Consider the following 55,617-nt stretch of genomic DNA (forward strand, 5'->3'; position numbering starts at 1 on the left):
ATGCATGATTGCCGCCAACGTGGCCGCGGCGCGGCACCTGCTGGACGCGCGCATCCCGGCGCCGTACCGCGTGCACGAGCGGCCGCCGGAGTCCAAGTACGCTGACCTGCTGGAGTTCCTCAAGGAATTCAAGCTGAGCCTGCCGCCGTGGAGCAAGGTGGTGCCGGGCGACTACACCAAGCTGCTGAAGAAGGTGCGCGAGCGCCCCGACGCGGCCTTGCTGGAGTCGGTGCTGCTGCGCAGCCAGAGCATGGCGGTGTACTCGCCAGACAACGCCGGCCACTTCGGCCTGGCGCTGGAGGCGTACGCGCACTTCACCTCGCCGATCCGCCGCTATCCCGACCTGTTGGTGCACCGCGCGATCAAGTACGCGCTGACCCACGGCGCGCCGGACAAGTACCTGTATTCGCCGCGCGAGATGGCGGCGCTGGCGCTGCAGTGCTCCGAGCGTGAGCGCCGTGCCGACGAGGCCGAGCGCGAGGTCGACGAGCGCTACCGCGCGGCGTGGATGGAAAAGCACGTCGGCGGCCAGTTCGACGGCGTGGTCAGCGGCGTCACCAGCTTCGGTCTGTTCGTGGAGCTGGACCATTCCAAGGTCAACGGCCTGATCCACGTGACCCAGCTGCCGCAGGACTATTACCAGTTCGACGCGGTGCGCAAGACCCTGTCCGGCGAGCGCCGCGGCATGCAGTTCCGGCTCGGCGACCGGGTCCGCATCCTGGTGCTGAAGGCGAGCATGGAAGAGCGCAAGATCGACTTCCGCCTGGTGGTGGAAGGCGAGCCGCTGACCGACATGCCGCCGCCGCCGGAACGTGGGCAGCAGCAGCCGGCCAAGCGCAAGAAAAAGAAGTACTGACGGCGCAGGGTCGCGGCGGGCCGCCCAGCGGCCGCCGCGATCGCTGGCTCCTTGCGCGACGCGCAGGGGGCGCTTCCTGCGCGATGCGATTCGCAGCGGAGAGCAGATATGGACCACGACGACTACAGCGGCGGTTGCCAGTGCGGTGCGGTGCGCTTCCGGGTGCGCGGCCGGCTCGACGACGCCTCGATCTGCCATTGCCGGATGTGCCAGAAGGCGTTCGGCGCCTATTACGCGCCGCTGGTGTCCACGCGCGGCGCCGAGTTGGCGTGGACGCGTGGCGCGCCGAAGCATTTCCAGTCTTCCAATCTGGTGCGGCGCGGCTTCTGCGCCGACTGCGGCACGCCGCTGACCTACGAGGCGCCGGACGGCGTCGCCGTGGCCGCTGGCGCGTTCGACGATCCGGCGGCGCTGCCGCCGCGGATCCAGTACGGGCTGGAAGGCAAGCTGCCGTTCGTGGACGGCCTGCATCGGCTGCCGTCGATCCGTACCGAGGCCGATCTGGACGCGGCGCCGTTCCTGGCGCAACTGGTGTCTCACCAGCATCCGGACCACGACACCGAGCGTTGGCCGGGCTGAGCGGGCTGTCGCCGGAGCGCGCCGCACGCCGGTCCAGGGCCTGTTCCTTGGGGTTTTCGCCGCAGGCCTGCGTGGCACTGTGCAGTGCCGCCGTGTAGGCGTTCGGCGTGTTGCGGTGGTCGCGGTAGACGGCTTCTGTTCGTGCCGGGCGAGCGGGATTCCCGCGTGTGCCGTCTGCTCGGCGCCGCTGCGCGGCGGCTGCTCCGTCGGGTCCCGTAGCCCTGCTGCGCATGACGCGGATGCCCGGTCGGTGCGGTCATTCGGGCGCAGGCGATGTGACGTGGGCGCCGGCAACGCCTACCATTCCCGCTTTCCTTCCTCGCAGCCCCCCGCCTCATGAGCAAGCAGAACCAGTGGATCGTCGGCGTCAACGCCGTGGCCTCGTCGATCGAGAACGATGCCGACAACGTGCGCGAAGTGCTGATCGAGGCGGGCAGCAAGAACCCGCGGCTGGTGGAGATCGAGGAGAACGCGCGGCGCAAGGGCATCGAGGTGCGGCGGGTGAATACCCAGGCGCTGGACGGCGTCGGCGGCTCGGTGCGGCATCAGGGCGTGGCCGCGCGCTATGCGGCGGCGCGCACCTGGGGCGAGAACGAACTGGAAGGCTTGGTCGCCGCCGCCGAGGGCCGCGCGTTGCTGCTGGTGCTCGACGGGGTGCAGGATCCGCACAATCTGGGTGCCTGCCTGCGCAGCGCCGCCGCCGCCGGTGCGACCGCGGTGGTGATCCCGAAGGACAAGTCGGCGCCGGTCAACGCCACCGTGCGCAAGACCTCGGCCGGCGCCGCCGACCGCATTCCGATCGTGGCGGTGACCAACCTGGCGCGCTGCCTGCGCGACCTGCAGAAGCAGGGCGTGTGGATCTACGGCCTGGTGGGCGAGGCCGAGACCTCGCTGTACGCGCAGGACCTGCGCGGCAATGTGGCGCTGGTGCTGGGCGGCGAATCCGACGGCCTGCGCCGGCTGACCCGCGAGCACTGCGACGGCCTGGTCAAGATTCCGATGCCGGGCGACATCGAGAGCCTCAACGTGTCGGTGGCGACCGGCGTGACCCTGTTCGAGGCGGTGCGCCAGCGCATGGGGTGAGGCGCTGCACGCGCGCGCCCGAGTCACGGATGGTTTGCTGCACGAGCAAATGGATGCGCAGGCATGGCGCATTTGTAGGAGGGGCTTCAGCCCCGACCGAGGCCGACATCGTTCGGCTCTCCCGCTTCGTTGGTCGCGACTGAAGTCGCTCCTACAGTGGGTGCCGGATGTTTGGCTCGGTGTGCCTGGAAGCCTGCGTGCAATGGGCGGCGCCGCTGCGCCGCAGCTGAGCGCGGCACGCGCGTCCACCCGCGGCGGCGGATTTTTGCCTACCATGTGCGCTCTTCCCGTGTTCCGTTCCGGTAATGAGCCAGCATCGCCCCCGTCTCGCCGATCCTGGCCGGCCGCCGTGCCCCGGGGCATGGCGCCCATTGCCTCCTGGCAGCACCGACCCGCAGAGCCGCGCTGGCGTCTGCCCGGCGCGGCGTCATGGTGCGGCGGCGCCCGCCCGACTCGCTGGTTCAGCCCGCGCATGCGCAAGCCTCGTGCGACCCGCACGGGGAGCGATGGCATGCGCTAGCGCTCTCCAGGCCGGATCGACCTGGTGAGGGTGGTGGCGTCGAGGCATGCGGCGGCGGTCCGCCGCGCCGCGCATGCGTGGCTGCTGCTGGCGCTGTTCGCGCTGTCGCTCGGAATAGGCCCGGCCGCGGCCGCCGACCCGGCCGCGGCCGGGCCGCCGCCGCTGCGCGACTACGCCGTGGATGCGTGGACCTCGCGCAATGGCCTGCCGCACAACTCGCTGCGCGACCTGGCGCAGACCCCGGACGGACGCCTGTGGTTCGCCACCTGGGAAGGCCTGGTGCGCTACAACGGCCTGGACTTCGCGGTGATCGACCGCAGCACCCGTCCCGGCCTGCCCGACAACGGCGTCGGCGCGCTGTACGTCGGCCGCGACGGCGCACTGTGGCTCAGCGATTCGCGCGGCAACCTGGGCCGCTACGACCGCGCCGGCAACTGGCGCTTCTGGCGGCAGCCGCCGGGCTGGCCGCGCGCGCTGATCCACGCCATGACCGAGGACCGCCAGGGGCGGCTGTGGCTGCTGTTCGAAGGCAACGGCCTGGGCTGCCTGTGGCCGGACGGCCGCTTCGATTACCAGCCGGCACCGCCGGACCTGCCGCTGGCCAACAGCTTCCCGCGGATCGCCGTGGACGACCGCGGCCGGGTCTGGATCGGCAGCCTCGACGGCCTGCTGTACCGCGATACGCAGGGCGTGCTGCGGCGCGCGCCGCAATCGTTCGGACTGCCGCCCGGCCTGGCCTGGCCGTACCGCGACGCCGACGGCACGCTGTGGCTGGTCGCCGGCGAGAACGTGTACCGGCTGCAGGGCGAGCGCGCCGTGCTGGTGCAGCGCCTGCCGGGCTACGGCCACTTCACCGCGATGCTGCGCGACCACGATGGCGCATTGTGGCTGGGCACCGAGAACCAGGGCCTGCTGCGTATCGGCCGGCATGGCATCGAGCACATGGCGCCGGGCGAGGTGCTGCCCAACGGGCGCGTGGTGAGCCTGCTCGAAGACGCCGAGGGCAGCGTCTGGATCGGCGCCAACGGCGGCCTGTTCCGGCTGCGCGAAACCCTGTTCACCAGCTACACACGCCGCGACGGACTCAGCGGCGACTATGCGCGCGCGCTGCTGGAAGCGCCCGACGGCGCGCTGTGGATCGGCAGCGCCGCCGGCCTGGACCGGATGGCGGCGGACGGCAGCATCGCGCCGTCGGGCCTGCGCAACGCCGACGGCAGCGCGCCGTCGGTGCTGAGCCTGGCACGCGGCCGCGACGGCGACCTGTGGGTCGGTACCTACGCCGACGGCGTGTACCGGCTGCGCGACGGCCGCGTGCGCCGCCATTACGACAAGGGCGACGGCCTGCCCAGCGGCCACGTCCGCGCGATCAGCGTGGATGGCGCCGGCACGGTGTGGATCGGCACCCAGCGCGGCTTGGTGCGCATCGACGGTGAGCAGGCGCGCGTCGCCGACGTGCCAGGCTTGCCGCAGGGGCTGATCACCGCGCTGGCCAGCATCGACGGCGCGTTGTGGATCGGCTCGGTCGAAGGCGCCTCGGTACTGCGCGACGGCCGCGTGCAGCGGCTGCCGCTGGAACCGCTGGGCGGCGCGCGCAGCGTGTTCGGCTTCCAGGCGCTGGGCCGCGACGTGTGGATCTCAACCGACCGCGGCCTGCACCGTTATCGCGACGGCCGCCTGGCGCGGGTCGGGCTGGAGCAGGGCATGCCGGTGGACGCCGTGTTCCAGTTGGTCCGCGACCGCCTCGGCAACGTCTGGATCAGCAGCAACCGCGGTGTGCTGCGGACCAGCGCCGACGCGCTGGACGCGGTCGCCGACGGCCGCGCCGGCAGACTGCAGGTGAGCCGCTACAACGAGATCGACGGCATGGCCAATGCCCAGGGCAACGGCAGTTCCGGCCCATCGGAAATCGTGCGTGGCGACGGCAGCGTGTGGCTGGTCACCGCCGGCGGCATCAGCACGGTCGATCCGCGCCGGCTGCAACGCTTCCGCGAGCGCCTGCCGCCGCCGGCGGCGATCGAGAACGTGCTGCTGGATGGGCAGGCGTTCGACTGGCGGCGCCAGTCGCGCCTGCCGGGCGCCACGCGTATCACGGTGTCCTACGTCGGGCTCAGCTACCTGCTGCCCGAGCGCATCCGCTACCGCACCCGGCTCGACGGCCTGGACAAGGATTGGGTGGAACGCGGCCAGCAGCGCAGCGTCGAATTCATCGGCCTGCCGCCCGGCGACTACACCTTGCGCGTGGCCGCGGCGCATCCGGATGGCGCCTGGAGCGCGCGCGAGGCGGTCTGGCAGTTCAGCGTCGCCCCGCTGTGGTGGCAGCGCGGCAGCGTGCAGGCCGCTGCCGCGCTGGCGCTGCTGCTCGCGCTGGTGGCGCTGTACCGCTACCTGATCGCCCGCTACAAGCGGCGCAACCTGCGCCTGGAGCGGCTGGTCAAGCAGCGCACCGGCGCCTTGCAACTGCAGACCGAGCGGCTGCTGCGCGCCGACGCCGACAAGAGCCAGCTGCTGTCCGAACTGCAGGACCAGGCCGACGCGTTCGAGCGCCAGGCCCACGAGGACGCGCTGACCGGATTGCCGAACCGCCGTCATTTCGACGAAGTGCTGCTGCGCGAACTGCGCCGCGCACAGCGCGGCGGCAGTCCGCTGTGCCTGCTGGTGATCGACATCGATCGCTTCAAGCAGATCAACGACGGCTACTCGCACGCCACCGGCGATGCGGTGCTGCGCGAGGTCGGACAACTGTTGCTGAGCGCCTGCCGAGGCTCCGACCTGCCGGCCCGGCTGGGCGGCGAGGAATTCGTGGTGCTGCTCGGCGACACCCCGCTGGCCGACGCCGAGCGCATGGCCGCGCGCCTGCGCGACCTGTTCCACGCGCGCCTGCAGTGGGCCGACGCCCCGGCGCTGCGGGTGACCTTCAGCGCGGGCCTGGTCGCGTTGAGCGGGGAGGAAACGCCGAGTCAGCTGCTGCAGCGCGCGGACGTGGCGCTGTATCGGGCGAAGAGTGGGGGGCGGGATCGGATTTGTGTGGGGTGATGGTGGGCGCGCAGGTCGCGGGGCTGGACGCGATGAGCCGCCAAGCCCCGCGCCACAAGAATGTGCCTTGCGAGTTGGTTGCTTCTCATCTCGGCGTCTAGCGCCTAGGTTAAGTCTTCGGCCGACGTTAGGTCTGCCCAAACTGCTAGAACCAGTGGTTAGAGCTACTCGCTTCCGAAGTCGTATATGGCTCCTGAAATAACGTCATTCAGGAATTGCTTTTGCTCTTCTGTGACCAGCGATCGTGGCGTGTATCCATGCTTATCCGGAGGTGCGAGAAGGCGATCTTTTCTCTGTCTTGCCACCTCTGACAACGCTGATCGTTCTTCTGGAGTCATAGCGCCAAAGAAGGTAGGTAGGCACTCTTGGCACCTGACCGAATAGTCAAGGTCAATGACGTCCTCATTTTCGAAGAGGATCAGCCATATGTACTCAAATGCAACTTCTGCCAAGGTTTCCATGATCTTCACTGCCTGAGTCAAGCTGTGCCGAGAAGCAGCTTCGACTTGAATAAACTTTTAGCCGCGACGCAGGAAGTGGTGCGCATGCGCTGCCTGCCAAAGGCACGGCGGTTAGATGAGCAGTTGCCGGAATATGCGTCTGTCCGAGCGAGCCTCAACCGATCTGCGGTGCCGGCCACGCATTGGCGATCTTGCAGAACAGGCGGGCGGTCTGTTCGGTGTCGTAGACCGCGCTGTGCGCATCGGCAGCGTTCCAGTCGAAGCCGGCGGCCTGCACGGCGCGCGCCAGCACGGTCTGGCCGTAGGCGATGCCGGCCAGGGTCACGGTGTCGAACACGCTGAAGGGATGGAACGGGTTGCGCTTGTGGCCGCAGCGGGCCACGGTGGCATTGAGGAAGTTCAGGTCGAAATGGGCGTTGTGGCCGACCAGGATCGCGCGCTGGCAGCCGTACTTCTTCACCGCCGCGCGCACCGGCGCGAACACGTGGTCCAGCGCCTCGCGCTCGGGCTTGGCGAAGCGGAACGGGTGGTCGAGGATGATGCCGGTGACTTCCAGCGACTTCGGGTCGATGGCGGTACCGGGCGCCGGCACCACATGCGCGCTGGCGGTGGTGCCCGGGTACAGCTGGCCGGCATCGTCCATCTCGATCGGGACCACGGCGATCTCCAGCAGCGCATGCCGGTTCCAGTCGAAGCCGCCGGTCTCCACGTCCACCACCACCGGCAGATAGCCGCGGAAACGCCGCGACATCGGGGTGGCGGCGAGGGGCTGGGACGGGCTTTCGACGTGATCGTTCATGCGTGCAGGGTAGCAGAGCGCGGCTAAACCTCCGCCGCGACAGGGCGCGCGCGGGCTTGGCGAAGACGGAGCGGGTCAGGTGCGCGCCTTCGACACAGGCGCCGCGGCACGCGGCGAGACCAATTTCTGCAGATCGGTGGCACGACGTCCAGATCGAGGGGCGCCGTCGGCGAAGTGTTGTGGGAGCGACTTCAGTCGCGACGGGCGTTCCCTATAGGGCCTGTCGCGGCTGAAGCCGCTCCTACAGTGGCATGGTCGGTGGACCGAAATGCCGCCGTGCTTGGTTAACGCGTTGCGCACCTCAGGCCGACAGGCGGGTGCCGAGCACGCTGCCCTGTTGGCGCATGCGCTCGAGCAGCGCGGCACCGTCGTGCAGCAGCGCGTCCGGGTCCTGGTCGTGCTCGGCTGCCAGGCGCAGCAGCAGCGCGCGTCCGCTGTGCTCGCCGTCGCGCAGCCGCTCCACCAGCGCATGCGCCAGCGGCGCCAGTTCGGCGAAGCGCGCCTGGCCGTCGGCATCGCGCCGCGCCAGCAAGCAGGTCGCCTGCGCCGGCGCTTCGTCCGGTTGCCAGGCCGGGCCGATGCGCTGCACCGGCCAGCGATAGCGCAGCAGGCGCAGCCAGGGCGAGAGCTGCGCAATGCCGTCGAGCAGGTCGCCGTGCGGGTCGTGCGGCGGCAATGGGGCATCGTCGATCTGCACCTCCAGTTCGACCGTTTCGTAGTGCGCCAGTTCCGCCAACCATGGCCGTTGCGCATCCTCGCCGCGTTGCTGCAGAAAGCGTGCGAACTCGCCGCCGATGCGCGGGAACAGCGGCGTGCGCGCGCGGTGCTGGGCGCAGAACGCGCGCAGCAGCGCCTGCCATGCATCCTCGTCGAGAGTGGCGTGCAGCACCGGGAAATGCGATGCGAGCAGTTGCGCGATATTGTCGAAGAACAGCGCACGGTACACCGCCAGCCGTCGCGGCTCGATGTCCGGCGGCGGCGCGTGCCGCTGCGGATCGCGCAGGTGCAGGGCCAACGCGAACTGCTGCGCGTGCAGGGAGTCAGCCATGCGCCACTTGCGCCATCTGCGCTGCTTGCCCCGATATGGCCTGCGCCTGCGCGTCGCGGATGCGCTGCACCTCGTGCAGCAGCTCGGACAGCGGCGGGAACTGGCTGTCGCGCTCCAGCAGGGTCGGGCGCACTCCGTGCAGGCGGTAGGCGGCGTCGAGCAGATCCCACACGTCCGCGGCCACCGCCGCGCCGTGGGTGTCGATCTTCAGCGCGCTGGCGGCGTCGTCGCGATGCCCGGCGATGTGGTACGAGGCGATGCGCGCGCTCGGCATCGCGGCGAGGAAGGCGAGGGCGTCGTAACCGTGGTTGGCGGCGTTGACGCAGACGTTGTTGACGTCGAGCAGCAGGTCACAGTCGGCTTCGGCCAGGATCGCCGCAACGAACTCGGCTTCGCTCAACGCCTGGCCGGGCGCGGCGTAGTAGGACACGTTCTCCACCGCGATGCGCCGGCCCAGCGCATCCTGCGCCTGGGCGATACGCGCGCCGGCATGGCGCACCGCTTCATCGGTGAACGGCAGCGGCAGCAGTTCGTAGAGCTGGCCGTCGTCGGCGCTGTAGCTCAGGTGTTCGCTGTACAAGGCGACACGGTGCCGATCCAGGAATTGCCGGGTCTGCCGCAGCAGGTCCGCGTCCAGCGGCGCGATGCCGCCGAGCGACAGCGACAGGCCATGGCAGCTCAGAGGATGGCGCGCGGCCAGCGTGTCCAGCATCGCGCCCAGGCGGCCGCCGACGCCGATCCAGTTGTCCGGCGCGCACTCGAGAAAATCGAACGCGGCCGGCGCGGCCTGCAGCAGTTCCGGCAGCAGGCCGCGGCGCAGGCCGAGTCCGGCGCTGGCCGCGGCCAGGCTGCGCGGAGCGGAATCAGCCGCCGCCACCGCACTTGCCTTCGCCGCACTTGCCTTCGGCCATCGCCTTGTCGTCGTGCTGGGCCGTGGCGGCGGCGGACTTGTCCGGCTTGGCCGTGGCGGCTTGCTGCGCATGCGCACCGCAGCTGCCCTCGGCGGCCTTGTCGGTGCCGGCGGCATCCGCGGACTTGGACTTGGAGCTGGGCTGCGCCGGCACGTCGGTCGCTGCCTTCTCGGCGCTCGGCGGCGCCGCGGCCTGGGCGCCTAGCGCATAGCCCTGGGCCAGGTCGGTCATCGCCAGGGCGGAGGCGGACATGCCCAGGCCGCCGAGCAGGACGGCGCCGGCGAGGGCGGTGGACGGACGCGAGGGGATGGACATGCGGACTCTCCTGGCAGACGGATGTGGTGCCGACGTCGCCACGCTGGCGGTGTCCGCCAAGCGTACCCGCTGGCGCCGTCCGCCGCATGCGGCGTTGCGCCGTGCGCAACGAAAAGGCCCCGCCGAAGCGGGGCCTTCCGATCGCGCCTTGCGCTGCAGCCTCAGCGGCTGTTGGCGATGACGCTGCTGATCACGCTGGTGGCGACCTGTCGGGCGGTCGGTGGAGAACGGCTCCACGCGTTCCCACACACTAGGCGCCAGCAGGTGAATAGGCGTTTCCTGGCGATTCCATCATTTGCACGCGTCGCTATGTTTCGCCACGTATCGAATGCGTCGGAGCCGCTTGAATCCGGACTTCAGATGCCCGAGGTGCTGCTGGTTTCGTCGCGCTTGTCGCGCGGCGGCAGCGGCTGGTCGCCATGCACCAGGAACCACACGTTCTCGGCGATGTTGGTGGCGTGGTCGCCGATCCGCTCCAGGTTCTTGGCCATGAACAGCAGATGCGTGCACGGGGTGATGTTGCGCGGATCCTCCATCATGTAGGTCAGCAGTTCGCGGAACAGCGCGGTGTACTGCGCGTCCAGCAGCGCATCGCCCTGGCGGACCCGCAGCGCGGCGTCGGCGTCGTTGCTCCGGTAGGCGAGCAGCGCTTCGCGGACCTGCTGCGCGGCGAGCTTGCCGAGCTGGCGCAGGCCCAGCGTCTGCGGCATCGGCGGCGAGGTGTTCAGCGCGATCGAGCGCTTGGCCACGTTCGCCGCGTAGTCGCCGATGCGTTCGATGTCGGCCGGGATGCGCAGGCCGGCGAGGATCTCGCGCAGGTCGCGCGCCATCGGTCCACGCAGCGCCAGCCGCATCACGTCGCTGCTGATCGCATGCTCGAGCGCGTCGATCGCTTCGTCGTTGACCACGATGCGCAGCGCGGCGTTGTCGTCGCGGCGTTCGACCACGTCCAGGGCCGCTTCCAGCTGCGCCACCGCGGTCTCGCCCATGCGCACGATTTCCGCGGCGATGCGGTGCTGTTCTTCGTCGTAGCTCTTCACGATGTGCTCGTTCGGCTGGGTGTTCATGTCGTAGGTCCGTTGGTTTCGTTAGTGTCGCCGCGGCCGTCCTGGCGTCGCGGGGCTGGCGTCGGGCGTCTCAGCCGAAGCGGCCGGTGATGTAGTCTTCGGTCTGCTGCTTGCTGGGCTGCGAGAAGATGATCTCGGTGCGGTCGTGTTCGATCAGGTCGCCCAGGTACATGAAGGCGGTGTAGTCGGACACGCGCGCGGCCTGCTGCATGTTGTGGGTGACGATGACGATGGTGTAGTCGTTCTTCAGCTCTTCGACCAGTTGCTCGATGCGGCTGGTGGAAATCGGGTCCAGCGCCGAGGTCGGCTCGTCGAGCAGCAGCACGTCCGGGCGCAGGGCGACGGCGCGGGCGATGCACAGGCGCTGCTGCTGGCCGCCGGACAGGCCCAGCGCGCTCTGCCCGAGCTTGTCCTTGACCTCGTCCCACAGCGCGCCCTGGCGCAGCGCCTGCTCGACGCGATCGGTCATGTCCGCCTTGGACAGCTTCTCGTGGTGGCGGATGCCGTAGGCGACGTTCTCGAAGATGGTCATCGGGAACGGCACCGGCTTCTGGAACACCATGCCGACCTTGCTGCGCAGGCGGTTCATCGGGTACTTCGGCGACAGGATGTTCTCGCCGTCCAGCAGCACCTCGCCGCGCGCCTCCAGCTTCGGATACAGCGCATAGATGCGGTTGAAGATGCGCAGCAGGGTCGACTTGCCGCAACCGGACGGGCCGATCAACGCGGTGACGCGCTTTTCCGGCACCTCGATGTTGATGCCCTTCAGCGCGTGGTACTTGTCGTAGTAGAAGTCCAGGCCGCGCGCGGCCACCTTGACCGGCGATGGCGCCAGCGCGGTGTGTCCGGCGGGCATGGCGATGCGGTGCATCGGTGCGGTGTTGTGGTGATCGTTCATGGCCGGTTCCATAGGGGAATCAATCGTTGGAAGTCTTGTAGCGGCGCAGCAGGCCGCGCGCGCCGAGGCTGACCAGCAGCACGAACACGGTGAGCACCAGCGCGCCGGACCAGGCCAGCTGCTGCCAGCTCGGGTAGGGGCTGCCGGCGAAGGAGTTCATCACCACCGGCACGCTCGCCATCGGCTGCATCACGTTGTTGTTCCAGTACTGGTTGCCGAAGGCGGTGAACAGCAGCGGCGCGGTCTCGCCGCTGATGCGCGCCAGCGCCAGCAGCACGCCGGTGACGATGCCGGCCGAGGCGCTGCGGTACAGCACCTGCACCGTCACCTTCCACTGCGGGATACCCAGCGACAGCGCCGCTTCGCGCATCTGCGAAGGCACCAGGCGCAGCATTTCGTCGGTGGTGCGCACCACCACCGGCAGCACGATGAAAGCCAGCGACAGCGCGCCGGCCATCGCCGAGAAGCGCCCGCCGGTCTGCATCACGTACAGCGTGTACACGAACAGGCCGAGCACGATCGACGGCGCCGACAGCAGGATGTCGTTGACGAAGCGCACCACCTGGCCGGTCTTGCGCGCATTGCCGTATTCGGCCAGCCAGGTGCCGGCGGCCACGCCCAGCGGGGTGCCGATCAGCAGCGCCAGGCCACACATCACCGCGCTGCCGAAGAACGCATTGGCCAGGCCGCCTTCTTCGCCCGGCGGCGGGGTCATGCGGGTGAACAGGTCGATGTTGATGCCGGCGATGCCCTTGGACAGCAGGGTCCACAGGATCCAGCCCAGGAACGCTAGCCCGAACAGCGCGGTGAGGCAGGACAGCAGCAGCGCGAACACGTTGACCACGCGGCGGCGGTTGTACAGGCGGTCGGCGATGTCGGCGGCCATTTAGTTGCCCTCCCGGCGCGACAGTTGCTGCAGCATCAGGCGAGCGATCGCCAGCACCACGAAGGTCACGATGAACAGCACGAAGCCCAGCAGCAGCAGCGCCGAGCGGTAGGTTTCGGTGGCCTCGCCGAAGTCGTTGGCGATCAGCGCGGCGATGGTGGTGCCCGGTTCCAGCAGCGACGGCGACAGCCGCACCGTGTTGCCGACCACGAACGCCACCGCCATGGTCTCGCCGAGCGCGCGGCCCAGGCCCAGGAAGATGCCGCCGATCACCGCCGAGCGGGTGTAGGGCAGGACGATGTCCCAGCTCACTTCCCACTTGGTCGAACCCAGCGCGTAGGCCGATTCCTTCAGGCGCGTCGGCACGGTCAGGAACACTTCGCGCATCACCGAGGAGATGAACGGGATCACCATGATCGCCAGCACGAAGCCGGCGGTGAGCAGGCCGATGCCCAGTGGCGGGCCCTGGAACATCGGGCCGATCACCGGCAGCGTGCCGATGTGGTCGTTGAGCCACGGCGTGCCGTATTCGGTCATCACCGGCACCAGCACGAACAGGCCCCACATGCCGTAGATGATCGACGGGATGCCGGCCAGCAGCTCGATGGCGGTACCGATCGGGCCGCGCAGCCAGCGCGGCGACACTTCGGTGAGGAAGAACGCGATGCCGTAGCTCACCGGGACCGCGATCAGCATCGCGATCATGGCGGTGACCAGGGTGCCGTAGATCGGCGCCAGCGCGCCGTACTTGTTCTCGACCGGATTCCATTCGCTGGAATAGAAGAAGCTCAGGCCCTGCATCTGCAAGGCGTGGCGGCCGCCCCACAGCATCGACAGCGCCGCGCTGGCCAGGGCGATGAGGACGAAGACGACGGTGGCGGTGAGCGTCCAGCGGAACAGACGGTCGGCACGGGCGTCGCGCAGGTCGCGTCCGCTGGGCGCCGATATCGCTTCGGGAATGACAGTGGCGTTCATGGGCTCGGTGTTTGCCGGAGCGCGCGGTGGCGCGATCCGATCGTTGCCGCGGCGGCGGTGGCCGCGCGCGGTGGGTGGCTGCGTCGCTCCCGCGCAGGCGGGAACCCGAAAGTCCGGAATACGTCGTACCGATGCGGCGCCCGGCGCTGCCTGCAGCGACGCCGGGCGGGATTTAAGTGCGCGGCGCGTCCTGCCGCCGCGCACCTGCTTCCGCCGGCGAGGGCGGAAGCGGGGTGGCGCTTACTTGAACTCTTTGGCCCAGTACGCCTCGATCTGCTGCACCAGTTCCGGCGGCAGCGGCACGTAGTGCAGGTCGTTGGCCTGCGGCTGGCCCTTCTCGAACGCCCACTTGAAGAACTCCAGGGTCGCCTTGCTGCGCGCCGCATCCTTGGGCTGCTTGTGCATCAGCATGAAGTTGGTGGCGGTGATCGGCCACGCCTGCGCGCCGGCGGCGTTGGTGATGACCAGGTTGAAGTCCTTGGCGTTGGCCCAGTCGGCAGACGCGGCCGCCGCGGCGAAGCTTTCGGCGTTGGGCTGGACCCAGTTGCCGGCCGCATTCTGCAGCGAGGCGTACGGCATCTTGTTCTGCAGCGCGTAGGCCAGTTCGACGTAGCCGATCGAGCCCTTGATCTGCTGCACGTACGAGGCCACGCCTTCGTTGCCCTTGCCGCCGACGCCGCCCGGCCACTGTACCGAGGTGCCTTCGCCGACCTTGCTCTTCCACTCCGGGCTGACCTTGGACAGGTAGTTGGTGAAGTTGAAGCTGGTGCCAGAGCCGTCGGAGCGGTGCACCAGGTTGATCTTGGTGCTGGGCAGGGTGGTGCCCGGGTTCAGCGCGACGATCGCCGGATCGTTCCAGGTGGTGACCTTGCCGAGGAAGATGTCGGCCAGCACGCTGCCGGTCAGCTTCAGCTTGCCCGCTTCCATGCCGTCCATGTTGATCACCGGCACGACGCCCCCAATCGCCGACGGGAACTGGCCAAGGCCTGCGGCGGCCAGCTCGGCGCTGTCCAGCGGCTTGTCGGAGGAACCGAAATCGACCGTGCCGGCCTTGATCTGGGCGATGCCGCCGCCGGAGCCGATCGACTGGTAGTTGATCTTGTTGCCGGTGGCGGTGTGGTAGTCGGCCGACCACTTGGACACCAGCGGATAGATGAAGGACGCGCCGGCGCCGGAGATTTCCGCGGCGGTCTTGGCGCCGTCGGCCGGAGCGGCTGCGGGCGCACCACCTGCCGCATCGGCGGCACCCTGCGGCTTGTCGCCATTGCCCGGCTGGCAGGCAGTGACGGCGAAGGCGAGGGCCAGGGACAGAACGGCAAAGCGTGCCGGCTGCAATTTCATGGGGTCACTCCGTAGCGAAGAGGGCCGGAAGGTCCGGCGGATGTTCGCTATGAAATGATGTTTTTGTTACAGCCTCATGACGCCGCTGCCCGTGCGTGAAATTGGTCAAGGAAAACAACCGCTTCGCTCCCCTCTCCCGTCGGGAGAGGGGTCGGGGGTGAGGGTACGGGCGAAGCCACGCGCAGCTGGGCGGCTTCGCTGCGGCCGTACTTGCATCGTGTATCCGGCGGCGCCCATACATCCTGCGGCATCCGGGACCGCTTTGCCCTGCTGTATGTCTTGCGGTATCAGGCGCTGCTTCGCGTCCCGATCAGGCACCGCCTCGCGCCTACCCTCATCCGCCCTGCGGGCACCTTCTCCCAATGGGAAAGGGGGGGCGGCAGGGAGCCAGTGGGAGAAGAAATAAAAAACGCGGACCCCGTGAGGGGCCCGCGTCGGGTAACGATCGGCGGAGAGAGAGCCGATCAATACTTCAGGTTGGCGCTCCAGTAAGCGTCGATCTGCTTGACCAGCGCGTCCGGCAGCGGCACGTAGTCCAGCTGCTTGGCCTGGGCGTCGCCATTGGCGTAGACCCACTTGAAGAAGTCCTTGGTGGCCTTGGCGCTGGCCTGGTTCTTCGGCTGCTTGTGGACCAGGATGAAGTTGGTCGCGGTGATCGGCCACGAGGCCTCGCCCGGGGCGTTGGTCATCACCAGGTAGAAGTCCTTGGCGTTGGCCCAATCGGCGCTGGCGGCAGCGGCGGCGAAGCTCTCGTCGCTGGGCTGCACGAACTTGCCGGCGGCGTTCTTCATCGCGGTGTAGGCCATCTTGTTCTGCAGCGCATACGACAGCTCGACGTAGCCGATGCCGCCCTTGATCTGCTTGACGTAAGCGGCGACGCCTTCGTTGCCCTTGCCGCCGATGCCGACCGGCCACTGGACCGCGGTGCCTTCGCCGACCTTGCTCTTCCAGTCCGGGTTGACCTTGGACAGGTAGTTGGTGAAGTTGAAGCTGGTGCCCGAACCGTCGGAGCGGTGCACCACGGTGATCTTGGCGTCGGGCAGCTTCGCGCCCGGGTTCAGGGCGACGATCGCCGGGTCGTTCCAGGTCTTGACCTTGCCCAGGAAGATGTCGGCCAGGGTCTTGCCGTCCAGCTTCAGCGCGCCCGGGGCGATGCCCTGCACGTTGACCACCGGCACCACGCCGCCGATCACCGACGGGAACTGGGCCAGGCCGGATGCGGCCAGGTCGTCGGGCTTCAGCGGCGCATCGGAAGAACCGAAGTCGACCGTGGCCGCCTTGATCTGGGCGATACCGCCGCCGGAACCGATCGACTGGTAGTTGACCTTCTTGCCGGTGGCGGTGTTGTAGTCGGCCGACCACTTGGACATGACCGGATAGATGAACGAGGCGCCCGCGCCGGTGACATCGGCGGCGTTGGCGGCGAACACGAACGACGCGGCGACGGCGGCAGCCGCGACGCGGGATTTGAGCGAGAGGATCACGGAGGAAGCTCCTGAAGGGTGGTATGCGGGGCACCGCATGCGGGCATTACATAACCGTTCGATGACGGTGCCGGGGCTGGTACATGACGGAAACATGACGCTGCAGTGGAGCATGGCGCCGATGCAGCGCACGGCATGCGCCGCGCGCTGCATCGGGCCGCGGCGATTACCAGTAGAACTGCGCGCGCGCTTCGAGGATGTTCGGCTTGTCGCTGACGTTGCCGCGGGTGGTGCTGCTGTACTTGCTGCTGTCCACCATCACGTAGTTCAGCGCCAGCTTGAAGTTGGAACGCCAGTACCAGTTGGCGCCGACCGTCCAGGTGCTCATCTTGCCGCCAAGCACGCCGTCGACCAGCGGTGCGCCGACCGGACGCGCGATCAGGTCGCCGTCGTTCATATCGATGCTGTCGTAGCGCACGCCCAGCTGCCACATGCCGCTGGCCGGCTCGTTCGGCAGCGGGGTGGTCGGCACGCCGGCCTTGTAGCCCCAGGTCTCGCCGGTGATGTTCCACACGCCGCTGAGGTACCAGCCGTCGCTGCTGTAGTTGTCGCTGGAGCCGTAGCGCTCGACCTTGGCGTTGTAGTACTCGGCCTGGGTCTTGAACGGGCCGCTGACCCACATCGCTTCGCCGCCGATCACGCCGATGCGGTCGGTGTTGGTCAGGTTGCCGCTGTCGACCAGGCGCACCGAGGCCAGGTCGGCGTCCGGACGCGCGCGCAGGCGCAGCGTGTCGGCGTCGGTGTCGTAGTTCACGTAGCTCAGGCCGAAGTGCAGGATGTTGCCCGCCTCGTTGATCGGCGCGAAGGTGCCGCGCGCGCCGTAGCCGCTGCCGTGCGCCAGGTTGCGGCTCAGCTCGCGGCCGAACACGCTGCCGACCACGCTCCAGTTGTTGTCGCCGTAGCCGACCGCGCCGCCGAGCCGACGCGACACCGCGTAGGTGTTGGTGACCGAGGCCTTGGAGATGAAGTCGTTGTTCTTGGTGCTGGACAGTTCTTCCAGGCTGTTGGGCTGCTTGTACTGGCCGAGCTGCAGGAAGTTGTTGGCGTTGCCGCCGAACTTGTACTTGATGTTGTTGTCCAGGAACTTGCCGGTGCTGCGCACGGTGGTGCCGTTGTTGGCCGACTCGCGCAGGACGCTGGCATCGTAGCCGGCAACCCACTCGAAGTTGCCCGGGCCCTTGCCCTTGACCACCAGCTCGGCGCGGCGGATGCCGAACTCGGAGTTCTTGCCGTTGTTGCCGGTGGTGCCGTTGAGGTCCTGGACGTCGTTGTCGTACCAGTTGCCGTCGGCCTGGACCAGGCCTTCGAAGGAGACTTCCGAACCGCCGATCACGTCGATGGCGATTTCGGCGTGCGCGGCAGGCGCGAACACGGCGGTGAGCACGGCTGCCGAGAGGAGGGTGCGAGACAGTTTCATGGGTTGCCTGGGCGGTGGGAAGATGCGCGCAGGCTAATATGTGAAGATTGCGTAAATGTGACAGTTGGTGGACGGTCGCCGCGCACGCCGCTGCACGCCACCGCGTCCTTTGCGCCATTGGACGCGCGCCATGTTGCGGTCCGATGGCGCGCAGATGAAACGCCGCATGCCGGTCGTGGCGCACGACGGACATCACAAAGCACGGCATCGTCTCGCCAGCGCGCCATCGATTGGCTCTTTTGTGCGCTGCACCACTTGTCGGTCGCGGACCCGCTGGGTAGCGTGGAGACATGAACTCGCATGCCCGCAAACGGATGCCGATCCTCGCCGCGCTGTTGCTGATCGCACTGCTGGCGCTGATGCCGGCGTTGCGCTCGGCGCCGACGGCAGCGCCGCCGACGCCGGCCGCCATCGGCCAGGCCGCTGCGCCGGACATGCAGGCGGCGGATGCGCAGGAAGACGCATCGCGCAGCAGTGCCGATCAACTCGCGTACGACGACACACCGGTGCTGCCGGCCGCGCCATGGCGGCCAGTGCGCATCGCGCCGACCTGGCCCGAGCCGGCGGCGTGGCACGGCGCCGGCACCCATCCGCAGCCGCGCCTGCGACCTCCCAGCGGCTGAGCTGGCGGATCCGATCCCGCTCGGCCGCTGGCCTTGGGATCGATCGCCGATCCAACTTCCACCGCCCGCCAGCGCCTGCGGCACTCGCAAAGTGCGCCCGCGCTTTGGCTCTCGCTCTCTGTTCCCCGTTCTGCGGCATCCGCCGCGGCGACGCCTTTCCCTTGTCCCGAGGTTCCCCCCATGGAAAGTCTGCTCGATGGTTTCCGCCACTTCCGCAAAGAGGTCTATCCGCGCCAGCGCGGCCTGTTCCGGCAACTGGCCGGCGGTCAGACCCCGCATACGCTGTTCATCACCTGCGCCGATTCGCGGGTGATGCCGGAACTGATGTTCGCCGCGCAGCCTGGCGAACTGTTCGTCTACCGCAATATCGGCAACGTGGTGCCGCCGTACTCGCAGCACGTCAGCGGCGTGGTCGCGGCGATCGAATACGCGGTGGCAGTGTTGCAGGTGAAGCACATCGTGGTCTGCGGCCACACCGACTGCGGCGCGATGAAGGCGGTGCTCAATCCCGACGCGCTGCAGGACGTGCCGAACGTGGCCGCCTGGCTCAAGCACACCGACAGCGCGCGCCAGGTCGCCGCGCAGCACGATCACGCCGGCCACCCCGAGGACGCGCTGCACTGCCTGACCGAGGAGAACGTGGTGTCGCAGCTGGACCACCTGCGCACCCAGCCGGTGGTGGCGGCGCGACTGGCACGCGGCGCGCTGCGCATCCATGGCTGGATCTACGACATCGCCCACGGCGAGATCCGCGCCTTCGACGCCGAGCAGGGCCGCTTCGTGCCGCTGCTGCCGGAAGAGGGCAAGCGTGCGCCCGAAGCCACCCCGCGCCCGCGTCTGGTGCCGGTCCTGCGCAACGTCGCGGTCTGAAGGAGTCGAACATGCGAACCATGACAGAACCCTCCCGCGCCGGCGCGTCCGCGCTCGCCGGCTACCTGCGCAACGGCGCGTTCGGCCGCGACCTGCTGGCCTCGGTGGTGGTGTTCCTGGTCGCGCTGCCGCTGTGCATGGGCATCGCCATCGCCTCGGGCATGCCGCCGGCCGCCGGCCTGATCACCGGCATCGTCGGCGGCCTGGTGGTCGGCATGATCGCCGGCTCGCCGCTGCAGGTCAGCGGCCCGGCCGCCGGCTTGGCCGTGCTGGTGTTCGAACTGGTCCGCCAGCATGGCGTGGCCGCGTTGGGGCCGGTGATCCTGCTGGCCGGCGCGATCCAGTTGATCGCCGGGCTGTGCCGGGCCGGGGTGTGGTTCCGCATGACCTCGCCGGCGGTGGTCGCCGGCATGCTCTCGGGCATCGGCATCCTGATCGTCGCCTCGCAATCGCACGTGCTGATGGATGCGGCGCCGAAGGCGCGCGGGCTGGAGAATTTCGCCGCCTTGCCGGCGGTGCTGTGGCAGGCGCTGGAGGCGGGCGTGGGTCGCGCCGCGCTGTTGGTCGGCCTGGGCACCATCGCGATCATGCTGGCCTGGGAGCGGCTGCGGCCGCAACCGCTGCGCTTCGTGCCCGGCGCCTTGCTGGCGGTGGTGGCGATGACCGCGCTGGTGCAGTTGCAGGGCATGGACGTGCGCAAGGTCGACGTGCCGGCCAACCTGTTCTCGGCGATCCAGACCCCGACCTTGGCCGAGATGCTCGGCGTGTTCGACGCGACGCTGCTGCTGTCGGCTTTCACCTTCGCCTTCATCGCCAGCGCCGAGACGCTTTTGTCGGCGGCCGCGGTGGACCGCATGCACGACGGCCCGCGCACCCACTACGACCGCGAACTCGCCGCGCAGGGCGTGGGCAACATGCTGTGCGGCTTTCTCGGCGCGTTGCCGATGACCGGGGTGATCGTGCGCAGCGCGGCCAACGTGCAGGCCGGCGCGGCCACGCGCATGTCCACCATCCTGCACGCCGGCTGGCTGCTGGTGTTCGCGCTGCTGCTGCCGTGGTTGCTGCGGATGACCCCGGTGGCGTGCCTGGCCGGCATCCTGGTCTACACCGGTCTGAAGATGGTCAAGCTCGGGCAGGTGCGCGACCTGGCCGCCTACGGCCGCGGCACCGCCGCGATCTACCTGGCGACCACCTTCGCCATCGTCGCCACCGACCTGCTCACCGGCGTGCTGATCGGTTTCGCGTTGTCGCTGTTGCGGCTGGCGCTGCAGCAGTCGCGGCTGAAGGTCGGCGTGCATGCGCACGAGGATGCAGGCAGTAGCGCCGCGGCCGGTGCCGGCAAGCTGCGCCTGTCGCTGGAGGGTTCGGCGACCTTCCTGCGCGTGCCGACGATGGCGCGGACCCTGGAGCGGCTACCGCCCAACACCGAGCTGCACCTGGACGTGGCGCGGCTGCATCACGTCGACCATGCCTGCCTGGAACTGCTGCGCGACTGGAGCCGCAACGCCGCCGCCCGCGGCTGCGCGCTGGTGGTGGACTGGAAGGAACTGGACCGGCGCGTGGAGGGGCAGCGCGCGGCGTAGCGGCGCGTCGTTCTGATGCGTGTCCACGGGAATCGTGCAGGAGTGGCTTCGGTCGCGACGAGTGCAGCTGTGGGCATTCGGCTTCGGACATTGTCGCGGCTGAAGCCGCTCCTACAGTGCACCCGGCCGGCTATTCGCAGGCCGTTGTAGGAGCGGCTTCAGCCGCGACGAGCGAAGCGGTGGATGTTCCGAACTGGCATGCGTCGGGACTGAAGTCCCTCCCACAAAGGGCCTTGCAGCTCGGCTGCGCTTGGGAAGCTTTTATGGGAGCGACTTCGGTCGCGACGAACGCCGCGATGGGTCTTCCGGCTGCGCGAGCTGTCGCGGCTGAAGCCGCTCCTACAGTGCACCCTTACGGCTATTCGCAGGCCGTTGTAGGAGCGGCTTCAGCCGCGACGAGCGAAGCGGCGGATGTTCCGAACTGGCATGCAGTCGGGACTGAAGCCCCTCCCACAAAAGGCCTTGCAGCTCGGCTGCGCTGGGGAAGCTTTTGTGGGAGCGGCTTCGGTCACGACGAACGCGGCGATGGGTCTTCCGGCTGCGCGAGCTGTCGCGGCTGAAGCCGCTCCTACAGTGCACACGGTCGCCTATTCGCAAGCCGTTGTAGGAGCGGCTTCAGCCGCGACGAGCGAAGCGGTGGATGTTCCGAATTGGCATGCGTCGGGACTGAAGTCCCTCCCACAAAGGGCCTTGCGGCTCGGCTGCGCTTGGGAAGCTTTTGTGGGAGCGGCTTCGGTCGCGACGAACGCGGCGATGGGTCTTCCGGCTGAGCGAGCTGTCGCGGCTGAAGCCGCGCCTATAGTGCACCCAGCCGGCTATCCGCAAGCCGTTGTAGGAGCGGCTTCAGCCGCGACGAACGGCTGAGCGGCGCTGCGACGGCTGCCGTTCGACAGCCTCACGCCGGCGTCTTGTCCTTGAACCGGCACAGGTCGCGGATCACGCAGCGCGGGCAGTCCGGCTTGCGCGCCTTGCACACGTAGCGGCCGTGCAGGATCAGCCAGTGGTGCGCATCGTGCAGGAACTGCGCCGGCACCCGCTTGAGCAGGCCGTCCTCGACCGCGCGCACGTCCTTGCCCGGGGCCAGGCCGGTGCGGTTGGCGACGCGGAAGATATGCGTGTCCACGGCGATGGTCGGCTCGCCGAAGGCGGTATTGAGCACCACGTTGGCGGTCTTGCGGCCGACCCCGGGCAAAGCCTCCAGCGCCGCGCGCTCGCGCGGCACGTCGCCGGCGTACTGCTCGACCAGGATGCGGCAGGTGGCGATCACGTTCTTGGCTTTCGCATTGAACAGGCCGATGGTGGAGATGTAGCGCTTCAGCCCATCCTCGCCCAGCGCCAGGATCGCTGCCGGCGTGTTCGCCACCGGATACAGGCGACGCGTGGCCTTGTTGACCCCGACATCGGTGGCCTGCGCCGACAGGATCACCGCGATCAGCAACTCGAACGGCGTGCTGTAGTCCAGCTCGGTGGTCGGCGTCGGGTTGAGTTCGGACAGGCGCGAGAACAGTTCGTGGATCTCGGGCTTGCTCAAGGTGGGCCCACGCCGCGGCGCGGCGACCGCGGCGCTCATTGCGGACCCCGCGCGGCGGCCTTGGCCTTGGCCCGCGCCAGGATCGCCGCCGCGGCCGGCGGCAGCGACGGCGCCGCGGCGGCGACGCTCGCTGGCGGCGCGCGCCGTGCCTCGCGCGCGGCGGCGCGGCGTGCCAGGCGTGCACTGCGCGCGCGGTAGCGTTCGCGCGCGGCCCAGGCCTCGCGCAGGCGCCGTTGCGCCGCCAGCAGCTGCGTGCGCAATTGCGGATGCGCCGGATCGAGCAGGTCGTCGTCGGCGGCGCCGACGTACTCCATCAGGCCGCCATCGAGCGCCGCGTCGAGATCGTCGTCTAGCACCCAGCGCAACAATTGCAGCGGCGAGGCGGGGGAGGGCTGGTCGGGCATCGGCACGCGCGGCTCAGCGATTGCGGAACAGCGGCGGGCGCCGCTCCAGAAACGCGCGCGTGCCTTCGCGCATGTCCTCGCTGGAGAACAGCAGGCCGAACTGCGCGGTCTCGTACTCGAGGCCTTGCTCGATCGCCGATTCGGCGCCGACCTGGATCGCGTCGAGGATGCCGCGCAACGCCAGCGGCGCGGCGCCGGCCAGTTGCCGCGCCAGCTGCAGCGTGGCCTCGTGCAGTTCGGCCGCAGGCACCACGCGGTTGACCAGGCCCAACTGCAGCGCGCGCGCCGCATCGATCGGGGTGCCGAGCAGGCACAGTTCCAACGCCGCGGCGCGGCCGGCCAGGCGTACCAGGCGCTGGGTGCCGCCGAAGCCGGGGATCAGCCCGAGGTTGATCTCCGGCTGGCCGAGGCGGGCGCTGTCGGCGGCCACGCGCAGGTGGCAGGCCATGGCCAGTTCCAGCCCGCCGCCGAGCGCGAACCCGTTGACCATCGCCAGCACCGGCTTGGACAGGCGCTCGATGCGGCGCATCAGGCGCTGGCCCAGTTGCGAGAAGTCGCGGCCCTGAACCGGTGTGAGTTCGTTCATTTCGGCGATATCGGCGCCGGCCACGAACGCCTTCTCGCCGGCGCCGGTCAGCACCACGATGCGGATCGCGGGGTCGGCCTCGGCTTCGGCGAAGGCGGCGTCCAGCGCCTGTAATGTTTGGCGATTCAACGCGTTGAGCTTGTCAGCGCGGTTGACGGTGACGATGCGGATCGCATCCTGGGTCGCGGTGACGACCGGCGTGCCGGACATGGCCATTCCTAAAGATGTAAAAAAAGAGTGAAGGGAACTCCGGCGGCGCTTCTTTGTCAGAGTTGCGTCGTCGGTAGCGGTTACGCGCCGCGGCGGCTATCCTAACGCGTCAACTCAGGCGGCACAGGCCGCTCTGTGCCACCACCCTGGAGAATTGTTTGATGAAGTTGCGTTCTATTGCGGTCGCCGTGGCGGCCCTAGCCCTGAGCGGCAATGCGTTCGCCCAGGACACCTCGTCCGAGAAGGGCAAGCTGAGCTATTACTTCGGTTACGACTACGGCAACAACCTTGCCGAACTGTCCGGCCGCGGCGAGCAGCTCGATATCAATGCGGTGGTGAAGGGCTTGCAGGATGCCTACGCCAAGAAGCAGCCGGCGGTCGCCGCCGACCAGCTGAAGCCGGCCGTCGAAGCGTTCCAGAAGCGCGAGCAGGCCCGTGCCCAGCAGGCCAAGGCCGACTACGAGAAGGCCGCTGCCGAGAACAAGACCAAGAGCGACCAGTTCATCGCGCAGAACAAGGCCAAGGCCGGCGTGCAGACGCTGCCCAGCGGCGTGCAGTACCGCGTGATCGAAGCCGGCAAGGGCGCCAAGCCGACCCAGGCCAGCACCGTGCAGCTGGAAGTGGCTGGTCCGTACCCGTTCGGCCAGCGCCCGGCGCAGGCGCGTCCGGCGCAGCAGATTCCGTCGATCAAGGTCAGCGAAGTCGAGATGCAGGCCATGCGCGACACACTGCTGCAGATGCCGGCCGGTTCCAAGTGGGAAGTGACCCTGCCGCCGGACAAGGCCTATGGCGCCGACCCGCGCACGCCGTTCCCGCCGAACGTGGCGGTGCAGTTCGAGATCAAGCTGATCAGCGTCAAGTAAGCGCGCTGTCCAGTGCATGACCATTGCGCCGGCGGCAACGCCGGCGCAATTTTTTTGCGGCACGGAAAGTGCCGCTGCCGGCGAATCGCGCTAGTCTGAGCAGGTGTCGAATCCGATGGATCCCGTCCCCCATGCGTTGCTCACGCCCTGCATCGGTCTGTGCACGCTCGACGCGCAGGGCTACTGCGCGGGCTGCCTGCGCAGCGGCGACGAGATCGCGCGCTGGCGTGGCATGAGCGACGCCGAGCGCCAGCGCTACATGCAGCAGATCTTGCCGGCGCGCGGCTGGTCGCCGACCCCAGGCCAGCGCCTGGCCGAACGCACACGGCTGCTGCGCGCGCTGCACCCGCTGCAGTTGCCGCCAGACGGCCCCGGCTGGAACCACCACGAACTGCACGATCTGCTGCCCGACGGCGTACTGGCCGAAGCGGCGGTGCTGGTCGGGTTGTTGCCGCGCGCCGACGGCACCCACGTGCTGCTGACCCGGCGTACCGACAGCCTGCGCCACCATGGCGGCCAGGTCAGTTTTCCCGGCGGCCGCATCGAAGCCGACGACGCCGATGCGGTGGCCGCGGCGATCCGCGAGAGCGAGGAAGAGATCGCGCTGTCCGCGGCGCAGGTGGAACCGCTGGGCTATCTCGATCCGTTCGTGACCATCAGCGGTTTCCGGGTGATGCCGGTGGTGGCCGCGATCGATCCGGCGTTCGTGCCGCAGCCGCATCCCGGCGAAGTGGCCGACGTGTTCGACGTGCCGCTGGCCTACCTGATGGCGCCGGACAACCTGCGCAGCATCGAGACCGATTACCGTGGACGGCCGCGGGTGGTGCTGGAATACGGCTGGCCGGGGCAGCGGATCTGGGGCGCGACCGCGGCGATCCTGCTCAACCTGCGCCGACGACTGGAGCAAACCGCATGAGCGAACCCATCCCCGAGTGGCAGCATCTGGTCGATGCGCCGGCGCTGGCCGCCGTGCTCGGCCACCCCGACCTGCGCATCGTGGATGCGCGTTTCGCCGCTGCCGCGCTAGCCGATCCGCAGGCCGCGCAGCTCGCGCGCCAGGCCTACGCGCAATCGCATCTGCCCGCTGCGGTGTACGCCGATCTCAACACCGATCTGTCCGACCTCGGCCGCCGCGGCCTGGGCCGGCATCCGTTGCCGGAGGCCGACGCGTTCGCGCAGACGCTCGGCCGCTGGGGCATCGCGCCGCACACCCAGGTGGTGGTCTACGACGCCGGCGACGGCAGCATGGCCGCCGCGCGGCTGTGGTGGATGCTGGGCCTGCTCGGGCATCGCCGCGTCGCCGTGCTCGACGGCGGCCTGGCCGAATGGCGCCGGCTCGGCCTGCCGGAAACCGATGCCGCCGCGACGCCTGCGCCGCTGCCGCCGTATCCGCAGCGCTTCGATGCCAGCCGTATCGCCGATGCCGAGGAAATCGCCTCGCGCCTGCACGAGGCGCCGGGCTGGTTGCTGGATGCGCGCGCCGCCGAGCGCTTCCGCGGCGAGGTCGAACCGATCGATCCGGTCGCCGGGCACGTGCCTGGCGCGATCAACCGCCCGCTGGGCCAGAACCTGCGCGATGGGCGCCTGCGCCCGCCGCAGGAACTGCGCGCCGAACTGGAGCCGCTGCTGCACGGGCGCGATCCGCGCGAGGTGGTGCTGATGTGCGGGTCGGGCGTGACCGCCTGCCATCTGCTGTTGGCGCTGGAGCATGCCGGCCTGCACGGTGCGCGCGTGTATGCCGGATCGTGGAGCGGCTGGATCGCCGATCCGGCGCGGCCGCGCGCCAGCGGCTAGCCGCCACAGCGAGACGCCGTGGCGCGGAGGAGACATGGGTGGCAAGTACAAGGGCTGAGGCGATGCGCTGGCGTGGGATGTGGATGCTGACGGCGGCGCTGAGCCTGGCCGGCTGCGGCGAGCGGCCGCGCGCAAACGGCGCCGATGCCTCGCCGCGCTCGCAGTCCGACGCGCATTACCGGATGGCGGTGGAACAGCGCCGCGCGCAACGCGTGGCGCGGCTGCGCGCGCCGGGCGGCTGGCTCAGCTATACCGGCTCCGGCCGGCTGCGCAGCGGCGTGCATCAGGTGGGCAGCGCCGCAGGCAACGACGTGCAGCTGCCGGCGGGCCCCGCGCACCTGGGCAGCCTGCGCATCGACGCCGATGCCGGCGTGGCGTTCGAAGCCGCCGCAGACGCCGCGCCGACGGTACGCGGGCAGCCGTTCCGCGCCGGTCGCCTCGGCACCGATGCGGCGCACGGCAGCGAGACCCGGCTGGCGCTGGGCGAGCAGGAGTTCTACGTGGTGCGCACCGGCAAGCTGTTCGGTTGGCGCTTCCGCGATCCGCATGCCGCTGCGCGCGGCAGCTTCCGCGGCATCGACTATTTCCCGATCGATCCGCGCTGGCGTGTGGTCGCCGATTGGCATCCGGCGCCGGCGCCGCGCGCGATCGTGCTGCTCACCTCGATCGGCACGCCGCAGCCGCTGGCGCTGGCCGGCAGTGCCGAGTTCACCGTCGACGGCCGCCGCTACCGCTTGCAGGCGTTGCGCGACGACGACGGCAAGCGGCTGTTCTTCCCGTTCACCGACCGCACCAGCGGCCGCGAGAGCTACGGCGGCACGCGCTATCTGTTCGTGGAGCCGCCGCAGGACGAGCGCATCGTGCTGGACTTCAACCTGGCGCAGAACCCGCCGTGCGCGTTCACCGTTCACGTGGTGTGCCCGTTGGCGCCGGTCGGCAATCGCCTGGAACTGGCGGTGACCGCGGGCGAGAAGAACTATGTCGGTCCGCGTTGAGCCTGTGGCGCCGGGGCGGGAAGGTGCGGTGGCATTGCTGCTGTTTTTGTAGGAGCGGCTTCAGCCGCGACATATGCCATCAGGGTGCCTGTCGCGGCTGAAGCCGCTCCTACACGAGGGGTACGGGGCGCGGTGTCAGCGGTCTGAAAGCGCATCTGCCGAAGGCGCATACGGCGTCAGCGCCACCGCCTCCAGCACCTGCGCCCACGGAAACATCGGGCCGGGATCGAGCTTGCGCTGCACCTGCAGCGCCGGATCGTCGCTGGCGCTCTCGCGGCTGCGGTCCAGCGCGTCGTGGCCGGCGATGTGGCGCAGTTGCGGCAACTGCGCCTGCAGCTGGTGCAGCAGCGCGATCAGCGCCTGGATCTGCGCCGGCGGATACGCTTCGTCCAGCGTCTGCTGGCGCGAATCCAGCCAATGCGGATAGCGGCCGCGGTTGACCAGTTCGATGCCCAGCGAGCGTGGGTTGTAGCCGCGCACGTGGTGCGCCACCCGCTGCAGCGGCACGTAGCGGTGCACGCTGCCGTCGCGGTCGATGTAGAAGTGGCCGCTGTTGCCGGTGCCGGATGGATACAGCACGCGTTCGCCGTAGGCGCGCGCGCTGGCCAGGTCGGGCAGTTCGGTGCAATGGATCACCGCCAGATCGATCGCGTCCAGCGTGCGCGCCTGCAGCCGTTCGACGTAGGGCAGGGGAGCATCGTGGATCGGCAACGGCGGGGTCTGCGACATGCGCGGATGCTAGCATTCGCCGATGACTCTGAATCCCGATAGCCCGCTGGCGACGCTGCTCGCCACGTTGCCGCGCACCGGACGCGTGGACTGGATAGGCCTGCGCCCGGCGCGCGACGTGCCGATGCTCGAAGTGGAGCAGGCGGTGGCGCACGCCGATGGCGGCCTGTTCGGCGATCGCTACGCCGGCCGCAACGGCATGCGCGGGCTGACCCTGATCCAGGCCGAACACCTGCCGGCGATCGCCGCATTGGCCGGCCATGCGCAGGTAGCGCCGGCGACGCTGCGGCGCAACCTGGTCGTCTCCGGCATCCCGCTGATCGCGCTGAAAGGCCGCCGTTTCCGCGTCGGCGACGTCGAGCTGGAAGGCATCGCGCCGTGCGATCCGTGCTCGCGCATGGAGCACGCGCTGGGCCCGGGCGGCTACAACGCGATGCGCGGCCATGGCGGCCTGTGCGCGCGGATCGTGCACGGCGGCACGCTGCGGCTCGGCGATGCGGTGGTGGCGCTGTGAGCCGCGGCCACTGCATTCTTGCGCACGGGTTCGAGAGCGGTCCGGACGCGATCAAGGTCGCGGCGCTGGCCGAGGTCGCGCAGCGCCTGGGCTGGAGCCACGAGCGTCCGGACTTCACCGACCTGGACGCGCGCCGCGAGGTCAGCCAACTCGGCGATGTGCCGGCGCGGCTGCAGCGCCTGCTCGCGTTGACCCAGGCCGCTGCGCAGCGCGGGCCGGTGGTGCTGGCCGGATCCAGCCTGGGCGCGTACATCGCCGCGCAGGTGTCGTTGCAGGTGCCGGTGCGCGGCCTGTTCCTGATGGTGCCGCCGACGCGGATGGGCTGGATGCCGGCGCTGGACGCGGCGTCGGTGCCGATCTCGATCGTGCATGCCTGGCACGACGAACTGATTCCCGCGGCCGAGGTGATCGCCTGGGCGCAGGCGCGCGCGGCGCGGCTGCTGCTGGTGGACGACATGCATCGGCTCGGCGGCCACGTCGAGACCGCGGCGCGCGCGTTCGCCGAATTGCTGGAAACGCTGTGAGCGGCATGTTCCGCGCAGCAGGCCGCATCGACTGGAGTCACCGATGGAACTGAACATCCGCGCCGAAACGGCCGCCGACCACGCCGCGATCGAGGCGCTGACCCTGGTCGCGTTCTTCCGCGTTGCGCACAGCCGCCACGACGAGCAGCAGATCATCGAACGGCTGCGCGCGGACGGCGCGCTGACCCTGTCGCTGGTGGTCGAGCACGACGGCTACATCGTCGGCCATGTGGCGGTGTCGCCAGTGCAGCTCTCCGATGGCAGCCGCGGTTGGTACGCGCTGGGGCCGCTGTCGGTGGGGCCGGGCCACCAGCGCCAGGGGCTGGGCACACGGCTGGTGCGCGAGGCGCTGGCGCAGCTGCAGGCGCTGGGCGCGGCCGGCTGCGTGGTGCTCGGCGAGCCTGCGTTCTACGCGCGTTTCGGCTTCGCGCCGGAACCGGGGCTGGTGCTGCCCGGGGTGCCGGCCGGGTACTTCCAGGCGATCGGTTTCGGCGACCGCCTGCCGCCGGTGGCCGAGGCCGACTACCACGACGCGTTCCTGGCCGGCGGCTGAGCGCCGCCGCCGCGTCGCTGCAGGGCCGCGCGCATGCGGGTTACCATCGTGGCTCAGTGTAGTTAGCCAGCCGAGGATGCCTCCGATGCGCCATTGATGCCGCCGTCTTCGACGGCCTTGTCCGTTCCTGCCGAATGCGGCGGGCGTGACCGGCATCCTTGGAGTTCCCATGACGCATCCGTGGCTCGCGCTGGACAGCGCGTCGTATGTCCTGCCCGACGGCAGGCCCTTGTTTTCCGCTCTCGATTTCGCGCTCGATGCGCGCCGCACCGGCCTGGTTGGCCGTAACGGCGTCGGCAAAAGCGTGTTCGCGCGCCTGCTCGCCGGCCAGCTGGCGCCCAGCGCCGGGCACTGCCGCCGGCATGGCCGTGTGCATTACCTGCCGCAGCAGATCGTGCGCGCCGCCGGCGATACGGTAGCGTCGCTGGCCGGGGTCGGCCCGGCGCTGGAGGCGCTGGCGCGGATCGAGGCCGGCAGCGCCGATCCGGCCGATTTCGATACGCTCGGCGAGCGCTGGGACATCGCCCAGCGACTGCAGGCCGAACTGGAGCTGTGCGGGCTCGGCCATGTGACCGCGCAGCGGTCGGCGGCCGAACTCAGCGGCGGCGAGGCGATGCGCGTGGCGCTGCTTGGCGCCTGGCTGTCCGACGCCGACGTGCTGATCCTGGACGAACCGAGCAACCATCTCGATCTTGCGCAGCGCCAGCAACTGCAGCAGCAACTGCAGCGCTGGCCGCACGGGCTGCTGGTGGTCAGCCACGATCGCGCGCTGCTGCAGGACATGCAGCGCATCGTGGAACTGTCGTCGCTGGGCCTGCGCGACTACGGCGGCGATTACGCGTTCTACGCGCAGTGCAAGGCGCAGCAGCAACAACAGGCGCTGGCCGAGCTGGAACGCCGCAAGCACGAACGCCGGCGTCACGGCGATGCGCTGCGCGAGCAGCAGGCGCGCCAGCAGCGGCGCAGCGCGCACGGCCGCCGCCAGGCGCAGGAGGCCAACCAGGCGCCGATCCTGCTCGGCGCGCAGAAGCAGCGCAGCGAACACAGCGCCGGCAAGCACCGGCAGCAAGCCGCCGACGCGCACGCGCGGCTGTCGGCGCAGGTGCGCGAGGCCGCGCGCGCGGTCGAGGCCGCGGCACCGGTTGCCTTGTTCGCGCCGATGCCGGCTGCGGCGGCCGGGCGCCGGGTCGCCGACCTGCGCGGCCTGCGGCTGCCGTACGCGCCGCCCGCGCGCGCCGCGCTGGACCTGTGCATCGGTGGCCGCCAGCGGATCGGCGTGATCGGGCCGAACGGCAGCGGCAAATCGACCCTGCTGCGGGTGCTGGACGGCCAATTGGCGCCACTGGCCGGGCGCTGCGCGGTGGAGGTGCCCAGCGCCTACCTGGACCAGGCGTTGCAGCTGCTGGATCCGGCACAGCCGCCACTGGCGCAGCTGCAGGCGGCCAATGCCGTGGCCGGCGTGGCCGCACTGCGCACGCGGCTGGCCTTGCTCGGCCTGGACGCGCAGCGCATCGGCGTGCCCAGCGGCCGGCTCAGCGGCGGCGAGCGCCTGAAGGCGGCGCTGGCCTGCGCGTTCTACCGCGATCCGCAGGCGCACCTGCTGCTGCTCGACGAGCCGGACAACCACCTGGACCTGGAAGCGCGCGAGGCGCTGCGGCTGGTGCTGTTGCAGTATCCGGGCGCGTTGCTGGTGGTGTCGCACGATGCGGCCTTCCTCGACGGCCTGCGCCTGGACACGCGCCTGCAGGCCGACCCGGACGGCTGGCGGCTGGCGCCATGGTGAGCGCGCGCCAACCGCCGTGGGCGGCAAGCGTGGGCATGGAGCGCGCCCCGGGCTGGTAATGGCGGGCGCGATGGCCGACCATTCGCGTCTTCCCGTCCGTTGCCGCCGCCCGCCCGCCGTGGGCCGCGCTGCCGCGATACGCGCGGGGCGGGCCTGGCGCCCGCCCGCGCATCCCTTCTTCTTCGTGTGGTCCGCATTCCCGTGAAATTCTTCGTCTCCTGCGCCAAGGGCCTGGAATACCTGCTCGTCGACGAGCTGCTCGCGCTCGGCGTCGCCAAAGCCACCGCCACCGTGTCCGGAGTCAACAGCGAGGGCGAGCTGCGCGATGCGCAGCGCGCGGTGCTGTGGTCGCGCCTGGCCAGCCGCGTGCTGTGGCCGTTGGACGAGTTCGACTGCCCCGACGAGACCGCACTGTATGCCGGCGTGGCGGCGCTGCCGTGGCGCGAGCACCTGACCTCGCAGCACACCCTGGCGGTGGACGCGCACGTGTCCGGCACCGCGATCACGCATGCGCGCTACGCTGCGCAGCGGGTCAAGGACGCAGTGGTGGACACGCTGCGCGGCGAAGGCCTGGAGCGGCCGTCGGTGGACGTGGAGGATCCGGACCTGCGCCTGAACCTGTCGCTGCGCAAGGGCCGCGCCACGCTGTCGGTGGACCTGGGCGGCGGCTCGCTGCACCGGCGCGGCTGGCGCCAGGTGCAGAACGCCGCGCCGCTGAAGGAGAACCTGGCCGCGGCGGTGCTGCTGCGCGGGCAATGGCCGCAGCTGTATGCGCAGGGCGGCGGCCTGCTGGATCCGATGTGCGGCAGCGGCACGCTGCTGATCGAAGGCGCGCTGATGGCCGCCGACGTGGCCCCGGGACTGCTGCGCGGCGATCTGGCCGCCGCGCGCCGTGGCGACGCCGGCCCGCTGCAATTCAGCGCCGCGCCGAGCCGCTGGCTGGGCTTCGACCAGGAGGCCTGGCGCACCCTGTTGACCGAGGCGCGGCAGCGCGAGGCGGCCGGCCGCGCCGCGTTGCAGCCGGTCATATACGGCGGCGACATCGATCCGCATGCGATCCGCGCCGCGCGCGAGAACGCGCAGGCGGCCGGGGTCGCCGCGGCGATCGTGTTCGAGGTGCGTGACGTCGCCGATCTGCGCACGCCGGCGCAGGCGCTGGGCACGGTGGTGTGCAATCCGCCGTACGACGAACGCCTGGCCGCCGATACCGCGCTGTACCGGCGCCTGGGCGAGGCGCTCAAGCGCGCGGTGCCGCAGTGGCGCGCCAGCCTGCTGTGCGGCAATGCCGACCTGGCCTACGCCACCGGCCTGCGCGCGGCCAAGAAATACCAGATGTTCAATGGCGCGCTGGAATGCCCGTTGATCGTCTGCGACCCGATCGCGGTGGCGCAGCGCGAACCGGCCGAGGCGCCGCGCGCGCTCAGCGACGGCGCGCAGATGGTCGCCAACCGGCTGCGCAAGAACTTGCGCAAGTTCAAGAACTGGCGCGCGCGCGAACGGGTCGGCTGTTTCCGCGCCTACGACGCCGACCTGCCCGAATACGCGGCGGCGATCGACGTGTACCAGGAAGACGGCGGCCAGGCGCGCACCTACCTGCACGTGCAGGAATACGCCGCGCCGGAGGAGATTCCCGACGCCGACGTGCGCCGCCGCCGCAACGAGTTGCTGGCCGCCGCGCGCGAGGTGTTCGAGGTCCCGGCCGAGCGGGTGGCGCTGAAGTCGCGCGAGCGCGGCAAGGGCGGCAGCAAGTACGGCCGTTTCGAGCAGCGCGGCGAGTTCCTGGTGGTGCGCGAACACGACGCGCTGCTGCGGGTGAACCTGTTCGATTACCTGGACACCGGCCTGTTCCTGGACCACCGCCCGCTGCGCGGGGCGATGGCGCAGCAGGCGCGCGGCAAGCGCTTCCTCAACCTGTTCTGCTACACCGGCGTGGCCAGCGTGCAGGCCGCGGTGGCCGGCGCCGATTCCACCACCAGCGTGGATCTGTCCGGCACCTATCTGCAGTGGTGCGCCGACAACCTGGGCTTCAACGGCAAGGGCGGCGCCCAGCATCGGCTGGTGCAGGCCGACGCGCTGACCTGGCTGGAGGCGGAGAAGAACCGCTACGACGTGATCTTCTGCGACCCGCCGACCTTCTCCAACTCTGCGCGCGCCGAGGATTTCGATCTGCAGCGCGAGCAAGTGCGGCTGCTGCGCGCGGCGGTGGCGCGGCTGATGCCGGAGGGCGTGCTGTACTTCTCCAACAATTTCCGCCGCTTCAAGCTGGACGAGGACGCGCTGGCCGAATTCGCCTCGTGCGAGGAGATCACCGCGCAGACCATCGCGCCGGATTTCGAGCGCAATCCGCGGATTCATCGTGCCTGGCGGCTGCAGCGGCGCTGAGGGCGGCGCGTTTTCGTCTTACTTCGTCGCTGTTGTAGGAGCGGCTTCAGCCGCGACAGGCTCTCCGGATAGAGTGTGTCGCGGCTGAAGCCGCTCCTACAATTGGTGTAGACGGAGCGCGTGCGCCTCAGCCGTCGCTGTGCTGCACCGATGCATGCGCGCTGGCGCGGTGCGGCACGTCGTCGCCCGGCTCGCGTTCGCTCCAGTAGTCCTGGATCTGCAGGATCTGCGGCAGGATCTCGGTGAACAGGCTGACCAGGCGCGGCTCGAACTGGGTGCCGGCCTGCTGCTGGAACATCGTCATCACCTTGGCCAGCGGCCAGGCGTCCTTGTACGGGCGCTGCGTGGTCAGCGCATCGAACACGTCGGCCACGGCCACGATCCGCGCCGACTCGGGAATGCGCTCGCCGGCCAGGCCGGCCGGGTAGCCGTTGCCGTCCCAGTGCTCGTGGTGGTGCAGCGCGACCTCGGCGGCGAGCCGGAACAGCGGCGCGCCGCTGCGGCTGAGGATGTCGTAGCCGATCTGTGGATGCCGCTTCATCACCGCCCATTCGTCCGCATCCAGCGGGCCGGGCTTCTTCAGGATCGCATCGGGGATGCCGATTTTGCCGGTGTCGTGCATCGGCGCGGCCTGCTCGAGCAGCTTGGCGTCCTCGCCCGACCAGCCGGCGGCCACCGCCAGCGCGCGGGCGTAGGCGGCCATCCGCCAGATATGGGTGCCGGTGTCCGAGTCGCTGTAGTGGCCGGCCATGCCCAGCATCTGGATCGCGTCGCGATGGCTGCTGGCCAGGCTGGCGGCGCTGACCAGCGACAGGTGGGTACGCACCCGCGCGCGCAGGATGCTCGGCGAATACGGCTTGGTGATGTAGTCCACGCCGCCAGCCTCGAAGCCGATGCTCTCGTCGGCGTCCTTGTCCTTGCCGGTGACGAAGATGATCGGGATCGGCGCGGTGCGCGGATCCTGTTTCAGGGTGCGGGCGATGGTGTAGCCGTCCAGGTCGGGCAGGTCGACGTCGAGCAGGATCAGCGCCGGGCGGTGCTTGACCACCGCGCGCAGCGCTTCGGCGCCGTTCTTGGCGAAGGTCAGCGCATAGTCCTCGCGCAGGATCTGGCGGATCAGCGCCAGATTGCTGGCTTCGTCGTCTACGCACAGGATGGGGGACTGGACCATCGTCGTTCCTTGTCGGGTGCATCCAACGGCAGCTGGATTGGATCTGCGCTGCGGATGCTATTGAATTGCATCGGCCTGCCAGCGCCTGACTTTAGCCTCGGCCTCGCGGAAGGAAAAGCTCTCGACCAACTGCTTCAGCTCTGTGGCCATCGCCGCGGGCAGCGAAGGCGCCAGGTCGTGCAGCACCCGCTCCACGCGGTCCGGGTCGTCGCTGTCCAGGGCCTGCAGCAGCTGCTGCAGCTGTTGCCGCAGCGGGACCGCGGCCGCGGCGCCATCGTCCGCGACGGGAACGGGGCCGGCCGGCGGCACCGGCGCCGGCAACGCCTCGGCTTCGGCGACGAAGCGCCGGATCGCTGTGGCAGTGGCGCTCATGGCGGTGCCCAGCGCCGCGATCGCGGCGTCGGCCTGGGCCGGCGCGTCGCCGAGCCGTTCTTCCAGCGCGGCGCTGGCGGCGACCAGCGCCGGCAGCGCCAGCGAGCCGGCCGAGCCGCGCAGCTTGTGCACGTAGGAGATCGCCGCCGCCGGCGCCTGCACGTCCAGCAGGGTCTGCAGCGTCGCCGCCGGATCGGGGTTGTCCTGCAGCAGTTTCAGCAGGTAACGCTGATAGGGCACGCGCTCGTTCCACAGGCGCTGCGCCTGCGCGGCGTCGAGCAACTGCGGATCGGCGTCGGGCCAGACCTCTCCGGCGGAGGAGGTCGGCAGCGGCTCCAGCGCCAGCGGCAAGCGCAGCGGCAGGAACTGGCGGATGATCGCGATCAGTTCCTCGACCTGGAACGGTTTGGCGATGAAGCCGTTCATGCCGCTGGACAGCGCCAGCTCCTGTTGCTGGCGATAGGCGCCGGCGGTCAGGGCGATCACCGGCAGGCCGGCCAGGCGCGGGTCCTCGCGCAGCAGGCGGGTGGCCTCGTAGCCGTCCAGGGTCGGCATCTGCACGTCCATCAGCACCAGGTGGAAGCGGCTGGGATCGCGCCGCAGCCGCTGCAGCGCCTGCTCGCCGTCGTGGGCCAGCTCCACCAGCGCGCCTTCGCCTTCGAGGATGCGCTGCGCGACCTCGCAATTGATCTCGCTGTCGTCCACCACCAGCAGCCGCGCGCCGGCCAGGCGCGGGGTGCCGTCGCCGCTGAGCAAGGGCGCCGGGCCGTCGCCGCGGCGCCGCGCCAGCAGCGTGGCGATGGTGCGGTACAGCGCCGAGGCGGTGACCGGCTTGGTCATCACCGCGTCCACGTCGCTGGGCGCGTAGTGCTGCTCTTCCAGCAGGCGGCGCTCGTAGGCGGTGACCATGACGATGATCGGCTGCCGGTCCGGCGCCGATTGCGCGCGGATGCGCTGCGCCACGCGCAGCCCGTCCAGGTCGGGCATGCGCCAGTCGAGCAGGATCACGTCGAAGCCCTCGCGTTCCGGGCCGGCCGCGGCGATCGCGTCGGTGCCGTTGGCCACCGCTTCCACCTGCCAACCGAAACCGCTGGCGATGCTGCTCAGGTTGCTGCGCACCAGGTCGTGGTCGTCGGCGATCAGCACCCGCCGCGCCTCCGGATGTTCGACCTCGGCGGCCGGCGCCGGCAGCACCGGGAAGCTGATCGCGAAATAGAAATCGCTGCCGCGGCCCGGCGTGCTCTGCACCTCGAGCTGGCCGCCCATCAGCTCCACCAGGCGCCGGCTGATGGTCAGGCCCAGGCCGCTGCCGCCGTAGCGGCGGCTGGTGGAGGTGTCGGCCTGCAGGAACGGCGAGAAGATCAGGCTCTGCTTGTCGCGCGCGATGCCGATGCCGGTGTCGCGCACCGAGAAGAACAGCTTGATCTTGCCCGCTTCGCCGCTGGGGAAGCTGCGCACCGACAGCGCCACTTCGCCCTGCTCGGTGAACTTGATGGCATTGCCCACCAGGTTGATCAGCACCTGGTTCAGCCGCAGCGCATCGCCGCGCAGCCAGCGGCAGCCGGCCGGCAGCGGTTCGACGATCATCTCCACCGGCTTGGCGCTGATCGCCGAGGTCATCAGCGTGGCGATGTTCTCCAGCAACTGGTTCAGGTCGAACGGTTCCGATTCCAGGTCGATGCGCCCGGATTCGATCTTGGAGAAGTCGAGGATGTCGTTGATGATCTCCAGCAGCGCGCGCGCCGACGCGTCGCTCTTCTGGATCATGTCCTTGGCCGCCTGCGGCAGTTCGCTGTGCTGCAGCAGGTACAGCATGCCCAGGATCGCGTTCATCGGCGTGCGGATCTCGTGGCTCATGTTGGCCAGGAAATCGCTCTTGGACTGGTTGGCGGTTTCCGCCGCGTCGATCGCCAGGCGCAGTTCGCGCTCGTGGCGCTTCTGTTCGGTCAGGTCCACCGCAATGCCCAGGTAGCCGATCACCTGATCGTTGTCGTCGCGCAGCGTGCTCAGCGTCAGCAGCACCGGGAACGGCCGGCCGTCCTTGCTGACGTAGGTCCATTCGCGGGTGTCGCTGCGCCCCAGCGTGGACAGCGCGGCCACCGATTCGAACGCCGGCGCCACCGCCATGCCCGATTGCGCGGCCATGCTTTCGGCGCGGCTGGCCAGTTGCTCCGGATCCAGGAACAGGCCGGTGGCCTTGCGCCCGATCATCTCGTGCGCGGGATAGCCGAGCATGGTTTCGGCGGCCGGGTTGAACAGGGTGATGGTGCCCTCCGGATCGGTGGCTACGATCGCGTAACCGGCGTTGGCCAGGATCGCGCGCTGCAGCGCCGAGTAGGTGACCAGTTCGCTGGTGCGCTGCGCCACCTGCTGTTCCAGGGTGGCGTTGAGCTCCAGCACGCGCGCTTCGGCACGCACCCGTTCGGACACGTCGTGCAGCAGGTGCGAGTGGCCGACCATGTCGCCGTCGTTGTCCAGGATAGGCGAGGCGCTGGCCAGCACGCTGACGCGCTGGCCGTCGCGATGGCGCAGTTCCCGCACCTGCGTGCCGTTGCCGGCGGCGTCGCGGATCTGGCTGCCGAGCAGCTCCTGCAACGGCTGGCCGATGGCCTGCGCCGCGGCGTAGCCGAAGATGCGCTCGGCGGCCGGATTCCAGTGGGTGATGCGGCCCTCCGGGTCCTCGGCCACGATCGCTTCGCTGGAACCGCCGACCAGGGCGGCCAGCTGGCTCTGCTCGCGCAGAATCAGGTCGCGGCGGTGGCGGCCGGTCAGGTACAGGTACAGCAGCGCGGCGAGCAGCACGGAGATGCCGCCGAACAGGCCGCCGGCCAGCAGCGGCGAGGTCTGGTTGAGCGAGCGCACGAAGGCCGGCGTCGCCTGCGCGCTGAGCAGCCAGCGGCGGCCGTAGATCGGCAGGCTGCGTTCGGCGCGCAGCCCGGTCGTCGGCGCCTGGGCGTCGCCGTCGCCGCGATAGAACGGCTGGGTGCCGTTTTCGCTGTCAGCCAGGGTCAGCAGCAGTTCGTGGGCGTGGTTGGGCGAGGCCACCAGCACCTCGGCGATGTTCAGCGGCGCATAGGCCCAGCCGGTGGTGGCCTGCCAGCGTTGTTCCGCGGTCTGCAACGGCAGGCCTTCGCGGTAGATCGGCAGCAACAGCAGGAAACCGCTGTTGCCGACTCCCGGCGTCTGCACTAGCCGGATCGGCGCGGTGATGGTCGGGTTGCCGGACCGCGCCGCGGCGATCGCCGCCGCGCGCCGCGCCGGCTCGGAGGCGATGTCGAACCCGAGCGCGGGATTGTTGACCCGCCGTGGCTGGATATACAGGATCACGAAGCGCTCGCCGTCATGCGGCGCCAGCTGGCGGATCTGCAGCGACGGCGCGCCGTCGTCGTGCGCCTGTTGCAGGAACGCGGCCTCGTCGGCGGGCGCCACCCGGCGGATATAGCCGAAGCCACGCACGCCGGGGAATTCGCGCTTGTACTCGCGCGAAGCGCTGTAGCGGTCGAAGCGATCGCGCGAGATATGGTCGCCGCCGGCGGCGATGACCGCGCCGCGCGCGCCGCGCAGGCCGTGTTCGTAGACATTCAGGCGTTGCTGCAGCTCGCCGGTGACGTGGGTGGTCAGTTGCTGGAAGCGGTCGCGGGCCTGCTGCTGGTTGCGCTCGTGCAGGCCGCGGGCGAGCAGCGCCGCGGCCAGCAACCCCAGCAGCAGCACCGCCAGCGCGGCGCCGAGCGCCGAGCGTGCAGGGCCGGCAGCGGGTGTCCAGCGGTTCTTCGACATGCGCCCCTTTCCTTTGGCGAACGCTGACGATGCTCAGGCATCTGCGTCCCTCCTGTCCGTACGGGATGGCTTTCACGATTGAAGCGACGGTCCTGCCCCGACCGCGCGTCCCACGCTAGCGCGATCGTTGTGGCTGCACCAGCCCCCGCGGCGTATTGCGGGAGCGACCGTCTACGACCTTCATGGAATCAGCGTGACGGCTGCGTGCAGCGCGACCCCGATCAGGCCGCCGACCAGGGTGCCGTTGAAACGGATGTACTGCAGGTCGCGGCCGACGCTCAATTCCAGCTGATCCACCAGATGGCGTTCGTCCCAGCCTTTCACGGTCTGCGCGATGTGCTCGGTGACGCCGCTGCGCAGGCGCTGGGTCAGCTTCTCCGCGCCGCCCAGCAGGTGCTGGTTGAGCGCATCGCGCAACGCGCTGTCCTGTGAAAGCGACTCGCCGAGCGCCCCCAGCGAGCGCTGCAAATGCTGCACCAGCACACCGTCGCTGCGCGACAGGTCCTCGCGCAGGCTGGCGTGGATCTGGTCCCACAGGCCTTGCACGTAGTCCTGCACGCCGGGATGCTCGATCAGCCGCTGCTTCATCGCCTGCAGCTTGTCGGCGGTGGCCGGGTCGCTGCGCAGGCGCTGCACGTAGCCGCCGAGCCAGCGCTCGTAGTCCTGGCGCAGCGGGTGCTGCGGTTGCGACAGCACGTCCTGCAGTTCGTCCAGCAGCGCATGCGCCAGGCGTTCGGCCAGGGTGTCGGCGATGCCTTCCACCGGCTTGACCCATTCCACCGTGCCGACCAGCTTGGGCCATTCGCGGCGCGCGTACTTGACGATCATCGCCGACACGCGCTGCTTCACCGTCGCATCGTCCAGGTGCCGGCCGAGCCGGGTCAGCGCTTCGTCGAGCAGGGCCTGGTGGCGGCCATCGGCGGTGAGCAGGCCGAGGATCTCGCCGGCGGTCGCGGCGGCGTTCCATTCGCGCAGGCGCGCCACCACGAAGCCATGGATGCGGCGCCGCACCGCGGCTTCGTCGAGCAGGTCCAGCGCCTGCAGCGCCCAGCCGCGCGCCAGGTCGGCCAGCTTGCCGGCCTGCGCCGGTTCGGCCAGCCACTGGCCCAGCCGCTTGGCCGGATCGAATGCGCTGAGCTTGGCCAGCAGCGCCGCCGGCTCCAGGAAATGGTCGCGCACGAACACCGCCAGGCTGTCGGCGATGCGCGCCTTGCCGTGCGGGATGATCGCGGTGTGCGGGATCGGCAGCCCCAGCGGATGGCGGAACAGCGCCACCACCGCGAACCAGTCGGCCAGCGCGCCGACCGTAGCCGCCTCGCAGAACGCGCCGATCCAGGCCCAGGCGCCGTGCATGCCCATGACGTGGCTGAGCAGGAAGCCGGCCAGCATCGCCAGCAACAACAGCGCGGCCAGCAGTTTCATGCGCCGCAGCTGCGCGCGGCGCGGATCGGGCGGCATCGACGGGTCGGAAGAAACGCTCATGCCGCCCAGTGTACGCAGCGCTGGGTTAGGGGGGATTTCATCGTGCGGGCGAGGCTGGCCGCGTGTCGCGTGGCGAGTACGTACGAACGAGTGTCATCGATGTGCGTGGCGTCTCCGTGGCACGCAGGCGGCGCACCTGTGGGAGGGACTTCAGTCCCGACGCGGTATCGCCGGAAAGCCTCGGGACGGAAGTTCCTCCTGCAGGCGCCACGCATTTGAGCGATGCGTGGCGGGCCGGTGCCGGATCACTCCTGCAATTGCGCGCGCAACGCGGCCACTTCCTCGCGCAGCGCCCGATTCTCGGCGTCGAGCTCGGCCACGCGCTGGCGCAGTGCGGCCAGTTCGGTGTCGCCGCGCATGGCGTCGCCATCGTCGTCCTGCTCGGTGGCCGGTGGGTCGCGCGGTTTGCGTTTGGATTCGCGGGCGCGCTTGGCCGCCTGCTTGAGTTCGTCCTTGCCGGCGATCGCCGCGGCGCGCTGTTCGTCCTCGGGCAGGCTGGCCACCGCGGCGGCGGCGTTGATCGAGATCGCGCCGGATTTCACCGCTTCCACCACCTCGGCGGTGGCCTGCTTCTGGATCTTCTCGATCTGCAGCACCTGGCTGTTGCTGAGCCGCGCGGCACGCGCCATGTCGGCGCGGCTCAGCGGCGCCGGCATCGCCTCGACGCTCGCGCCGTCCGCGCCGGCCGGCGCATCGGCCCAGGGCGCGGCATCGTCGTGCGCATCGCCGGTTGCGGCATCGGTGCCGTCGGCGGACTCCGCGGGCGGGGCGGCGGCGCGGCTGCGGCGCTCGGCCAGGATCTCGCGCTTGCGTAGCGCCAGCACGCCGCGCTGGAAATCGGACACGCTGCGCCGGCCCAGGTGTTGGTCGATCATCCACAGGTGCACGTCCTGCAGCGACTGGAAACGGGTGTTCTGCACGGTCTGGAACGGCAGCCCGTGTTTCTGGCAGATGCCGTAGCGGTTGTGCCCGTCGACCAGGATCTCGCCCCACAGCACCAGCGCATCGCGGCAACCTTCCGCGAGCAGGCTGCGCTCCAGCGCCGCGTATTCGTCGGCGGTGAGCGGATCGATGTAGGCCTTGAGGTCTTCTTTGACGACGATGTTCATCGGGGGCGCGGCACGGTGTTGCGAGGGGGCCGGCATTGTAGAGACTTGCGCGCGGTCGCGCCTGGCAGCATGCGTCGTTGACGCTGTCTCGGGGCGGGCACAGAATCCGCACGGCCTGGCGATCGGGGGATCGCGGCCCAGCCGACGGAGGCGCGACGATGATCTTGTGGGGCTGGGGCGAGCGCAACGTCGCCTGCGGCGTGGAAGAACGCGAGTTCTGCAAGAACTGCGACCAGGAGCAGGCGTTCGCGATGCGCCTGCAGTATTCCTATGGGCACTTCTACCATCTGTTCGGCTGGGTGCGCGAAAAGCAGTACCAGTTGGTGTGTCCGGTGTGCTGCCACGGCTGGTTGCTGAACCAGGCCAGCGCCGAGAGCAAGCTGCAGGCCGTGCCGATCCCGTTCCACCAGCGCTGGGGGTGGCTGGTGATGCTGGTGCTGGCGGTGCTGATCGCCGTGGCGGCGCTGCTGCACGGTGGCAGCGCCTAGCGGTCGCGCCAGGCTGCCGTCGTCAGCGCCGCGCCAGTTCTGCTGTAATGCGCGGCCCTGCCGCCGACACGTCGCCATGCCCGTTTCCGCAACCGGACGCCGCCGCCTGTGGTTGAGCGCTGCCATCGTGGCGACGATCGCCGCCGGATTGGCGTCGCGGCAGTTCCCCTGGTTGCTGCCGTCGTGGCTGGGCAAGTTTCCCGGCGATGCGCTGTGGGCGCTGATGGTCTACCTTGGCCTGGCGTGGCTGGCGCCGCGCGCGCGGCCGCTGCGGGTGGCGGCCGTGGCATTGGCCGTGTGCTGGCTGGTGGAAGCGTCTCAGTTGTACCGCGTGCCCTGGCTCGACGCGCTGCGCGCCACCACGCTCGGGCACCTGGCCTTGGGTTCCACGTTCGTGTGGCTGGACCTGCTCGCCTACGCGGTGGGCGTGGCTGTCGGCGCGGCGCTGGACCGGTGTTGCGCGCGCCGATGAACGCGGTCCAGGATCTGAGGAAAACCATCACCGACGTCCTGGCCGCCGGCTTCGCGACCCATGGGTTCGCGTTGAAGCGCGGCCGCTCGTTCGGGAAAGCCGGTGCCGATGGCCCTCTGCAACGTCAGCGCCAGGGACGGGGCCGGGAGCTGACGGAAAAATACGCGTCCCTGCAGCAGCGCGTCGCGGACCGCGAGGAACTCGCGCTGTGCTACAAGTACCTGAACCTCTGAGCGCGATCAGGAAGGCCGCTGCGCCAACGCGAAGCGGCCGCAGCGCTCAGTCGACCACTACTTCGCTGATCTGCATCACCGGGGTCAGGTCGGTGTAGTTCTTGATGTCGCCAAGGATCTCGTCGGCATGCGGGCCGAAGCCGGCCTGGAACGCTTCCACCGAGTCGCTGAAGATGTGGCACATGCCGACATAGGTCGGATCGGTGCCGGGGGCGCCGCCGGACAGGCCCTTGTCCACGGTGTAGCGCTTGCAGGCCGCGCCCATGCGCGCCTGCAGCAGCGGCATGTGCGTGTCGCGGTAGTAGGCGTGGTCGAAACGGGCGCCTGGCGTATACGGGTACATCACGCTGACCTTGATCATGGAGCGACTCCTGTGGCTGCGGCGGTAGGGTGTGCATGCTGCGTAAGTCGTGTCAGGCTACACCCTCGCGCTGTTATGCCCGTGCTGCGCTGCGGCGGCAACGCGCTGCTGGAAGATTTGCCGCCTCGGCAGTGCACCGTCACCGCGCCTCGCGTGTGGACGGCTCAGGCCCGAATGGATGCACCGGGACCCCGCTGCCGGGCTACATCGGCATTGATCAGCAAAGACAGAATGTCCCCATCACCGGTCCATCTCCGCCTCATGGCCAGGAGTTTCGGCAATGCCCCGGCGCTGCGGCCACCTGGGCCTGCGGTATGCCTCGACGATCGCATGTGTGCCGTGTCGTCTTGCGGCTGCGCGTCGTCGAAACGAAGACTCGCCCAAAATTTCGCGCGGGATCGAATCTGGCCAAGACGCAGCGCTGGCCCGAATGGTCAGGCGGCGTAGTCGAACGAACCGATGTGTCTCACCGAGGCGCCAGCGGGATGGTGCGGCTGGTTTGGCGCAAACACGCAGATCGCCGCATCCGCCACGATGCTGCCATCCACTTCGTGACACCATTGATCCCAGTACGAAGCGTCGGACAGCAGTTCGTTCAATGCTTCCGGACTTCCCGATGCGGCAATGACCGCCTCGATGCAAGCGGGTTCGCAACGGCTCAGCCCGATCTCGCGCATGAATGGCGACGCTACGCCGTCGCCATCCTCGGTATAGGTCCGATCGATGTAGCCTCGCAATTCTTCCATGGTGGCGAATCTGCCGCTGGATACGAAGACGTGAACGATGGGCATAGGGGCAATTTGCCGGGCGAACGAATCCGACCGTATCACGAGGCGCAGCCATCTGGCAGGGGAACGCGCTCGGTGATTCCGTCATGGCGTTCGTCGATGATTCCGGTACCTTCAGCGCGAACAAAAAAGTTCTTCGGCGTGGGGTGCGCTGTTAGCGCATCGTCGGCATCGCGAACTCGGCCTCGCGCGCCGCCGCCGGCCAGCGTGCGGTGATGGTCTTGAGCCGAGTGTAGAAGCGCACGCCGTCGGGGCCGTGCACGTGCAGCGGGCCGAACAGCGAGCGTTTCCAGCCGCCGAAGCTGTGGAACGCCATCGGCACCGGAATCGGCACGTTGATGCCGACCATGCCGGCCTGCACACGCCGGGCGAAGGCGCGCGCGGCGCCGCCGTCGCTGGTGAACACCGCCGCGCCGTTGCCGTATTCGTGCGCGTCGATCAGCTGCAGCGCGGCTTCGGCGTCGGCCACGCGGACCACGCACAGCACAGGGCCGAAGATCTCTTCGCGATAGATGCGCATGTCGGCGCGGACGTGGTCGAACAGGCTGCCGCCGAGGAAGAAGCCATCGGCCGCCGCCGGCGTTTGCACGTCGCGGCCGTCGACTACCAGCGTGGCGCCGTCGGCCACGCCGCTGTCGATGTAGCCGCGCACGCGCTCGCGGTGCGCGGCGCTGATCAGCGGGCCCATGTCCGGCTCGTCGGCGCCGGCACCGAGGGTCAGCGCGGCCACGCGTGGGGCAAGTTTGGCGACCAGCGTATCGGCGACCGCATCGCCGACGCACACCGCCACCGAGATCGCCATGCAGCGCTCGCCGGCCGAGCCGTAACCGGCGCCGAGCAGGGCGGACACGACGTCGTCCAGGTCGGCGTCGGGCAGCACCACCAGGTGATTCTTGGCCCCGCCCAGCGCCTGCACGCGCTTGCCCAGCGCGCCGCCGCGCGCGTACAGGTCGGCGGCGACCGGGGTGGAGCCGACGAAGCTCAGCGCCTGCACCTGCGGGTGCGCGAGCAGCGCGTCCACCGCCGGCTTGGCGCCGTGCACGACGTTGAACACGCCGTCCGGCAGGCCGGCCTCGTGCAGCCAGTCGGCCAGCAGCAGCGAGGCGGACGGATCGCGCTCGGACGGCTTGAGCACGAAGCTGTTGCCGCAGGCCAGCGCCACCGGCAGCATCCACAGCGGCACCATCGCCGGGAAATTGAACGGGGTGACGCCGGCGACCACGCCCAGCGGCGCGTACTCGCTCCACGAATCCACGCCGCGGCCGACATCGACCGAATGCTCGCCCTTGAGCAACTGCGGGATGCCGCAGGCGAATTCCACTACTTCCATGCCGCGGGTGACTTCGCCGCGCGCGTCGGACACCACCTTGCCGTGCTCGGCGCTGATGCAGCGGGCCAGGGTGTCGGCATGCCGTTCGAGCAGGTCGCGGAAGCGGAACATCACCCGCGCGCGCTGCAGCGGCGGGGTCGCGGCCCAGGCCGGGAACGCCTGCGCCGCGGCGGTCACCGCCATGTCGACCGCATGCGCGTCGCCCAGCGGCACGCGCCGCGCCACCGCGCCGCTGGCCGGGTCGAACACCTCGGCGTAGTCGCCGTTGCGGAAATCGACGCGGCGGCCGCCGATGTAGTGGGACAGTGTTTCGGTCATGGTCGGTGTTCCTCGAAGGAAAAGCTCAGCCCAGCGCATCCAGCGGCCGCACGAAATCCTCGCCCAGCGCCTGCGCCACTGCGCGGTGGGTGAGCTTGCCGGCGTGCACGTTGAGGCCATTGCGCAGGTCCTGGTCGTCGCGCAGCGCCTGCAGGCCGTGTTCGGCCAGCTGCAGCACGAACGGCAAGGTGGCGTTGGTCAGAGCGAAGGTGGAGGTGCGCGCCACGCCACCGGGCATGTTGGCCACGCAATAGTGGACGATGCCGTCGACCTCGTAGGTCGGCTGCTGGTGGGTGGTGGCATGGCTGGTCTCGAAGCAGCCGCCCTGGTCGATGGCCACGTCCACCAGCACCGAACCCGGCCGCAGCAGCGCCAGCTGCGCGCGCGACACCAGCTTGGGCGCGGCGGCGCCGGGGATCAGCACCGCGCCGATCACCAGGTCGGTGTGCGGCAGGCATTGCTCGATCGCGTCGCGGGTGGAGTACAGCGTGGTCAGCTGGTGGCCGTACAGTTCGTCCAGGTACTTGAGCCGTTCCAGCGAACGGTCCAGCACCGTCACCCGCGCATGCAGGCCCATCGCCATGCGCGCGGCGTTGATGCCGACCACGCCGCCGCCGATCACCAGCACTTCGGCCGGCTTGACCCCGGGCACGCCGCCGAGCAGCACGCCGGAGCCGCCTTGCGCCTTCTCCAGCGCGTGCGCGCCGGCCTGGATCGCCATGCGCCCGGCGACCTCGCTCATCGGCGCCAGCAGCGGCAAGCCGCCGTGGCCATCAGTGACGGTCTCGTAGGCGATCGCGGTGCAGCCGGAGCGCAGCAGCGCGCTGGCCTGGGCCGGATCCGGCGCCAGGTGCAGATAGGTGAACAGCAATTGCCCCGGGCGCAGCAGCGCGCATTCGTCCGGCTGCGGTTCCTTGACCTTGACGATCATGTCGGCCTGCGCGAACACGCTGGCCGCGTCGTCGGCCAGGCGCGCGCCGGCGCGTTCGTAGTCTGCATCGGTCAGGCCGATGGCCTGGCCGCCGTCGCGCTGCACCAGCACCTGGTGCCCGTGCAGCACCAGTTCGCGGACCCCGGCCGGGGTCAGCCCGATCCGGTATTCGTGGTTCTTGATCTCTTTCGGGACGCCGACCAGCATGAGCGGTTCTCCAGGCATGCGGCGCGCGTGGGGAGCGCGGAGCGGGTTGGGGTGAGGGCGGGGATCAGGGCGTGGTGCGGATCATGTCGGCGAGCACCGCGAAGATGCGGTCGATGTGCTCGCGCTCCACGATCAGCGGCGGCGATAGCGCGATGGTGTCGCCGGTGACGCGGATCAGCAGGCCGGCGTCGTGGAAGCAGCGCTCGAAGATCTCGTAGGCGCGCGCGCCGGGCGCATCCTTGCGCGGCGCCAGTTCGATCGCGCCGATCAGGCCGAAATTGCGGATGTCGATGACGTGCGGCAAGTCCTTCAGCGCATGGATCGCCTGCTGCCAGTAGCCGCCCAGTTCGATCGCCTTGTCGAACAGCTGCTCCTCCGCATAGGTGTCCAGCGTCGCCAGCGCGGCGGCGCAGGCCAGCGGATGGCCGGAATAGGTGTAGCCGTGGAACAGGTCGATGGCGCCGGCCGGGCCGTGCGCGAACGCATCGTGGATGGCGTGCGAGACGAACACCGCGCCCATCGGCACGCAGCCGTTGGTCAGTCCCTTGGCGGTCGTCATCAGGTCCGGGGTGACGCCGAAGCGCTGCGCGGCGAAGGCCTTGCCGACGCGGCCGAAGCCGGTGATCACCTCGTCGAAGATCAGCACGATGCCGTGCTTGTCGCAGAGCTGGCGGATGCGCTGCAGGTAGCCGAGCGGCGGCAGCACCACGCCGGCGGAGCCGGAGATCGGTTCGATGATCACCGCGGCGATGGTGGAGGCGTCGTGCAGCGCGACCAGCCGCTCCAGATCCTCGGCCAGTTCCACGCCGTGCTCGGGCAGCCCCTGCGAGAACGCGTTGCGCTCGATGTCCAGGGTATGCCGCAGGTGGTCCACGCCGGCCAGCAGCGGGCCGAACCACTTGCGGTTGTTGGGCAGCCCGCCGACCGAGATGCCGCCGAAGCCGACCCCGTGATAGCCCTTCTCGCGGCCGAGGAAGCGGGTGCGCTGGCCCTCGCCGCGGGCGCGGTGGTAGGCCAGCGCGATCTTCATCGCGGTATCGACCGACTCGGAACCGGAGTTGGTATAGAACACGTGGTCCAGGCCCGGCGGGGCGAGTTCGACCAGCCGTTCGGCTAGCACGAACGGCAGCGGCGAGCCCATCTGGAAGGTCGGCGCGAAGTCCAGCGTGGCGATCTGCCTGGACACCGCCTCGACGATGCGCGGCCGTGCGTGTCCGGCGTTGCAGCACCACAGCCCGGCGGTGCCGTCGAGGATCTGGCGCCCGTCCACGTCGCGGTAGTACATGCCCTCGGCCGAGGCCAGCAGCCGCGGCCGCGCCTTGAACTGGCGGTTGGCGGTGAACGGCATCCAGAACGCGTCCATGCCGTCCGGCGCCTGCGTGGCCTGGGCGGCGTAGCGATCGGCCAGCGCCTGGGAGGAGGGGGGCGACTCGGTACTCATCACAGGCTCCACGGGTGAGAGGTGTTGAAAAAACTTTACACCAACCGGGCGCGCCGCGGCGGGCGGGCCTCCGTGCCGAGGCGCCGGCGCATCCGAGGCCGTGTCGCAGCCCGCTGCATGGCCCAGGGCAGCACGAAACGGCGCCACGACAGGTCGGTACAGGCGCAGCGGTGCGCGGGACAGGCAAATTGACCGCGAGGGCCGGCTGTGTAAAGTATCCGGCAACACCGCCAAGGCCCTCCTGATCACGCGATGGATATCGGCGCCCGCCTGCATCGGGTTCGCACCGCCCACGGATTGAGCCAGCGCGAGCTGGCCAAGCGGGTGGGCGTGACCAACAGCACCATCTCGCTGATCGAACAGAACAAGGTCAGCCCGTCGGTGAGTTCGCTGAAGAAGGTGCTGGACGGCATTCCGATCTCGTTGGCCGATTTCTTCACCCAGGACCTGCAGATCGGCCCGGCCGATGCGCCGTTCTATGCCGCCGACGAACTGCCCGACGTGGGCAGCGACGGCATCCACTACTACCTGGTCGGGCAACACCGCCCGCAGCGGCAGATGTGCATCCTGCGCGAGGTGATGCCGCCGGGCAGCGACACCGGCACCGCGATGCTGGTGCACGAAGGCGAGGAAGGCGGCGTGGTGGTGGCGGGCGAAGTGGAGATCACCGTCGGCACGCAGGTGCGCGTGCTGCGCGCCGGCGAGGGGTACTATTTCGAGAGCCGGGTGCCGCACCGGTTCCGCAACGTCGGCAGCGAGGCGGTGGTGATCGTCAGCGCCAACACCCCGGCCACGTTCTGAGCGCCGCCTGCGCCGCGGCGCGCGCGCCCGCCTCGCCACGACCGTACGACCCGCAGATCCGTTCCTTCCTACCGATCCGGAGCTTCCGATGACCGCACCCCGCACCCGCGACGCATGGCAGGCGATGGCCGACGCGCTGCACCTGCGCACCCAGGCCTTCATCGACGGACGCTACGTCGCGGCGGCCAGCGGCAAGACCTTCGACTGCATCAGCCCGATCGACGGCCGCGTGCTCGGCCAGGTCGCCGAGGGCGGTGCCGAGGACATCGAGCGCGCGGTCGCCGCGGCGCGACGCAGCTTCGATGCCGGGCACTGGTCGCAGGCCAGGCCGGCGCAGCGCAAGAAGACCCTGATCAAGCTGGCGCAGCTGGTCGAACAGCATGCCGACGAGCTGGCGCTGCTGGAGTCGCTGGACATGGGCAAGCCGGTGCGCGACGCGCGCAGCGTGGACGTGGCGGCCACGGTGCGCTGCCTGGCCTGGACCGGCGAGGCGCTGGACAAGCTCTACGGCGAGGTGGCGCCGACCGGGCAGGACGAGCTGGGCCTGATCACCCGCGAACCGCTGGGCGTGGTCGGCGCGATCGTGCCGTGGAATTTTCCGTTGCTGATGGCCGCGTGGAAGATCGCCCCGGCGCTGGCGGCGGGCAATTCGGTGGTGCTCAAGCCTTCGGAGAAATCGCCGTTGAGCGTGCTGCGCCTGGCCGAACTGGTGGCCGAAGCCGGCATCCCCGATGGCGTTTTCAACGTGGTGCCCGGTTTCGGCAAGAGCGCCGGCGAGCCGCTGGCGCTGCACATGGACGTGGACGGACTGGTGTTCACCGGGTCCACCGCGGTCGGCAAGCGCCTGCTGCAATGCGCCGGGCTGTCGAACATGAAACGCGCCTACATGGAATGCGGCGGCAAGAGTCCGAACCTGGTGTTCGCCGACGCGCCGGACCTGGAGCAGGCCGCGCAGGCCGCGGCCGGCGCGATCTTCTACAACCAGGGCGAGGTCTGCACCGCGGCGTCGCGGCTGCTGGTGGAGCGATCGATCAAGGACGACTTCGTCGCCCGCGTGGTCGCCGCGGGGCGCGCGCTGCAGCCGCGGCATCCGTTCGACGACGATGCGGCGATGGGCGCGCTGGTGGACGAGGCGCAGACCCATCGCGTGCTCGACTACATCGCGCGCGGCAACGAGGAAGGCGCGCGGCTGCTGCTCGGCGGCAAGCGCGTGGAGGTGGTCGCCGGCGGCTGCTACGTGGAACCGACCATCTTCGACGAGGTCGGCCACGAGCACACCATCGCCCGCGAGGAGATCTTCGGCCCGGTGCTGTCGGTGATCGCCTTCGACGACGAAGCGCACGCGTTGCGCATGGCCAACGACAGCGACTACGGCCTGGCCGCGGGCGTATGGACCCGCGACATCGGTCGCGCGCACCGGGTGGCGCGCAAGCTGCGCGCCGGCAGCGTGTGGGTGAACTACTGGGACGGCGGCGACATGACCGCCCCGTTCGGCGGCTACAAACAATCGGGCAATGGCCGCGACAAGTCGCTGCACGCGTTCGACAAGTACACCGAGATGAAGGCGACCTGGATCAATCTGGCGGTGTGAGCCGGGATTGGGAATTCGGGAATGGGGATGACCAGCCATTCGGCTGTGGAAAAGCGGGAATTCGCAAGTGCGTCGCACCTGCGCTGTTCTGTGGGAGGGGCTTCAGCCCCGACGCGTTACCGGTAACGCGTCGGGGCTGAAGCCCCTCCTACAGGAAGCGCTTGGCTAGAACCATAAAAAAGCTTTTTTAGACGTGGCATTTTTCCACAATCGCTTGACGGCGATTTGCCGCAGGACATCATCCCGAATCCCGATTCCCGAACTCAAACCCGCTCCACGCGGCAGGCGAAGCAGCCCTGGCGCGCATTGTGCAGATGCAGGTAGCGCACGCGCGGATCGGCGAAGGCCTGCACGATCGCCGCCGCGACGGTTTCGCCGGGATGCACGTCGGCGGCAAGCAGCATGTCGTCGGCGTCGTAGCCGCGCAGCGAGATCAAGCGCCTGCGGATCGCGTCGGGCACGTGGTCCGGTGCCAGCGTCGCAGTCTGCACGTGGCGGCGCACGTAGATCGGCCCGGCGGCGCGGTATGGCGTGTCGGCCGGCTGGTGCAGGTAGTGCAGCAGCAACAGTTCCTCGCCGGGTTGCGCGTCTTCCAGGCTGATCCGGCACGGGAAGCCCGGCGCCTGGTCGGCACGGACGCGGCGCGCGCCGTGCGCGTGCAACTGCGCATCGTCGAGTGCGAACAGCGGTGCGAACGGCGCGGCCGGCAGGCCGATGCAGACGAAGCTGGACATGTGCGCTCCAAGAGGCGATGGAGCGTATAGCGTGCCCGCCGTCGCGGCGTCGCGCTGGCCGGATTCGGACGTGACAGCGGCCGCCAGCCGGGGCTAAAAGACCCCGTCTGGCGCCGTCGCATGCGAGCGCCTCGATCGGGCACGAAGCCGGTTGCAGCCAACGCCGTGGCTACGCCCGGTCCGGCCGCGCAAGCGCGGGGGCAGGGCGTGCGCACCGGCTGCGTGCGGCCTCAGTCCGGCACGTACTCGGCAAAGGTGACCGGATGCTTGGGATCGGCGGCGTCCACCTTGTCCGCGGTCTTCTTCAACGCATCGGCGTCCGGCGCCGGATCCGAATTCAGCTGCCAGCTCTGGCGGATGCGTTTGTGGAACAGCCAGGTCTTGCGTTCGGGGTCGTAGCGGAAGGTGATGAAGTAGGTCCAGTGCTGGCCGCAGGAAACGCCGTTCTGCACGGTGAAGTAGCGGCCCTTGGCCGCGAACGGATCGTCGCTGTCGGTGAACGGATCGCACTGGCCGCCCTCGTCGCGCTTGAGCACCACGTGGTCGTTGCGCGCGGCCAGCCGGTAGTGGCCGTCGGCCTGCTGCACGAAGATCAGCAGCGGCCGTGCCGGCGCCGGTTCGCGCTCGGCTTCGCCGCGTTGCTGCAGCGCCACCAGATAGTCGGCGCGGCCGTCACCGTCGAGATCGGTGCGCAGCTGTTCCAGCGGCAGGTAGCCGGCCGGCAGCTGGCGCTGCACGTCGGCGGGCAGGTCGGCGGCGCGTGCGGCCTGCGTGGCGAACAGGCAAAGAGCGGCGGCAAGACCGTGGCGGAGCAACATGGACATCGTGGGGCCATCCAAAGCGAGGGGCGCAAAGCCTAACCGACCGCGCCCAGCTATGGGCGATCGACACTGCCCGGTCCAACTGACCTGCGCTGTGCGCAAGCGGCGGCGCGGCACTTCGCTTGCAGTCTGTTCGCACCCCGTGTCGCCAAGCACGCGGCAGGCGAGGTGCTGCGCCGCCGCATGCGTGCTTTGCCGCATCGCAGCAACAAACCGGCACGATCTCACGGCGTCGTGCACCCTGGCGGGTATGCTGTGCGAGTTGTGGTGTGGCCGTTTTTCCAGCGCGGAGCCCGCACCTCGGGCAGGCTGGCGGCGGGCCGCGCACTGGCGCAGGATAGGCCGTCCGCCACTGCCGGTCGGACTGGCGATTGAGGCGACCAGGCAGTTGGCATCTGGCTTGCAGTGCAGAAGGCGATCGTGTTGTTCCACTGAATGGGGGGCGTACACCATGTACTCGCGTGCGTCTTCCCGGCCCGGCGCCGTCGCGCGCGGTGTGCGCCGCCATCGCGACGGGCGTACCGCGCTCACCCAGGACCTGGTGGCGGCCGAGGTGCCGGTGGCGTTCGCCTACAACGGCGAACCGTTCGTGGTGATGATGGCGACCCCGGAAGACCTGCACGACTTCGCGTTGGGCTTCTCGCTCAGCGAAGGCATCGTCGAGGATCCGGCGCAGTTGCACGTCGCCAGCGTGGATACCTTTCTGGAAGGGGTTTCGCTGCAACTGCAGATCCCGCCCGCGCATGCCGCGGCCCTGCTGGCGCGACGCCGCAACCTGCACGGCCGCAGCGGCTGCGGGGTGTGCGGCAGCGAATCGATCGAGGCGGTGCTGCGCGCGCCGCGGTCGCTGCCGGCCGGCGCCGCGATCGCGCCGGCGGCGCTGGCGCGGGCGTTGCGCGAGCTGCGCCAGCAGCAACCGCTCAACGCGATCACCGGCGCCACCCACGCCGCGGGCTGGGCTCACGCCGATGGTTGCGTGCAGCTGGCACGCGAGGACGTCGGCCGGCACAACGCGCTGGACAAGCTGATCGGCGCGCTGGCCACGGCCGGCGTGGACCCGGCCAGCGGTTTCGCCGTGGTCACCAGCCGCGCCAGCTACGAGATGGCGATGAAGGCCGCGCAGGCCGGCATCCCGCTGCTGGCCGCCATTTCCGCACCTACCGCGCTGGCGATCGCGCTGGCCGACTCGGCCGGCCTGACCCTGATCGGTTTCGCCCGCGACCACGACTATGTCGTCTACAGCCATCCGCAGCGCCTGACCCAGGCCGAGCACGCCGGAGAGCCCGCATGAGCAAGAAAACCATCCAACCCTATACGCAGCCGGCCGGCGGTTGGGGCGCATTGCGTGCCGTCGCCACCCACCTGCTGCAGCAGGACGTGGCGGTGCAGGGCTCCAAGACCCTGCTGCACGTGAACCAGCCCGACGGCTTCGACTGTCCCGGCTGCGCCTGGCCCGACCGCGACCACACCTCGACCTTCGAGTTCTGCGAGAACGGCGCCAAGGCGGTGGCCGCCGAAGCCACCGCGCGCCGCGCCACGCCGGAGCTGTTCGCGCAGCACAGCGTGACGCAGCTGGCCAAGTACAGCGACTACTGGCTGGAAGGGCAGGGCCGGCTGACCCATCCGCTGCGCTACGACAGCGCCAGCGACCACTACGTGCCGGTGAGCTGGGACGAGGCGTTCGCGCTGATCGCCACGCACCTCAACGGCCTGGCCTCGCCGGACGAGGCGATCTTCTACACCTCCGGGCGCACCAGCAACGAGGCCGCGTTCCTGTACCAGCTGTTCGTGCGCGAGTTCGGCACCAACAACTTCCCCGACTGTTCGAACATGTGCCACGAGCCGTCGGGTACCGCGCTCAAGTCGCAGATCGGGGTCGGCAAGGGCACCGTGTCGTTGCACGATTTCGAGCTGGCCGACGCGATCTTCATCTTCGGCCAGAATCCCGGCACCAACCATCCGCGCATGCTCGGCGAGCTGCGCCAGGCGGCCAAGCGCGGCGCGGCGATCGTGTCGTTCAATCCGCTGCGCGAGCGCGGCCTGGAGAAGTTCGCCGATCCGCAGGACAAGCTGCAGATGCTGCACAACGGTTCGACGCGGATTTCGTCGGACTATTTCCAGCTGAAGATCGGCGGCGACCTGGCCGCGGTCAAGGGCATCATCAAGCACGTGCTGGAGCGCGATGCCGAGGCCGCGCGCGCGGCGCAACCGCGCCTGCTGGATCTGCCGTTCATCACCCAGCACACCGCCAACTTCGATGCCTTCGCCGCGGACGTGATCGCCGAGCCGTGGGCGACCATCGTCGAGGAGTCCGGGCTGAGCGAGGCCGAATTGCGCCACGCCGGCGAGATCTACCTGAAATCCGAACGGCTGATCGCCTGCTGGGGCATGGGCATCACCCAGCACAAGCATTCGGTGGCCACGATCCACATGATCGCCAACCTGCTGCTGCTGCGCGGCCATCTGGGCCGCCCCGGCGCCGGCGCCTGCCCGGTGCGCGGCCACAGCAACGTGCAGGGCGACCGCACGATGATGATCTACGAGAAGCCGCCGGCCGCGTTCCTGGACCGGCTGCAGCAGGTGTTCGGTTTCGATCCGCCGCGCGCGTCCGGGTTCGATACGGTCGGCGCGATCGAGGCGATGGGCGACGGTCGCGCCCGGACCTTCTTCGGCATGGGCGGCAACTTCGCCACCGCCACCCCCGACACCGACGCCACGCACCGCGCGCTGCGCCGCTGCGACCTCACCGTGCATGTGACCACCAAGCTCAACCGCAGCCACCTGGTGCACGGCCGCGACGCACTGATCCTGCCGTGCCTGGGTCGCACCGAGATCGACATCCAGGAGGGCGGGCCGCAGAGCGTCAGCGTCGAGGATTCGATGAGCATGGTGCACCTGTCGGCCGGCATCAATCCGCCGGCGTCGGCGGAACTGCTGTCGGAGCCGGCGATCGTCGCGCGCCTGGCCGAGGCCACGCTCGGCGCGCGCAGCGCGATCCGCTGGCGCTGGCTGGTGGCCGACTACGACCGCATCCGCGAGCTGATCGCGCAGGTGTTCGAGGATTTCTCCGATTTCAACACGCGGGTGCGGGTGCCCGGCGGCTTCCGCCTGTCCAACACCGCACGCGACCGCGTGTGGGACACGCCGGAAGGCCGCGCGGTGTTCAAGCCGCACGCGGTGCCCACCGACAATCCCATCCACCGCGCGCGCCGCCAGCGTCCCGAGCAAGTGGTGTTCACCCTGGCCACCACGCGCTCGCACGACCAGTACAACACCACCATCTACGGCCTGGACGACCGCTACCGCGGCGTGTTCGGCGAGCGCCGGGTGCTGTTCATCAACGCCGCCGACATCGCCGACCTGGGCCTGCAGGCCGGCGCCTGGGTGGACCTGGAAAGCCTCGGCGAGGACGGCGTGCAGCGCCAGGCCAAGCGTTTCCTGCTGGTCGAGTACAACATCCCGCGCGGCTGCCTGGCCGCGTACTACCCGGAAACCAACGGCCTGGTGCCGCTGTCCAGTTTCGCCGACGAGGCGCGCACGCCGACCTCCAAGTCGATCCCGGTGGTGGTGACC

At 69.7% G+C, this 55,617-nt stretch carries 50 protein-coding genes (2 of these 50 only partly in view); 23 read left to right on the forward strand and 27 right to left on the reverse strand.

Annotated features, from left to right (window positions below):
* The 4 genes from rnr to HEP74_RS07885 all read left to right on the forward strand — a co-directional run.
* On the forward strand, positions 1-856 hold the end of the coding sequence (gene rnr / locus HEP74_RS07870; RefSeq protein WP_185815949.1) for a ribonuclease R. Its footprint begins 1,613 nt before the window's first position; 856 of the gene's 2,469 nt are visible here — the last part of the coding sequence; its start codon lies beyond the left edge, outside the window; the stop codon is at positions 854-856.
* Positions 857-964: 108 nt separating this feature from the next.
* Positions 965-1,435, forward strand: a complete 471-nt coding sequence (locus HEP74_RS07875) for a GFA family protein (protein ID WP_185815950.1) — start codon at positions 965-967, stop codon at positions 1,433-1,435.
* Positions 1,436-1,771: 336 nt separating this feature from the next.
* Positions 1,772-2,518, forward strand: coding sequence for a 23S rRNA (guanosine(2251)-2'-O)-methyltransferase RlmB (gene rlmB, locus HEP74_RS07880; RefSeq protein WP_003467227.1), 747 nt, complete (start codon positions 1,772-1,774; stop codon positions 2,516-2,518).
* A 553-nt stretch (positions 2,519-3,071) separates the two neighbouring features.
* The gene (locus tag HEP74_RS07885) at positions 3,072-6,071 is read left to right on the forward strand and encodes a diguanylate cyclase (protein ID WP_524540773.1); all 3,000 of its coding nucleotides are present in this window, start codon (positions 3,072-3,074) and stop codon (positions 6,069-6,071) included.
* 164 nt (positions 6,072-6,235) lie between these two features.
* Here the strand turns inward: HEP74_RS07885 and HEP74_RS07890 are convergent, their stop codons facing one another.
* The 12 genes from HEP74_RS07890 to HEP74_RS07945 form a co-directional block, all read right to left on the reverse strand.
* Positions 6,236-6,532 carry a hypothetical protein gene (locus HEP74_RS07890; protein WP_185815951.1) on the reverse strand — a complete coding sequence of 99 codons (297 nt, stop codon included), beginning with the start codon at positions 6,530-6,532 and terminating at the stop codon, positions 6,236-6,238.
* Between the two features lie 154 nt (positions 6,533-6,686).
* The gene (gene rnt / locus HEP74_RS07895; protein WP_185815952.1) at positions 6,687-7,331 is read right to left on the reverse strand and encodes a ribonuclease T; all 645 of its coding nucleotides are present in this window, start codon (positions 7,329-7,331) and stop codon (positions 6,687-6,689) included.
* Between the two features lie 301 nt (positions 7,332-7,632).
* Positions 7,633-8,379 carry an HvfC family RiPP maturation protein gene (locus tag HEP74_RS07900; RefSeq protein ID WP_185815953.1) on the reverse strand — a complete coding sequence of 249 codons (747 nt, stop codon included), beginning with the start codon at positions 8,377-8,379 and terminating at the stop codon, positions 7,633-7,635.
* Positions 8,372-9,256 carry an HvfB family MNIO-type RiPP peptide maturase gene (locus HEP74_RS07905; protein ID WP_185815954.1) on the reverse strand — a complete coding sequence of 295 codons (885 nt, stop codon included), beginning with the start codon at positions 9,254-9,256 and terminating at the stop codon, positions 8,372-8,374. Before HEP74_RS07905 ends, HEP74_RS07900 begins: the two co-directional genes overlap by 8 nt.
* Entirely contained in the window at positions 9,243-9,605 is a 363-nt protein-coding gene (locus HEP74_RS07910) for an HvfA family oxazolone/thioamide-modified RiPP metallophore (RefSeq protein WP_185815955.1), read from the reverse strand. The genes HEP74_RS07905 and HEP74_RS07910 overlap by 14 nt, the downstream gene beginning before the upstream one ends.
* A gap of 356 nt (positions 9,606-9,961) precedes the next feature.
* Positions 9,962-10,672, reverse strand: coding sequence for a phosphate signaling complex protein PhoU (gene phoU, locus HEP74_RS07915; RefSeq protein ID WP_185815956.1), 711 nt, complete (start codon positions 10,670-10,672; stop codon positions 9,962-9,964).
* Between the two features lie 70 nt (positions 10,673-10,742).
* On the reverse strand, positions 10,743-11,570 hold the full coding sequence (gene pstB, locus HEP74_RS07920) for a phosphate ABC transporter ATP-binding protein PstB (protein ID WP_185815957.1): 828 nt from the start codon (positions 11,568-11,570) through the stop codon (positions 10,743-10,745).
* Between the two features lie 19 nt (positions 11,571-11,589).
* Entirely contained in the window at positions 11,590-12,456 is an 867-nt protein-coding gene (pstA, locus tag HEP74_RS07925) for a phosphate ABC transporter permease PstA (RefSeq protein WP_003467254.1), read from the reverse strand.
* Positions 12,457-13,431: a phosphate ABC transporter permease subunit PstC gene (pstC, locus tag HEP74_RS07930; RefSeq protein WP_185815958.1), complete on the reverse strand. Its 975-nt coding sequence runs from the start codon at positions 13,429-13,431 to the stop codon at positions 12,457-12,459.
* A gap of 240 nt (positions 13,432-13,671) precedes the next feature.
* Positions 13,672-14,772, reverse strand: coding sequence for a phosphate ABC transporter substrate-binding protein PstS (pstS, locus tag HEP74_RS07935; protein ID WP_185815959.1), 1,101 nt, complete (start codon positions 14,770-14,772; stop codon positions 13,672-13,674).
* A gap of 464 nt (positions 14,773-15,236) precedes the next feature.
* Positions 15,237-16,256 carry a phosphate ABC transporter substrate-binding protein PstS gene (gene pstS, locus HEP74_RS07940; protein WP_185815960.1) on the reverse strand — a complete coding sequence of 340 codons (1,020 nt, stop codon included), beginning with the start codon at positions 16,254-16,256 and terminating at the stop codon, positions 15,237-15,239.
* 166 nt (positions 16,257-16,422) lie between these two features.
* Positions 16,423-17,673 (reverse strand): OprO/OprP family phosphate-selective porin, encoded by a 1,251-nt coding sequence (locus tag HEP74_RS07945; RefSeq protein WP_185815961.1) that lies wholly within the window; start codon positions 17,671-17,673, stop codon positions 16,423-16,425.
* Between the two features lie 290 nt (positions 17,674-17,963).
* Between HEP74_RS07945 and HEP74_RS07950 the strand changes: the two genes are divergently transcribed.
* From HEP74_RS07950 to HEP74_RS07960, 3 genes are all read left to right on the forward strand, one after another.
* Positions 17,964-18,296, forward strand: coding sequence for a hypothetical protein (locus HEP74_RS07950; protein WP_185815962.1), 333 nt, complete (start codon positions 17,964-17,966; stop codon positions 18,294-18,296).
* A gap of 180 nt (positions 18,297-18,476) precedes the next feature.
* Complete coding sequence (locus tag HEP74_RS07955) at positions 18,477-19,166, forward strand: carbonic anhydrase (protein ID WP_185815963.1); 690 nt, start codon at positions 18,477-18,479, stop codon at positions 19,164-19,166.
* Between the two features lie 11 nt (positions 19,167-19,177).
* A complete protein-coding gene (locus HEP74_RS07960) occupies positions 19,178-20,749 on the forward strand; it encodes a SulP family inorganic anion transporter (protein ID WP_524540774.1) in 1,572 nt (523 codons plus the stop codon).
* Positions 20,750-21,644: 895 nt separating this feature from the next.
* Here HEP74_RS07960 and nth read toward each other — a convergent pair.
* The 3 genes from nth to HEP74_RS07975 are packed head-to-tail and all read right to left on the reverse strand — an operon-like array spanning position 21,645 to position 23,480.
* Positions 21,645-22,319, reverse strand: a complete 675-nt coding sequence (nth, locus tag HEP74_RS07965; protein ID WP_185815964.1) for an endonuclease III — start codon at positions 22,317-22,319, stop codon at positions 21,645-21,647.
* Positions 22,316-22,684, reverse strand: a complete 369-nt coding sequence (locus HEP74_RS07970; RefSeq protein ID WP_185816548.1) for a hypothetical protein — start codon at positions 22,682-22,684, stop codon at positions 22,316-22,318. Before HEP74_RS07970 ends, nth begins: the two co-directional genes overlap by 4 nt.
* Before the next feature lie 13 nt (positions 22,685-22,697).
* The gene (locus HEP74_RS07975; protein ID WP_185815965.1) at positions 22,698-23,480 is read right to left on the reverse strand and encodes an enoyl-CoA hydratase-related protein; all 783 of its coding nucleotides are present in this window, start codon (positions 23,478-23,480) and stop codon (positions 22,698-22,700) included.
* Between the two features lie 161 nt (positions 23,481-23,641).
* Between HEP74_RS07975 and HEP74_RS07980 the strand changes: the two genes are divergently transcribed.
* The 4 genes from HEP74_RS07980 to HEP74_RS07995 all read left to right on the forward strand — a co-directional run bounded on the left by HEP74_RS07980 (position 23,642) and on the right by HEP74_RS07995 (position 27,132).
* Positions 23,642-24,343 carry an FKBP-type peptidyl-prolyl cis-trans isomerase gene (locus HEP74_RS07980; protein WP_145707454.1) on the forward strand — a complete coding sequence of 234 codons (702 nt, stop codon included), beginning with the start codon at positions 23,642-23,644 and terminating at the stop codon, positions 24,341-24,343.
* Positions 24,344-24,458: 115 nt separating this feature from the next.
* Positions 24,459-25,259, forward strand: a complete 801-nt coding sequence (locus HEP74_RS07985; RefSeq protein ID WP_185815966.1) for an NUDIX hydrolase — start codon at positions 24,459-24,461, stop codon at positions 25,257-25,259.
* On the forward strand, positions 25,256-26,137 hold the full coding sequence (locus HEP74_RS07990) for a sulfurtransferase (RefSeq protein ID WP_185815967.1): 882 nt from the start codon (positions 25,256-25,258) through the stop codon (positions 26,135-26,137). Before HEP74_RS07985 ends, HEP74_RS07990 begins: the two co-directional genes overlap by 4 nt.
* 77 nt (positions 26,138-26,214) lie before the next feature.
* Complete coding sequence (locus HEP74_RS07995; RefSeq protein ID WP_255427913.1) at positions 26,215-27,132, forward strand: DUF1684 domain-containing protein; 918 nt, start codon at positions 26,215-26,217, stop codon at positions 27,130-27,132.
* A gap of 135 nt (positions 27,133-27,267) precedes the next feature.
* On the opposite strand, the gene HEP74_RS08000 is transcribed toward HEP74_RS07995, so the two are convergent.
* A complete protein-coding gene (locus tag HEP74_RS08000) occupies positions 27,268-27,861 on the reverse strand; it encodes an N-acetylmuramoyl-L-alanine amidase (protein ID WP_185815969.1) in 594 nt (197 codons plus the stop codon).
* A gap of 22 nt (positions 27,862-27,883) precedes the next feature.
* On the opposite strand from HEP74_RS08000, the gene HEP74_RS08005 reads away from it, so the two are divergent.
* From HEP74_RS08005 to rlmKL, 5 genes are all read left to right on the forward strand, one after another.
* The gene (locus HEP74_RS08005) at positions 27,884-28,375 is read left to right on the forward strand and encodes an MOSC domain-containing protein (protein ID WP_185815970.1); all 492 of its coding nucleotides are present in this window, start codon (positions 27,884-27,886) and stop codon (positions 28,373-28,375) included.
* The gene (locus HEP74_RS08010; protein WP_185815971.1) at positions 28,372-28,899 is read left to right on the forward strand and encodes an alpha/beta fold hydrolase; all 528 of its coding nucleotides are present in this window, start codon (positions 28,372-28,374) and stop codon (positions 28,897-28,899) included. The genes HEP74_RS08005 and HEP74_RS08010 overlap by 4 nt, the downstream gene beginning before the upstream one ends.
* 43 nt (positions 28,900-28,942) lie before the next feature.
* Complete coding sequence (locus HEP74_RS08015) at positions 28,943-29,452, forward strand: GNAT family N-acetyltransferase (protein ID WP_185815972.1); 510 nt, start codon at positions 28,943-28,945, stop codon at positions 29,450-29,452.
* Between the two features lie 169 nt (positions 29,453-29,621).
* The gene (locus HEP74_RS08020; RefSeq protein ID WP_185815973.1) at positions 29,622-31,235 is read left to right on the forward strand and encodes an ATP-binding cassette domain-containing protein; all 1,614 of its coding nucleotides are present in this window, start codon (positions 29,622-29,624) and stop codon (positions 31,233-31,235) included.
* Between the two features lie 201 nt (positions 31,236-31,436).
* Positions 31,437-33,617, forward strand: a complete 2,181-nt coding sequence (gene rlmKL, locus HEP74_RS08025; protein WP_185815974.1) for a bifunctional 23S rRNA (guanine(2069)-N(7))-methyltransferase RlmK/23S rRNA (guanine(2445)-N(2))-methyltransferase RlmL — start codon at positions 31,437-31,439, stop codon at positions 33,615-33,617.
* Between the two features lie 127 nt (positions 33,618-33,744).
* Here rlmKL and HEP74_RS08030 read toward each other — a convergent pair whose 3' ends face one another.
* The 4 genes from HEP74_RS08030 to HEP74_RS08045 all read right to left on the reverse strand — a co-directional run bounded on the left by HEP74_RS08030 (position 33,745) and on the right by HEP74_RS08045 (position 41,528).
* A complete protein-coding gene (locus HEP74_RS08030) occupies positions 33,745-34,788 on the reverse strand; it encodes a response regulator (RefSeq protein WP_185815975.1) in 1,044 nt (347 codons plus the stop codon).
* A 57-nt stretch (positions 34,789-34,845) separates the two neighbouring features.
* On the reverse strand, positions 34,846-38,937 hold the full coding sequence (locus tag HEP74_RS08035) for a CHASE domain-containing hybrid sensor histidine kinase/response regulator (RefSeq protein ID WP_185815976.1): 4,092 nt from the start codon (positions 38,935-38,937) through the stop codon (positions 34,846-34,848).
* A gap of 180 nt (positions 38,938-39,117) precedes the next feature.
* The gene (locus HEP74_RS08040; protein WP_524540775.1) at positions 39,118-40,419 is read right to left on the reverse strand and encodes a DUF445 domain-containing protein; all 1,302 of its coding nucleotides are present in this window, start codon (positions 40,417-40,419) and stop codon (positions 39,118-39,120) included.
* Between the two features lie 245 nt (positions 40,420-40,664).
* Positions 40,665-41,528 carry a plasmid replication/partition related protein gene (locus HEP74_RS08045; protein ID WP_185815977.1) on the reverse strand — a complete coding sequence of 288 codons (864 nt, stop codon included), beginning with the start codon at positions 41,526-41,528 and terminating at the stop codon, positions 40,665-40,667.
* Positions 41,529-41,686: 158 nt separating this feature from the next.
* Between HEP74_RS08045 and HEP74_RS08050 the strand changes: the two genes are divergently transcribed.
* The 3 genes from HEP74_RS08050 to HEP74_RS08060 all read left to right on the forward strand — a co-directional run bounded on the left by HEP74_RS08050 (position 41,687) and on the right by HEP74_RS08060 (position 42,721).
* A complete protein-coding gene (locus HEP74_RS08050) occupies positions 41,687-42,016 on the forward strand; it encodes a hypothetical protein (RefSeq protein ID WP_185815978.1) in 330 nt (109 codons plus the stop codon).
* Between the two features lie 76 nt (positions 42,017-42,092).
* Positions 42,093-42,488 carry a ribosomal maturation YjgA family protein gene (locus tag HEP74_RS08055; RefSeq protein ID WP_185815979.1) on the forward strand — a complete coding sequence of 132 codons (396 nt, stop codon included), beginning with the start codon at positions 42,093-42,095 and terminating at the stop codon, positions 42,486-42,488.
* A complete protein-coding gene (locus HEP74_RS08060) occupies positions 42,485-42,721 on the forward strand; it encodes a hypothetical protein (protein WP_185815980.1) in 237 nt (78 codons plus the stop codon). The genes HEP74_RS08055 and HEP74_RS08060 overlap by 4 nt, the downstream gene beginning before the upstream one ends.
* 46 nt (positions 42,722-42,767) lie before the next feature.
* Here HEP74_RS08060 and HEP74_RS08065 read toward each other — a convergent pair whose 3' ends face one another.
* The 5 genes from HEP74_RS08065 to aptA all read right to left on the reverse strand — a co-directional run bounded on the left by HEP74_RS08065 (position 42,768) and on the right by aptA (position 48,097).
* Positions 42,768-43,082: an EthD family reductase gene (locus HEP74_RS08065; RefSeq protein WP_185815981.1), complete on the reverse strand. Its 315-nt coding sequence runs from the start codon at positions 43,080-43,082 to the stop codon at positions 42,768-42,770.
* A 434-nt stretch (positions 43,083-43,516) separates the two neighbouring features.
* Positions 43,517-43,873 (reverse strand): immunity 22 family protein, encoded by a 357-nt coding sequence (locus tag HEP74_RS08070; protein WP_185815982.1) that lies wholly within the window; start codon positions 43,871-43,873, stop codon positions 43,517-43,519.
* 151 nt (positions 43,874-44,024) lie between these two features.
* Positions 44,025-45,518: a CoA-acylating methylmalonate-semialdehyde dehydrogenase gene (locus HEP74_RS08075; RefSeq protein WP_185815983.1), complete on the reverse strand. Its 1,494-nt coding sequence runs from the start codon at positions 45,516-45,518 to the stop codon at positions 44,025-44,027.
* Positions 45,519-45,543: 25 nt separating this feature from the next.
* Entirely contained in the window at positions 45,544-46,656 is a 1,113-nt protein-coding gene (ald, locus tag HEP74_RS08080; protein ID WP_185815984.1) for an alanine dehydrogenase, read from the reverse strand.
* A 64-nt stretch (positions 46,657-46,720) separates the two neighbouring features.
* Positions 46,721-48,097, reverse strand: a complete 1,377-nt coding sequence (gene aptA, locus HEP74_RS08085) for an omega-aminotransferase AptA (RefSeq protein ID WP_185815985.1) — start codon at positions 48,095-48,097, stop codon at positions 46,721-46,723.
* Positions 48,098-48,349: 252 nt separating this feature from the next.
* Between aptA and relB the strand changes: the two genes are divergently transcribed.
* Positions 48,350-48,898 (forward strand): type II toxin-antitoxin system RelB family anti-toxin, encoded by a 549-nt coding sequence (gene relB / locus HEP74_RS08090; protein WP_185815986.1) that lies wholly within the window; start codon positions 48,350-48,352, stop codon positions 48,896-48,898.
* 88 nt (positions 48,899-48,986) lie between these two features.
* Positions 48,987-50,489 (forward strand): aldehyde dehydrogenase, encoded by a 1,503-nt coding sequence (locus tag HEP74_RS08095; RefSeq protein ID WP_185815987.1) that lies wholly within the window; start codon positions 48,987-48,989, stop codon positions 50,487-50,489.
* Between the two features lie 263 nt (positions 50,490-50,752).
* On the opposite strand, the gene HEP74_RS08100 is transcribed toward HEP74_RS08095, so the two are convergent.
* The gene (locus HEP74_RS08100; RefSeq protein WP_185815988.1) at positions 50,753-51,223 is read right to left on the reverse strand and encodes a DUF1203 domain-containing protein; all 471 of its coding nucleotides are present in this window, start codon (positions 51,221-51,223) and stop codon (positions 50,753-50,755) included.
* Positions 51,224-51,453: 230 nt separating this feature from the next.
* On the reverse strand, positions 51,454-52,047 hold the full coding sequence (locus HEP74_RS08105; protein WP_185815989.1) for a hypothetical protein: 594 nt from the start codon (positions 52,045-52,047) through the stop codon (positions 51,454-51,456).
* Positions 52,048-52,495: 448 nt separating this feature from the next.
* Between HEP74_RS08105 and fdhD the strand changes: the two genes are divergently transcribed.
* Together fdhD and HEP74_RS08115 are read left to right on the forward strand one after the other, a co-directional pair.
* Positions 52,496-53,335, forward strand: a complete 840-nt coding sequence (gene fdhD / locus HEP74_RS08110; RefSeq protein WP_185815990.1) for a formate dehydrogenase accessory sulfurtransferase FdhD — start codon at positions 52,496-52,498, stop codon at positions 53,333-53,335.
* On the forward strand, positions 53,332-55,617 hold the 5' portion of the coding sequence (locus tag HEP74_RS08115; protein ID WP_185815991.1) for an FdhF/YdeP family oxidoreductase. It continues 63 nt past the right edge of the window; 2,286 of the gene's 2,349 nt are visible here — the first part of the coding sequence; the start codon lies at positions 53,332-53,334; its stop codon lies beyond the right edge, outside the window. The genes fdhD and HEP74_RS08115 overlap by 4 nt, the downstream gene beginning before the upstream one ends.

The sequence above is a fragment of the Xanthomonas sp. SS genome, from assembly GCF_014236835.1.
Classification (GTDB): Bacteria; Pseudomonadota; Gammaproteobacteria; order Xanthomonadales; family Xanthomonadaceae; genus Xanthomonas_A.

Bases quoted from the DNA above. Each gene is read 5' to 3' on its own strand.
- HEP74_RS07875 (WP_185815950.1), top strand. From the start codon at position 965: ATGGACCACGACGACTACAGCGGCGGTTGCCAGTGCGGTGCGGTGCGC.
- rlmB (WP_003467227.1), top strand. From the start codon at position 1,772: ATGAGCAAGCAGAACCAGTGGATCGTCGGCGTCAACGCCGTGGCCTCG.
- HEP74_RS07890 (WP_185815951.1), bottom strand. From the start codon at position 6,532: ATGGAAACCTTGGCAGAAGTTGCATTTGAGTACATATGGCTGATCCTC.
- rnt (WP_185815952.1), bottom strand. From the start codon at position 7,331: ATGAACGATCACGTCGAAAGCCCGTCCCAGCCCCTCGCCGCCACCCCG.
- HEP74_RS07900 (WP_185815953.1), bottom strand. From the start codon at position 8,379: ATGGCTGACTCCCTGCACGCGCAGCAGTTCGCGTTGGCCCTGCACCTG.
- HEP74_RS07910 (WP_185815955.1), bottom strand. From the start codon at position 9,605: ATGTCCATCCCCTCGCGTCCGTCCACCGCCCTCGCCGGCGCCGTCCTG.
- phoU (WP_185815956.1), bottom strand. From the start codon at position 10,672: ATGAACACCCAGCCGAACGAGCACATCGTGAAGAGCTACGACGAAGAA.
- pstB (WP_185815957.1), bottom strand. From the start codon at position 11,570: ATGAACGATCACCACAACACCGCACCGATGCACCGCATCGCCATGCCC.
- pstA (WP_003467254.1), bottom strand. From the start codon at position 12,456: ATGGCCGCCGACATCGCCGACCGCCTGTACAACCGCCGCCGCGTGGTC.
- pstC (WP_185815958.1), bottom strand. From the start codon at position 13,431: ATGAACGCCACTGTCATTCCCGAAGCGATATCGGCGCCCAGCGGACGC.
- pstS (WP_185815959.1), bottom strand. From the start codon at position 14,772: ATGAAATTGCAGCCGGCACGCTTTGCCGTTCTGTCCCTGGCCCTCGCC.
- HEP74_RS07945 (WP_185815961.1), bottom strand. From the start codon at position 17,673: ATGAAACTGTCTCGCACCCTCCTCTCGGCAGCCGTGCTCACCGCCGTG.
- HEP74_RS07950 (WP_185815962.1), top strand. From the start codon at position 17,964: ATGAACTCGCATGCCCGCAAACGGATGCCGATCCTCGCCGCGCTGTTG.
- HEP74_RS07955 (WP_185815963.1), top strand. From the start codon at position 18,477: ATGGAAAGTCTGCTCGATGGTTTCCGCCACTTCCGCAAAGAGGTCTAT.
- HEP74_RS07960 (WP_524540774.1), top strand. From the start codon at position 19,178: ATGCGAACCATGACAGAACCCTCCCGCGCCGGCGCGTCCGCGCTCGCC.
- nth (WP_185815964.1), bottom strand. From the start codon at position 22,319: ATGAGCGCCGCGGTCGCCGCGCCGCGGCGTGGGCCCACCTTGAGCAAG.
- HEP74_RS07970 (WP_185816548.1), bottom strand. From the start codon at position 22,684: ATGCCCGACCAGCCCTCCCCCGCCTCGCCGCTGCAATTGTTGCGCTGG.
- HEP74_RS07975 (WP_185815965.1), bottom strand. From the start codon at position 23,480: ATGTCCGGCACGCCGGTCGTCACCGCGACCCAGGATGCGATCCGCATC.
- HEP74_RS07980 (WP_145707454.1), top strand. From the start codon at position 23,642: ATGAAGTTGCGTTCTATTGCGGTCGCCGTGGCGGCCCTAGCCCTGAGC.
- HEP74_RS07985 (WP_185815966.1), top strand. From the start codon at position 24,459: ATGGATCCCGTCCCCCATGCGTTGCTCACGCCCTGCATCGGTCTGTGC.
- HEP74_RS07990 (WP_185815967.1), top strand. From the start codon at position 25,256: ATGAGCGAACCCATCCCCGAGTGGCAGCATCTGGTCGATGCGCCGGCG.
- HEP74_RS07995 (WP_255427913.1), top strand. From the start codon at position 26,215: ATGTGGATGCTGACGGCGGCGCTGAGCCTGGCCGGCTGCGGCGAGCGG.
- HEP74_RS08000 (WP_185815969.1), bottom strand. From the start codon at position 27,861: ATGTCGCAGACCCCGCCGTTGCCGATCCACGATGCTCCCCTGCCCTAC.
- HEP74_RS08005 (WP_185815970.1), top strand. From the start codon at position 27,884: ATGACTCTGAATCCCGATAGCCCGCTGGCGACGCTGCTCGCCACGTTG.
- HEP74_RS08015 (WP_185815972.1), top strand. From the start codon at position 28,943: ATGGAACTGAACATCCGCGCCGAAACGGCCGCCGACCACGCCGCGATC.
- HEP74_RS08020 (WP_185815973.1), top strand. From the start codon at position 29,622: ATGACGCATCCGTGGCTCGCGCTGGACAGCGCGTCGTATGTCCTGCCC.
- HEP74_RS08030 (WP_185815975.1), bottom strand. From the start codon at position 34,788: ATGGTCCAGTCCCCCATCCTGTGCGTAGACGACGAAGCCAGCAATCTG.
- HEP74_RS08035 (WP_185815976.1), bottom strand. From the start codon at position 38,937: ATGTCGAAGAACCGCTGGACACCCGCTGCCGGCCCTGCACGCTCGGCG.
- HEP74_RS08040 (WP_524540775.1), bottom strand. From the start codon at position 40,419: ATGAGCGTTTCTTCCGACCCGTCGATGCCGCCCGATCCGCGCCGCGCG.
- HEP74_RS08045 (WP_185815977.1), bottom strand. From the start codon at position 41,528: ATGAACATCGTCGTCAAAGAAGACCTCAAGGCCTACATCGATCCGCTC.
- HEP74_RS08050 (WP_185815978.1), top strand. From the start codon at position 41,687: ATGATCTTGTGGGGCTGGGGCGAGCGCAACGTCGCCTGCGGCGTGGAA.
- HEP74_RS08055 (WP_185815979.1), top strand. From the start codon at position 42,093: ATGCCCGTTTCCGCAACCGGACGCCGCCGCCTGTGGTTGAGCGCTGCC.
- HEP74_RS08060 (WP_185815980.1), top strand. From the start codon at position 42,485: ATGAACGCGGTCCAGGATCTGAGGAAAACCATCACCGACGTCCTGGCC.
- HEP74_RS08065 (WP_185815981.1), bottom strand. From the start codon at position 43,082: ATGATCAAGGTCAGCGTGATGTACCCGTATACGCCAGGCGCCCGTTTC.
- HEP74_RS08070 (WP_185815982.1), bottom strand. From the start codon at position 43,873: ATGCCCATCGTTCACGTCTTCGTATCCAGCGGCAGATTCGCCACCATG.
- HEP74_RS08075 (WP_185815983.1), bottom strand. From the start codon at position 45,518: ATGACCGAAACACTGTCCCACTACATCGGCGGCCGCCGCGTCGATTTC.
- ald (WP_185815984.1), bottom strand. From the start codon at position 46,656: ATGCTGGTCGGCGTCCCGAAAGAGATCAAGAACCACGAATACCGGATC.
- aptA (WP_185815985.1), bottom strand. From the start codon at position 48,097: ATGAGTACCGAGTCGCCCCCCTCCTCCCAGGCGCTGGCCGATCGCTAC.
- relB (WP_185815986.1), top strand. From the start codon at position 48,350: ATGGATATCGGCGCCCGCCTGCATCGGGTTCGCACCGCCCACGGATTG.
- HEP74_RS08095 (WP_185815987.1), top strand. From the start codon at position 48,987: ATGACCGCACCCCGCACCCGCGACGCATGGCAGGCGATGGCCGACGCG.
- HEP74_RS08100 (WP_185815988.1), bottom strand. From the start codon at position 51,223: ATGTCCAGCTTCGTCTGCATCGGCCTGCCGGCCGCGCCGTTCGCACCG.
- HEP74_RS08105 (WP_185815989.1), bottom strand. From the start codon at position 52,047: ATGTCCATGTTGCTCCGCCACGGTCTTGCCGCCGCTCTTTGCCTGTTC.
- fdhD (WP_185815990.1), top strand. From the start codon at position 52,496: ATGTACTCGCGTGCGTCTTCCCGGCCCGGCGCCGTCGCGCGCGGTGTG.